This is a genomic window from Sinorhizobium sp. M4_45 (assembly GCF_002885915.1).
Taxonomy (GTDB): Bacteria; Pseudomonadota; Alphaproteobacteria; order Rhizobiales; family Rhizobiaceae; genus Sinorhizobium; species Sinorhizobium meliloti_A.
The window spans coordinates 115344-171772 of sequence record NZ_NWVE01000012.1; the positions used below are offsets into that span (position 1 = coordinate 115344).

General features: G+C 61.8%; 57 protein-coding genes (2 of these 57 cut by a window edge). 14 read left to right on the forward strand and 43 right to left on the reverse strand.

All coding sequences use genetic code 11. The features are described from left to right. The 19 genes from lpxB to CN933_RS27010 form a co-directional block, all read right to left on the reverse strand. Positions 1-699, reverse strand: partial view of a lipid-A-disaccharide synthase gene (lpxB, locus tag CN933_RS26915; protein WP_018097751.1) — the 5' portion only. The gene continues 471 nt to the left of window position 1, outside the view; only the first 699 of its 1170 coding nucleotides appear in the window; its start codon is at positions 697-699; its stop codon lies beyond the left edge, outside the window. Beyond that, positions 696-1583: an LpxI family protein gene (locus CN933_RS26920; protein WP_018097752.1), complete on the reverse strand. Its 888-nt coding sequence runs from the start codon at positions 1581-1583 to the stop codon at positions 696-698. The genes lpxB and CN933_RS26920 overlap by 4 nt, the downstream gene beginning before the upstream one ends. Continuing rightward, complete coding sequence (lpxA, locus tag CN933_RS26925; protein WP_164866970.1) at positions 1583-2401, reverse strand: acyl-ACP--UDP-N-acetylglucosamine O-acyltransferase; 819 nt, start codon at positions 2399-2401, stop codon at positions 1583-1585. The genes CN933_RS26920 and lpxA overlap by 1 nt, the downstream gene beginning before the upstream one ends. Continuing rightward, the gene (gene fabZ / locus CN933_RS26930) at positions 2398-2862 is read right to left on the reverse strand and encodes a 3-hydroxyacyl-ACP dehydratase FabZ (RefSeq protein WP_102762923.1); all 465 of its coding nucleotides are present in this window, start codon (positions 2860-2862) and stop codon (positions 2398-2400) included. Before fabZ ends, lpxA begins: the two co-directional genes overlap by 4 nt. Next, entirely contained in the window at positions 2855-3919 is a 1065-nt protein-coding gene (gene lpxD / locus CN933_RS26935) for a UDP-3-O-(3-hydroxymyristoyl)glucosamine N-acyltransferase (protein WP_018097754.1), read from the reverse strand. Before lpxD ends, fabZ begins: the two co-directional genes overlap by 8 nt. Before the next feature lie 44 nt (positions 3920-3963). Continuing rightward, positions 3964-6297, reverse strand: coding sequence for an outer membrane protein assembly factor BamA (bamA, locus tag CN933_RS26940; RefSeq protein ID WP_018097755.1), 2334 nt, complete (start codon positions 6295-6297; stop codon positions 3964-3966). Positions 6298-6544: 247 nt separating this feature from the next. Then, positions 6545-7669 (reverse strand): RIP metalloprotease RseP, encoded by a 1125-nt coding sequence (gene rseP, locus CN933_RS26945; protein WP_018097756.1) that lies wholly within the window; start codon positions 7667-7669, stop codon positions 6545-6547. Positions 7670-7798: 129 nt separating this feature from the next. Next, complete coding sequence (locus CN933_RS26950) at positions 7799-8632, reverse strand: phosphatidate cytidylyltransferase (RefSeq protein ID WP_018097757.1); 834 nt, start codon at positions 8630-8632, stop codon at positions 7799-7801. Next, positions 8632-9375, reverse strand: a complete 744-nt coding sequence (locus CN933_RS26955) for an isoprenyl transferase (protein WP_102762924.1) — start codon at positions 9373-9375, stop codon at positions 8632-8634. The genes CN933_RS26950 and CN933_RS26955 overlap by 1 nt, the downstream gene beginning before the upstream one ends. Positions 9376-9411: 36 nt before the next feature. After that, positions 9412-9972 (reverse strand): ribosome recycling factor, encoded by a 561-nt coding sequence (gene frr, locus CN933_RS26960; RefSeq protein ID WP_003534987.1) that lies wholly within the window; start codon positions 9970-9972, stop codon positions 9412-9414. Between the two features lie 51 nt (positions 9973-10023). Further along, positions 10024-10746, reverse strand: coding sequence for a UMP kinase (pyrH, locus tag CN933_RS26965; protein WP_018097759.1), 723 nt, complete (start codon positions 10744-10746; stop codon positions 10024-10026). A gap of 183 nt (positions 10747-10929) precedes the next feature. Further along, the gene (tsf, locus tag CN933_RS26970; RefSeq protein ID WP_018097760.1) at positions 10930-11853 is read right to left on the reverse strand and encodes a translation elongation factor Ts; all 924 of its coding nucleotides are present in this window, start codon (positions 11851-11853) and stop codon (positions 10930-10932) included. A gap of 251 nt (positions 11854-12104) precedes the next feature. Further along, entirely contained in the window at positions 12105-12872 is a 768-nt protein-coding gene (rpsB, locus tag CN933_RS26975; protein WP_003534993.1) for a 30S ribosomal protein S2, read from the reverse strand. A gap of 182 nt (positions 12873-13054) precedes the next feature. Then, positions 13055-14611, reverse strand: coding sequence for a sulfatase family protein (locus tag CN933_RS26985; protein ID WP_018097761.1), 1557 nt, complete (start codon positions 14609-14611; stop codon positions 13055-13057). 53 nt (positions 14612-14664) lie between these two features. Further along, on the reverse strand, positions 14665-15603 hold the full coding sequence (locus CN933_RS26990) for an aliphatic sulfonate ABC transporter substrate-binding protein (RefSeq protein ID WP_164866969.1): 939 nt from the start codon (positions 15601-15603) through the stop codon (positions 14665-14667). Positions 15604-15647: 44 nt separating this feature from the next. Continuing rightward, positions 15648-16475, reverse strand: coding sequence for an ABC transporter ATP-binding protein (locus tag CN933_RS26995; RefSeq protein ID WP_018097763.1), 828 nt, complete (start codon positions 16473-16475; stop codon positions 15648-15650). After that, positions 16472-17215, reverse strand: coding sequence for an ABC transporter permease (locus CN933_RS27000; protein WP_026168894.1), 744 nt, complete (start codon positions 17213-17215; stop codon positions 16472-16474). Before CN933_RS27000 ends, CN933_RS26995 begins: the two co-directional genes overlap by 4 nt. Before the next feature lie 56 nt (positions 17216-17271). Continuing rightward, positions 17272-18387, reverse strand: coding sequence for an ROK family transcriptional regulator (locus CN933_RS27005; RefSeq protein ID WP_026168895.1), 1116 nt, complete (start codon positions 18385-18387; stop codon positions 17272-17274). Positions 18388-18491: 104 nt separating this feature from the next. Beyond that, positions 18492-19310 carry a cell envelope integrity EipB family protein gene (locus CN933_RS27010; RefSeq protein WP_018097766.1) on the reverse strand — a complete coding sequence of 273 codons (819 nt, stop codon included), beginning with the start codon at positions 19308-19310 and terminating at the stop codon, positions 18492-18494. A gap of 140 nt (positions 19311-19450) precedes the next feature. On the opposite strand from CN933_RS27010, the gene CN933_RS27015 reads away from it, so the two are divergent. The 4 genes from CN933_RS27015 to CN933_RS27030 are packed head-to-tail and all read left to right on the forward strand — an operon-like array spanning position 19451 to position 22301. Further along, positions 19451-19915, forward strand: coding sequence for a RidA family protein (locus CN933_RS27015; RefSeq protein ID WP_018097767.1), 465 nt, complete (start codon positions 19451-19453; stop codon positions 19913-19915). A 13-nt stretch (positions 19916-19928) separates the two neighbouring features. After that, positions 19929-20654, forward strand: coding sequence for a glycerophosphodiester phosphodiesterase (locus tag CN933_RS27020; protein ID WP_018097768.1), 726 nt, complete (start codon positions 19929-19931; stop codon positions 20652-20654). Between the two features lie 4 nt (positions 20655-20658). Next, positions 20659-21846 carry a GNAT family N-acetyltransferase gene (locus CN933_RS27025; protein ID WP_018097769.1) on the forward strand — a complete coding sequence of 396 codons (1188 nt, stop codon included), beginning with the start codon at positions 20659-20661 and terminating at the stop codon, positions 21844-21846. Between the two features lie 35 nt (positions 21847-21881). Beyond that, the gene (locus CN933_RS27030; RefSeq protein WP_018097770.1) at positions 21882-22301 is read left to right on the forward strand and encodes an HIT family protein; all 420 of its coding nucleotides are present in this window, start codon (positions 21882-21884) and stop codon (positions 22299-22301) included. Between the two features lie 62 nt (positions 22302-22363). Here the strand turns inward: CN933_RS27030 and CN933_RS27035 are convergent, their stop codons facing one another. From CN933_RS27035 to CN933_RS27070, 8 genes are all read right to left on the reverse strand, one after another. After that, complete coding sequence (locus CN933_RS27035; protein ID WP_080636661.1) at positions 22364-22699, reverse strand: AzlD domain-containing protein; 336 nt, start codon at positions 22697-22699, stop codon at positions 22364-22366. 5 nt (positions 22700-22704) lie between these two features. Next, complete coding sequence (locus tag CN933_RS27040) at positions 22705-23451, reverse strand: AzlC family ABC transporter permease (protein ID WP_018097772.1); 747 nt, start codon at positions 23449-23451, stop codon at positions 22705-22707. 72 nt (positions 23452-23523) lie between these two features. After that, positions 23524-26037 (reverse strand): ATP-dependent Clp protease ATP-binding subunit ClpA, encoded by a 2514-nt coding sequence (clpA, locus tag CN933_RS27045; protein WP_018097773.1) that lies wholly within the window; start codon positions 26035-26037, stop codon positions 23524-23526. A 9-nt stretch (positions 26038-26046) separates the two neighbouring features. Then, positions 26047-26400, reverse strand: a complete 354-nt coding sequence (gene clpS, locus CN933_RS27050) for an ATP-dependent Clp protease adapter ClpS (RefSeq protein WP_003535011.1) — start codon at positions 26398-26400, stop codon at positions 26047-26049. A 270-nt stretch (positions 26401-26670) separates the two neighbouring features. Next, on the reverse strand, positions 26671-27024 hold the full coding sequence (gene phaP2 / locus CN933_RS27055) for a phasin PhaP2 (RefSeq protein ID WP_018097774.1): 354 nt from the start codon (positions 27022-27024) through the stop codon (positions 26671-26673). A 240-nt stretch (positions 27025-27264) separates the two neighbouring features. Then, a complete protein-coding gene (locus CN933_RS27060) occupies positions 27265-27468 on the reverse strand; it encodes a DUF3126 family protein (RefSeq protein ID WP_003535016.1) in 204 nt (67 codons plus the stop codon). Between the two features lie 179 nt (positions 27469-27647). Next, positions 27648-28475: a serine O-acetyltransferase gene (gene cysE, locus CN933_RS27065; RefSeq protein WP_018097775.1), complete on the reverse strand. Its 828-nt coding sequence runs from the start codon at positions 28473-28475 to the stop codon at positions 27648-27650. Positions 28476-28668: 193 nt separating this feature from the next. Continuing rightward, the gene (locus CN933_RS27070) at positions 28669-29448 is read right to left on the reverse strand and encodes an alpha/beta fold hydrolase (RefSeq protein WP_018097776.1); all 780 of its coding nucleotides are present in this window, start codon (positions 29446-29448) and stop codon (positions 28669-28671) included. Between the two features lie 190 nt (positions 29449-29638). Between CN933_RS27070 and CN933_RS27075 the strand changes: the two genes are divergently transcribed. Then, positions 29639-29884: a zinc-finger domain-containing protein gene (locus CN933_RS27075; protein ID WP_003535025.1), complete on the forward strand. Its 246-nt coding sequence runs from the start codon at positions 29639-29641 to the stop codon at positions 29882-29884. A gap of 27 nt (positions 29885-29911) precedes the next feature. After that, the gene (locus CN933_RS27080) at positions 29912-31075 is read left to right on the forward strand and encodes an FAD-dependent monooxygenase (protein WP_018097777.1); all 1164 of its coding nucleotides are present in this window, start codon (positions 29912-29914) and stop codon (positions 31073-31075) included. Between the two features lie 45 nt (positions 31076-31120). Here CN933_RS27080 and CN933_RS27085 read toward each other — a convergent pair whose 3' ends face one another. After that, complete coding sequence (locus CN933_RS27085; RefSeq protein WP_018097778.1) at positions 31121-32308, reverse strand: cystathionine beta-lyase; 1188 nt, start codon at positions 32306-32308, stop codon at positions 31121-31123. Between the two features lie 337 nt (positions 32309-32645). Between CN933_RS27085 and CN933_RS27090 the strand changes: the two genes are divergently transcribed. The 6 genes from CN933_RS27090 to CN933_RS27115 all read left to right on the forward strand — a co-directional run bounded on the left by CN933_RS27090 (position 32646) and on the right by CN933_RS27115 (position 37685). After that, positions 32646-33671 (forward strand): amino acid ABC transporter substrate-binding protein, encoded by a 1026-nt coding sequence (locus CN933_RS27090; RefSeq protein ID WP_018097779.1) that lies wholly within the window; start codon positions 32646-32648, stop codon positions 33669-33671. A gap of 106 nt (positions 33672-33777) precedes the next feature. Then, a complete protein-coding gene (locus CN933_RS27095) occupies positions 33778-34971 on the forward strand; it encodes an amino acid ABC transporter permease (RefSeq protein WP_018097780.1) in 1194 nt (397 codons plus the stop codon). Positions 34972-34975: 4 nt separating this feature from the next. Continuing rightward, positions 34976-36130 (forward strand): amino acid ABC transporter permease, encoded by a 1155-nt coding sequence (locus CN933_RS27100; RefSeq protein ID WP_018097781.1) that lies wholly within the window; start codon positions 34976-34978, stop codon positions 36128-36130. A gap of 17 nt (positions 36131-36147) precedes the next feature. Beyond that, positions 36148-36924, forward strand: a complete 777-nt coding sequence (locus CN933_RS27105) for an amino acid ABC transporter ATP-binding protein (protein WP_018097782.1) — start codon at positions 36148-36150, stop codon at positions 36922-36924. 238 nt (positions 36925-37162) lie between these two features. Then, positions 37163-37408 carry a type II toxin-antitoxin system Phd/YefM family antitoxin gene (locus CN933_RS27110; protein ID WP_026168897.1) on the forward strand — a complete coding sequence of 82 codons (246 nt, stop codon included), beginning with the start codon at positions 37163-37165 and terminating at the stop codon, positions 37406-37408. Further along, entirely contained in the window at positions 37398-37685 is a 288-nt protein-coding gene (locus tag CN933_RS27115) for a type II toxin-antitoxin system RelE family toxin (RefSeq protein ID WP_018097784.1), read from the forward strand. Before CN933_RS27110 ends, CN933_RS27115 begins: the two co-directional genes overlap by 11 nt. A gap of 235 nt (positions 37686-37920) precedes the next feature. Here CN933_RS27115 and CN933_RS27120 read toward each other — a convergent pair whose 3' ends face one another. From CN933_RS27120 to cysG, 5 genes are all read right to left on the reverse strand, one after another. Then, positions 37921-38733, reverse strand: coding sequence for a ferredoxin--NADP reductase (locus tag CN933_RS27120; RefSeq protein WP_018097785.1), 813 nt, complete (start codon positions 38731-38733; stop codon positions 37921-37923). Between the two features lie 144 nt (positions 38734-38877). Beyond that, positions 38878-39378 carry a DUF934 domain-containing protein gene (locus CN933_RS27125; RefSeq protein ID WP_018097786.1) on the reverse strand — a complete coding sequence of 167 codons (501 nt, stop codon included), beginning with the start codon at positions 39376-39378 and terminating at the stop codon, positions 38878-38880. A gap of 17 nt (positions 39379-39395) precedes the next feature. Beyond that, positions 39396-41069: a nitrite/sulfite reductase gene (locus tag CN933_RS27130; RefSeq protein ID WP_018097787.1), complete on the reverse strand. Its 1674-nt coding sequence runs from the start codon at positions 41067-41069 to the stop codon at positions 39396-39398. A gap of 14 nt (positions 41070-41083) precedes the next feature. Next, complete coding sequence (locus CN933_RS27135) at positions 41084-41401, reverse strand: DUF2849 domain-containing protein (protein WP_018097788.1); 318 nt, start codon at positions 41399-41401, stop codon at positions 41084-41086. A gap of 10 nt (positions 41402-41411) precedes the next feature. Next, positions 41412-42869 carry a siroheme synthase CysG gene (cysG, locus tag CN933_RS27140; RefSeq protein ID WP_018097789.1) on the reverse strand — a complete coding sequence of 486 codons (1458 nt, stop codon included), beginning with the start codon at positions 42867-42869 and terminating at the stop codon, positions 41412-41414. A gap of 221 nt (positions 42870-43090) precedes the next feature. Here cysG and CN933_RS27145 point away from each other — a divergent pair, with 221 nt between their 5' ends. Continuing rightward, entirely contained in the window at positions 43091-43678 is a 588-nt protein-coding gene (locus tag CN933_RS27145; protein WP_018097790.1) for a deaminase, read from the forward strand. Between the two features lie 3 nt (positions 43679-43681). Then, complete coding sequence (gene mazG, locus CN933_RS27150; protein ID WP_018097791.1) at positions 43682-44515, forward strand: nucleoside triphosphate pyrophosphohydrolase; 834 nt, start codon at positions 43682-43684, stop codon at positions 44513-44515. 151 nt (positions 44516-44666) lie between these two features. On the opposite strand, the gene CN933_RS27155 is transcribed toward mazG, so the two are convergent. The 10 genes from CN933_RS27155 to dusB all read right to left on the reverse strand — a co-directional run. Next, a complete protein-coding gene (locus tag CN933_RS27155) occupies positions 44667-44957 on the reverse strand; it encodes a GIY-YIG nuclease family protein (RefSeq protein ID WP_026168898.1) in 291 nt (96 codons plus the stop codon). A gap of 255 nt (positions 44958-45212) precedes the next feature. Beyond that, positions 45213-46610, reverse strand: coding sequence for a GTPase HflX (hflX, locus tag CN933_RS27160; protein ID WP_018097794.1), 1398 nt, complete (start codon positions 46608-46610; stop codon positions 45213-45215). A 6-nt stretch (positions 46611-46616) separates the two neighbouring features. Beyond that, complete coding sequence (gene hfq / locus CN933_RS27165; RefSeq protein ID WP_003535434.1) at positions 46617-46859, reverse strand: RNA chaperone Hfq; 243 nt, start codon at positions 46857-46859, stop codon at positions 46617-46619. 100 nt (positions 46860-46959) lie between these two features. After that, positions 46960-47823 carry a D-amino-acid transaminase gene (locus tag CN933_RS27170; RefSeq protein WP_018097795.1) on the reverse strand — a complete coding sequence of 288 codons (864 nt, stop codon included), beginning with the start codon at positions 47821-47823 and terminating at the stop codon, positions 46960-46962. Between the two features lie 11 nt (positions 47824-47834). Continuing rightward, positions 47835-49211 (reverse strand): Trk system potassium transporter TrkA, encoded by a 1377-nt coding sequence (gene trkA, locus CN933_RS27175; RefSeq protein WP_018097796.1) that lies wholly within the window; start codon positions 49209-49211, stop codon positions 47835-47837. A gap of 174 nt (positions 49212-49385) precedes the next feature. Further along, positions 49386-50750 carry a two-component system response regulator NtrX gene (gene ntrX / locus CN933_RS27180; protein WP_018097797.1) on the reverse strand — a complete coding sequence of 455 codons (1365 nt, stop codon included), beginning with the start codon at positions 50748-50750 and terminating at the stop codon, positions 49386-49388. Further along, complete coding sequence (ntrY, locus tag CN933_RS27185) at positions 50740-53055, reverse strand: two-component system sensor histidine kinase NtrY (RefSeq protein WP_018097798.1); 2316 nt, start codon at positions 53053-53055, stop codon at positions 50740-50742. Before ntrY ends, ntrX begins: the two co-directional genes overlap by 11 nt. Before the next feature lie 179 nt (positions 53056-53234). Beyond that, the gene (ntrC, locus tag CN933_RS27190; RefSeq protein ID WP_018097799.1) at positions 53235-54689 is read right to left on the reverse strand and encodes a nitrogen regulation protein NR(I); all 1455 of its coding nucleotides are present in this window, start codon (positions 54687-54689) and stop codon (positions 53235-53237) included. Continuing rightward, complete coding sequence (locus tag CN933_RS27195) at positions 54686-55834, reverse strand: two-component system sensor histidine kinase NtrB (protein ID WP_018097800.1); 1149 nt, start codon at positions 55832-55834, stop codon at positions 54686-54688. Before CN933_RS27195 ends, ntrC begins: the two co-directional genes overlap by 4 nt. Next, a protein-coding gene (dusB, locus tag CN933_RS27200; RefSeq protein ID WP_018097801.1) for a tRNA dihydrouridine synthase DusB crosses the window boundary here: on the reverse strand, positions 55831-56429 show its 3' portion. Its footprint extends 430 nt past the window's final position; 599 of the gene's 1029 nt are visible here — the last part of the coding sequence; its start codon lies beyond the right edge, outside the window; the stop codon is at positions 55831-55833. The genes CN933_RS27195 and dusB overlap by 4 nt, the downstream gene beginning before the upstream one ends.

Here is a 56429-nt window from a genome sequence, read left to right on the forward strand (position 1 = left end):
GAAACGAATGCCTTCGTGCCGCTCCGCGAGCTCTTCGGCTGCTTCGCGGAAGATCGGAAGCAGGCGGCTGACCTCGCTCCCGCGCGATCCGGGCAGCAGGAGGCAGGCCTTCGGCTCGCGCCGATCCTGCATCTGCCGTCTCAGTCGTTGGCGCTCCCGGACCGCGAGAACATTGCCGTCGGATGCGAGCCGATGCCCGACATAGGTCGTCGGCGGACCGCCGAGCTTCCCCATCGCTTCCGGCTCGAAGGGTAACACCGCGAGCACGTGATCCACATAAGCCCGCATGCGCGGCGCCCGCTCCGGCTTCCACGCCCAGACGCTCGGGCAGACATAGTCGATCACCGGCAAGTCCGGCAATGCGGCGCGGACGCGTTGCGCCACGCGGTGGGTGAAGTCCGGGCTGTCGATGATCAACAGAGCATCGGGACGCGCAGCGGCGATCGCGCGGGCGGTTTGCCCGATCCGCAACAGAAGCTTCGGCAGGTTCGCCAGAACCTGCGAGAAACCCATGATCGACAGTTCGGAATAGTCGAAAAGCGACCGGAGCCCTTCGGCTTCCAGCCCCTCGCCGCCAACGCCCACGAGTTCGAGCGGACCGTCTAGACGATCACGCAACGCCCGCACCAGGTCGGCGCCGAGCAGGTCTCCGGAAACTTCTCCGGCGATAACCGCCAGCCTGTAGGCTCTGCCCGTCATCCCCGGTCCCTGCGGCAATCGCGCTCGATACCGAGAACGAACAGCCCGCTCCTGTCGGCTTCCTCCACGAGACGCGCGCGATCGAGAACCAGCGCGCGTCCTGCCTCCACGGCGATGCCCGCGAGGCCGGCAGCATGCGCTCCTGCGACCGTCGACGGACCGATCGAGGGCAGATCCGCCCGCTCGTCCTGTTGCGGCTTGCAGAGCTTGACGAGGACGCCGCGACGACGAATTGAAATCCGTCCGTCTTTCCTGAGATCGGCCACTCTCGCCAACATGGCGTCCGTCCCTTCCGCCCCCTCCAGCGCCACGACCCTGCCGCCGACTGCAACGGCGCCCTGGCCGACATCGAGCGCACCCAGCGCGTTGGCTGCGGCAATCCCGGCTTCGATGTCACGCCGATCTTCGTCCGTCGGGACATGGGCGCCGAGCGGACCGGTATCGGCAAGAAGCCCCGGAACGACCTCGTGCGCGCCGATCACATGGGCGCCGCTCGCCTCGATCAATTCGATCACCATGCGCAGCACGGCGTCGTCCCCGCCGGATATCAAGGTGCGGAAAACCCGCGGCACCTTGGCCAGCGTCTTCAGCGTAGGACGGATATCGCGCCACTCCGGCCGCCGCCGCACCGCACCGGAAAGGACGACCCGGTCGATTCCCTCGGTCTCGAAAGTGCGGCTGATCGCGGCAAAGTCTCCGATTGCGCAAACGGCATGGTCGAAGCCGGTCCAATCGGTATCCGCCTCACGCGAGAGCGCAATGATGAACGGGTCTTCGCCCTGGAAGCGCGCTGCCTCGGCCACGTGATGGGGAAGCGTTCCGGCGCCGGCGATGATGGCGAGCCTGCCTTTGGAATGCGGCAGGCGATGAATCGCCACCGCCATCAGCCCTTGGCGCCGCGATTCGGCGACGACAGCGCGCGGTCGCTCTCCGCGGCAATGAAATCCAGGATCTCGATAGCCGGCGCGCAATCGAGATATTCGTTGCGGATGGCGGCTGCATTCGCGCGAATCGAGCCGTCTCCCTCGAATATCTGCTTGTAGCACCGCCGGACGCGATGAATCGCCGCACGTTCGATCCCCGCACGGGTCATCCCGACCACGTTAAGGCCGCTCAAAATGCCGGGGTTGCCGTTGAGCATTCCATAGGGAATGACGTCATAGCTCACCGCCGACAGGCCACCGATGAAGGCCTGACGCCCGATGCGGGTAAACTGGTGAACCGCCGAGCCACCCCCGAGTATGGCTCGATCCTCGACGGTGACGTGCCCCGCAAGCATGACATTGTTGGAAAGGATGATATTGTTGCCGAGACGGCAGTCATGCGCCACGTGCGAATAGGCCAGGAACAGGTTGTTGTTGCCGATGATGGTCGCGCCGCCATGCTCCACCGTGCCCGTATTCATGGTCACGCCTTCGCGGATGGTACAGTTTTCGCCAATCACTAATTTCGTATTCAAGGCGCTGTGGTGCACGCTCTGCGAGTCGCCGCCGATGACGGCACCCGGAAAGATCTTCGAGCCTTTGCCGACGCTCGTATGACCGATGACCGCGACGTGACTCAGAATTTCGACGTCATCTGCAAGAACGACATTCGGCCCGATATGGCAGAACGGGCCGATCTTCACGTTTTCGCCGATTACCGCACCGTTCTCGATGGCCGAGGACGGGTGGATCTTCGCACTTGATGCTATCATTCTCAGGCGTCTTCCTTGCTGACAATCATCGCGCCGATATCAGCTTCCGCGACGAGTTGCCCGTCAACTTTTGCATCACAGTGAAACTTCCAGATATTGCCGCGCTGCTTCTGCTTCACCACATGGAACTCCACCCGGTCGCCTGGCACGACGGGCTTGCGGAAGCGGGCATTGTCGATCGTCATGAAATACACGAGATTGCTGCCCATTCCCGTCTTGCGCGCACAGATCGCGCCGGCCGTCTGTGCCATGCCTTCGATCAGAAGAACGCCCGGCATGATCGGCTTCTCGGGAAAGTGCCCGGTGAAATGCGGCTCATTGGCCGTCACGTTCTTGATCCCGATGGCCGAATTGTCGTCATCGATCTCGATGATGCGGTCCACGAGCAGGAAGGGATAACGATGGGGAAGAAGCCTCAGGATTTCCTGTATGTCCGCCGTGCCGAGGACCGTTGCAGCCTCATTCATCCTTGCCACCCTTCTTCTTCTGCCTCTCGCTCGACCGCAGGGCCATTTCGGCCACATCGCGCAGGAAATCCCGCATCGGTCGCGCCGGAATTCCGCCATAGCGCTCGCCGGCCGGCACATCGCTCGCCACGCCACTCATCGCAGCGATCTGCGCTCCGTCTCCAATGGTGATATGCCCGTTGACCCCGACGCCTCCGCCGATCATGACCCCGTCGCCGATCTGCGTGCTGCCGGCGATGCCGACCTGGCTGACGATGCCGCAGTAACGACCGATGCGGACGTTATGGCCGATCTGAACCAGATTGTCGATTTTCGTCCCCTCGCCGATCACGGTGTCATCCATCGTGCCGCGATCGATCGTCGTGTTCGCGCCGATCTCCACGTGATCCTGGATGATCACCCGCCCGACCTGGACGATCTTGATCATTCCGCCCTTCGGGCCCGGTGCATAGCCGAATCCGTCCTGACCGATGCGTGCGCCCGGATGAATGATGACGTTGTTGCCGACCAGCGCACAAAGGATGCTTGCACCGGCCGAAATGGTGCAATCGCGGCCGATCCGCACGCCCGGTCCGATCATTGCTCCCGCTGCGATGCGCGTTCCGCTTCCAATCTCGACGCCGGCTCCGATCACAGCCATCGGCTCGACCTCGACGCCCGCCTCCAGGCGCGCCGTCGGATCGATGAAGGCTCCCGCCGCTACGCCCCTCTCGCTCGTATTATAGGAAGGGCGCATGGCCCTTTCGTGAAGCAAGGTGCCGGCAAGGGCGAAGGCCGTGTGCGGTTTCGATGTCAGCAGCACGGGTATCGTATCGGGAACAAGCGACGAAATGGCCTTGTCGCAGATGATCGCGGCGGCACGGCAGCTCTGCAACTCTTCGCGATTCTTGCGCGACAGCATGTAACAGATGTCGCCCGGCTTGGCGCGATAGACCGGCGCGACCGAACGCACGGTGCGATCGGCGGCGGCAATATCCAGCAACTCCGCCCCAATCTGATTCGCGAGGTCGCCCAGACGAATCCCCTGATGGGGCGGAAAAAACCAATTCTGTTCCATGGACACTCCAGAACGATTCTCTGGCAGTTCTGGACTGCTCTCTATCAGAACGACGAGTTGATACCGAACTTGAAGTTCTGGACCTCGTCGAAGTCTTCCTTTGCAACCGGCACGGCATAATCGACACGCAGCGGACCGAAAGGCGAAGCCCAGATAAGGCTGACGCCGACCGACGCACGCAGCGAAGCGTCGTTGCCGCGCACCGATTCACCGGCTCCGGTCAGCTCCAACTCATTGTTGTAGAGCGTGCCCGCGTCGACGAACAATGCACCGCGGAAGCCACTGTCACGCGGAAGGCCCGGCAGCGGGAACGTCGCTTCCGCAGACGCCGTGAAATAGGTCGTGCCGCCAAGGGCATCGCCGTTGTTTGCCCGCGGACCGATACCGTTGCGCTCGAAGCCGCGGATATCGTTGCTGGTCAGCTGGAACTGGTCGAAGACTTCAAGCGAACCGGACGTCTTGAACAGCTGGCCGGCGCTGCCGGAGATCGAGCCGATGATGTCGGCCTCGTCGTGCAGCGTATAGTACCATTTGGCCTTACCCGTCAGCTTGTAGAAGTCCGACGTACCGCCAAGACCTGCAAACTCCTGGGTGACCGAGGCGAGAATGCCCTCGTGCGGCAGCTGCGCATCGTCGAGCGTGTTGTAGGTGATCGACTGGGAGACGGAGGAACGCGTCCAGGGGCCGTCCTCGATTGCGCGAACATAGGGAGAGGAAAGCTCGTCCTCGTCGCCGAAATATTCGAGCTCCGTGTAGTTGTAGCGCAGCGTCGTCGACAGGTTTTCCGTGATCGGCGCAGTCACGCGCAGGCTGAATCCCTGATCGTTGTAGCTGTAGTTGTCGTCATCGAAGTCGTTTTCGTTCTTGAAGAGGTCGAAGCCCGCCGCGAGACGATAGCCGAGGAAATAGGGCTCGGTGAACGAAACATTGTAGGTCTGGCTGTCTTCGCCCTTACCGGCGGCAAGACGAATATACTGGCCGCGGCCAAGGAAGTTCTTTTCTTCGATCGAAGCTTCGACGAGGAAGCCGCCGCCGTCGCCGGCGGAATAGCCGGCGCCGATGCCGAACGAGCCGGTCGACTGATCCTGCACGTCGACGACGATGACCACACGGTCAGCCGCACTGCCCGGCTGCGTCGAGATGTTGACCGACGAGAAATAGCCGAGCGCTTCCAGGCGGCGCTTGGCGCGCGCAACCATTTCCTGGTTGAAGGCATCGCCCTCGCCGACGTCGAACTCGCGACGAATTACGTAGTCACGCGTCCGGGTGTTGCCGCGAATCTCGATGCGCTCGACATAGGCCCGCTCGCCCTGGTCCACGAGATAGTCGACGGCGATCGTGTGATTGGCGAGATCGCGATTGCCGCGCGGCGTGACGCGCGCAAAGGGATAACCCTCCGACGCGACGCGCTTCGAAATCTCGCTCATCGTGTTCTGAATGTCCTTGGCCTTGTAGACCGTGCCTTCGCGGCTCTGAACGAGCCCCCTCAGTTCCTCGGCGTCGATGCCTTCGACGGTCGATTCGATGTTGACCGAACCGAAGTCGTATCGAGGACCTTCCTCGACCGTGATCGTTACCGTGTATTCGTTGGTCGCCTCATTGAGCGCCGCTTCGGACGAGACCACCTGAAAATCGGCATAGCCGCGGTTGTAGTAGAACTGCCGCAGCAATTCCTCGTCGGCCCGCAGCTTATCCGGATTGTAGACGTCCTTGCGCGTGAGGAACGAGAAGATGCCCGATTCCTTGGTCGCAATCACCGACTGCAGACGGCCGTCGCTATAGGCCTCGTTGCCTACGAAATTGATCTGCGTGATCTTCGTGCGTTCGCCTTCATTGATGACGAAGGCCAGGTTGACACGCCCTTCGGCAATCGGAACGACCTGGGTCGTCACGGTCACGTCGCTGCGGCCGATGGCGGCATAGGCGTCCTTGATGGCCTGAATGTCGGTTTCGACGGTCGCCTCGCTATAGGGACCGAGCGGCTGGGTACGAACGACACCCTGGAGCTTGTCATCCTTGATCTTGCGGTTGCCGTTGAAGACGACTTGGTTGACGAGCTGATTCTCGCTGACGGAAACGACAAGCGATCCGCCGGAAACCGTGATGCTGACATCGGAGAAATAGCCGGTGGCATAGAGCCGCTTCACGGATGCGTCGATATCGGCATTGCTGAAGCTCTTGCCGGGAACGATCGTGATGTTGGCGCGAACGGTTTCCGCGCTGACGCGCGTTGCCCCACGCACCTCAACCCGATTGATGACCGCGGCTTGCGCGACTGAGGTACCAGCAACAAGTCCTACCCCGGTACCCGTGGCGACCATGCTTGCTGACAGAGCAAACGCCGACACCGCGTTCAAAAACCTTGAACCAGCTTTCATGTCAAAATCTTACCTTTTCCCAACGTCCCGCGGCAGTTTCGTGCCGACTCCGGTCACGGTTGCCGTTTTAACCGCTTTTCCCATACAAGCAAGTCAGCTCGTTAATTTCTGTTTACTTCAATTCCAACCGTGGCTTAACAGCCACTACGGCCTCTTATTATCGTAAACAAACCGTTATCGAGCAGCCGGCGAAACTCACTCGCTCTCCGAATCCTTAACGATGTCCGCTCCCGCCCAAGGCTCCGCTTTATCCGAAGAGCCAATTGATATCGTTCCAGGCCGCAAAAACCGTCAGCATGAGCACCATGGCAAAGCCGATGCGGAATGCGAGGTCCTGTGCGGCGGGACCGACCGGCCTGCCGCGCAGCGCTTCGACCGCATAGAACATCAGATGGCCGCCATCAAGCACCGGCACGGGCATCAGGTTGAGCAATCCAATGGAAACCGAAAGGACGGCCGCGAAATTCAGCACCTCGGCAATACCGAGCTTCGCCATCTGACCGGACATCTGGGCGATGCGGATCGGCCCGCCGACCTGATCGGCGCTCATCCGCCCGACAAAGAGATTCGAAAGATAGTCGAGCGTGCCCGTTACGATCCGCCAGCTCTGCAGTGCCCCTTGCCCCACCGCTTCGAGCGGTCCGTAGGTCTCGACCCGGAAATTGCCCGCTTCCTGGTTCGTTCCGATCCCGATCTTGCCCTCCTCCATCTTGTTGCCGAGCGGGTCGACGGATTCGGTGCGTTGGGGCACCATCGGCAGGTCGATCGCAGCGCCATCGCGCTCGATCCGGACGGTGATCGGCAGCTCCGGACGGACGCTGACATAGCGGCGCACGTCGTCGAAGGTGGCGATCGGCTTTCCATCGATCGAAAGCAGCCGGTCTCCCGGCAGAACACCCGCCTTTTCCGCAGCGCTGTCCGGCGCCACGAAAGCGACGACCGGATCGGCGACGGCACGGCCGTAGATGGAGAAGAGGACGGCGAAGATCGCAATCGCCAGTAGAAAATTCGCGATGGGACCCGCCGCGACCGTCGCTGCACGCTTCCATAGCTTTGCACCCAGGAATGTGCGGCCCCGTTCTTCCGGCGCGATCGTCTCCAGCCGCCGGTAGTCGGGCGTGCTCGCCGCATCCTCGTCGCCGAAGAACTTCACGTAGCCGCCAAGCGGGATCGCGCAGAATTTCCAGCGGGTGCCGTGGCGATCGGTCCAGCCGAAGAGCTCGGGTCCGAAGCCGACGGAAAAGGCCAGGATGCGGATGCCCGACCAGCGCCCAACCAGGTAATGTCCCATCTCGTGAACGAAGACCAGCAACGTCAGGAGAAACAGGAAGGTGGGGATCGTGTACTGGAGATTGTCAAGCAGCAGGCTCATAGTCATTCCTAACGCGTCCGTTGCCACGTCCGCCAGTTCAAATTGCAAGGTCGGGGCCGTGACGCCATGGTCGGACCGCCGCAGGATAGTCCCGCTTCGAGCCCGATATAAGGACTACACCGGCAGTCTTCAAAGACCCAGCAGAATCGAGCCGAAAGAGACTTCCCGGCCGCCCGCCAGCAAGAACTGCCCAAGCACCAGGGCCAGTGCGGCAATGCAGGCGAATATCAGCCCGTCCACCCGGTCCATGACGCCGCCGTGACCCGGGATCAGCCTGCTCGAATCCTTGACGCCGAAACGGCGTTTGACGAAGGACTCGAACAGATCGCCTGTCTGGCTTGCGACGGACAGGACCAGCGCGATGACGGGAATGCGCAGATCATCGAGGGCAAAGTGAGCCATGAAAACGGCGACACCCGCAAGAACGCCGAAAATCGCCCCGCCGATCGCGCCCGACCAGGTCTTGCCCGGCGAGATTGCGGGCGCCAGCTTTGGCCCGCCGATCGCCCGCCCCGTGAAGTAGGCGAAAATATCCGTTGCCCATACGACGGCGAACACGAACAGCATCGCCATCAGACCGAGATAGTCCGCTCCGCGGATCGCCGCGAGCGAAATGCTCGTCAGACCCGCATAGACGATCCCGCCCGGCAGCCACCAGCTGGTTCCCTTTATCGCCACCCAAAGCGCTGCCGCGAGCACACAGAGGGCAAGCCCCGGGAGGCTGACATGCATATAACCGAGGAGGACGAAACCGGCGATCACCGCCTGTGCCAGCCAGCCGAGGGCATTGCCCTGAAAGTCCCGCTCGGGGAGCTTCGTGATGGTGGACCACTCGTAATAGACGAGGAGGCCGATCGCGACGGAGAGAAGCTGGAAGGCAAAGCCGCCGATCCAGGTTGCAGCAAGAACCACCGCAGCAAGAACCACCCCGGAGGCGATACGAAGTTTGAGTTCGGCCTGCATCAGGAGCCGACCGCCAAAGTCGGTTGGGTCAGTCCGCCGAATCGGCGCTCGCGGCAGGCATATTGTTCGATCGCCGCAAAGAATGTCTCGCGCGTGAAATCCGGCCAGAGGTCCGGAATGAACAGCAATTCGGAATAGGCGGCCTGCCAAAGGAGAAAGTTGGAGAGACGCTCCTCGCCGCTCGTCCGGATAATGAGATCGGGATCGGGAATGCCCGCCGTATCGATCGTCGAGGATATCCGTTCCGCGGTAATCTCTTCCGGCCGCAGACGACCGGCGGCCACGTCCCCCGCCAGGCGGCGCATGGCTCTCGCCAGCTCGTCTCTGGCGCCGTAATTGAACGCAATGACCACCGTTATGCCGGTGTTCGCGACCGTCGTCTCCTCCGCTTCGATGAGCAGAGGCAGGATATCGCCGCTCAGATTTGTTCGGTCCCCGATGACCCGGATGCGGACGTTCTCACGGTGGAGATCGGCGAGATCCCGTCGGATGAAAGCCTTGAGCAGGCCCATGAGGTCGCTGACCTCGCTTTCCGGCCTGTTCCAGTTCTCCGACGAGAATGCGAACAGTGTCAGGTACCGGATGCCGATCTCCGCAGCCGTCCTTACCGCCCCGCGGACCGCCTCAACGCCCTTGCGGTGGCCCATGGTACGGGGCAGTCCACGCGCATTCGCCCAACGACCGTTGCCGTCCATGATGATGGCGACGTGAGCCGGTACGTTTGCGGGATTGAATTCTTGCATGGGTTGTCCGGACAAAGAGACTCACCTATCCGCAGGTCAGACCTGCATGATTTCCTTTTCCTTCTCCGCGAGCAAGCGGTCGATTTCGGAAATTACGTCATCCGTCATTTTTTGGACGCGTTCGGACTGAGCACGGCTCTCGTCCTGGCCGATCTCGCCGTCCTTTTCGGCTTTTTTCAGGTCGTCCATACCGTCACGGCGAACGTGGCGGACGGCGACCTTGCTTTTTTCGGCATAGTCGTGGGCGACCTTGACCAGCGATTTGCGGCGCTCCTCGTTCAGTTCCGGCAACGGAATGCGCAGGTTCTGCCCGTCGACGATCGGGTTGAGCCCCAGATTGGACTCCCGGATTGCCCGCTCCACGGCACCGACCATGGACTTGTCCCACACCGAAACCGAGAGCATGCGCGACTCTGGAACCGTGATGTTTGCCACCTGGTTCAGCGGCATGCGAGAACCGTAGGCTTCGACGGTCACCGGATCGAGTACGTTCGCCGAAGCGCGGCCGGTCCGCAGCGACGCGATGTCGTGCTTGAAAGCAGCGATCGCCCCGTCCATCCGACGCTTGAGTTCCTTCAGATCCACACCTTCACTCATGGTTCAAGACTCCCGTTCTTATCAGCAGCCCTTGCGGGCCCCAGCAGCTTGTCAATTATCGGTCACGATGGTGGCACGGCCGCCACCCGTCAATATCTCCGTGAAGCCGCCCTTCTCGTGGATGGAGAAGACGACGATCGGAATGGCATTCTCCCGCGCAAGCGCCACGGCGGCAACATCCATGACTGCGAGGCCTTTTTCGAGAACCTCGCTATGGGTCAGGCGGTCGAAGCGGGTCGCCGAGGGGTCCTTCTTCGGATCCGCGGAATAGATGCCGTCAACCTGTGTTCCCTTGAAGATCGCCTCGGCGCCCATCTCCGCCGCACGAAGCGCCGCAGCCGAATCCGTCGTGAAGAACGGATTGCCCGTGCCGCCGGCGAATATCACGACACGCCCGAGCGAAAGATGATAAAGCGTCGCGCGCTGCGAGAAGCTCTCGCAGATTTCCGGCATGGCGATGGCCGACAGGACGACGGTGTCGATATCGAGTTTGCGCAGCGACGTCGCCAGCGCAAGCGCATTGATGACCGTCGCCAGCATTCCCATGTGGTCGCCGGTTACACGGTCGCCGCCCTTGGACGCCACAGCGACACCGCGGAAGATGTTGCCGCCGCCGACGACGACGCCGACTTCGACACCCATCGCTCTCGCTTCCGCGATATCGGAGGCAATCCGGTCGGCTACGGCAACATCGATGCCGAACCCCTGGCTTCCCATAAGCGCTTCACCGGAGGCTTTGAGAAGAACGCGCTTGTAGATTGGCTTGGCCGACATCGTCACTCCTGAAATAGATCAGCGCGCGTGTGCAGGCATCTGGCGCACAGCGGCGTAAAGGCAAATTCCGCTGCGTGGTATCAACCGCTCCGGCGGGTCCTACGCATCGACTGGAGCCGGATACACGAAGGGCACCGCGTTGTCACGCGATGCCCCCACGTTTTCCCATTCGAGGTGAAGAAATCAACCCTTCGCGGCGGCTGCCACTTCTGCCGCGAAATCGCTCTCTTCCTTTTCGACGCCTTCGCCGAGCAGGAGACGGGCAATGCCGGCAACTTCGATCGGCGCGCCGACGGACTTTTCCGCTTCCTTGATCGCGGCTTCCACCGTCAGATCAGGGTTCATGACGAAAGCCTGCGACAGAAGGGCGACTTCCTCGAAGAACTTGCGCATGCGGCCATCGACCATCTTCTCGATGATGTTGTCCGGCTTGCCGGAAGCGCGCGACTGCTCGATGAAGACGTTGCGCTCGCGCTCGGCGACCGCCGGGTCGATTTCGCTCGAACGGACCGCGAGCGGGTTGGTCGCGGCGACGTGCATGGCAACCTGCCGGCCGATCGCGTTCAGAGCTTCCTTGTCGCCGGTCGACTTCAACGCGACGAGAACGCCGAGCTTGCCGATGCCTTCGCCTGCGGCATTGTGCACATAGGTCGCGACGACGCCGTCCTCGACCTCGAGCAGTACCGAGCGGCGTAGCGTCATGTTCTCGCCGATCGTGGCGATGGCGTCCTTGATCGTATCTTCAACGGACTTGCCCGTCGCCGGATAGGTCGCCTGGGAGACGGCTGCAACGCTGCCGTCGGTGCCGAGGGCGACACTGGCGACACCGCGAACGAGCTCCTGAAAGGCGTCGTTGCGGGCAACGAAGTCGGTCTCGGAGTTGATTTCGACGACGACGGCCTTGGTGCCGGAGCTGGCAATGCCGATGAGGCCTTCGGCAGCGGTGCGGCCGGACTTCTTGTCAGCCTTGGCGATGCCCTTGGCGCGCAGCCAGTCGATGGCGGCTTCCATGTCGCCATTGGTCTCGGCAAGCGCCTTCTTGCAGTCCATCATGCCTGCGCCGGTCTTTTCGCGCAGCTCCTTCACCATTGCGGCGGTAACAGTCATCTTTGTGCCTCTTGTCTGTTTGCTGGCGCGCCGACCGGGATTGGCGCAGTGCCAGAAGGTTTGGCAGGAAATGGCCTTTCTGTGTGACATCGTGATGAAGCCACTTTGGCGATGTTCGCGGGCTCACCGCGCGCGATCGGCCGGGCCATTTCCGGCTGATAAAGAACAAGGCCGTTCAGATTCTACATCACAAACGGCCTCGTCCCGATATTTCATGCGTACGGCAGCGCGTCGTCTGCCGGTCGGGCCGATCAGGCTTCGGACGCTTCCTCGAGAGCCGGCTCGACCGGAACCTCTTCGGATGCGCCGAGATCGCGGCCAGAGGCGCCCTGCTGACGGGCGATACCGTCAATGGCGGCGCGGGCGATGAGATCGCAGTAAAGGGCGATAGCGCGCGATGCGTCGTCGTTGCCCGGGATCGCGTAGTCGATCTGGTCCGGATCGCAATTGGAGTCGATGACGGCAACGACCGGAATGCCAAGACGCTTGGCTTCGTCGATGGCGATCGATTCCTTGTTGGTGTCGATGATGAACATCAGATCCGGGGTACCGCCCATATCGCGGATACCGCCGAGTGCGCGGTTGAGCTTCTCGCGCTCGCGCTCGAGGTTCAGGCGCTCCTTCTTCGTGAAGCCGGAAGCTTCCGAAGCCAGGATTTCATCGAGCTTGCGCAGGCGCTGGATCGAGTTGGAGATCGTCTTCCAGTTCGTCATCATGCCGCCGAGCCAGCGGGCATTGACGTAGTACTGGGCGGAACGCTTCGCAGCGTCCGCGATGATCTCGGACGCCTGGCGCTTGGTGCCGACGAAAAGCACGCGGCCGCCGCTGGCGACGGTGTCGCTGACGACCTGCAGGGCGCGCGACAGCATCGGTACGGTCTGGGCGAGATCGATGATGTGAACGTTGTTACGGTCGCCGAAGATGTACGGCTTCATCTTCGGGTTCCAGCGGTGCGTCTGGTGACCGAAGTGGACGCCCGCCTCGAGAAGCTGGCGCATAGTGAAATCAGGCAATGCCATGCCTTTGTCTCCTTTTCCGGTTGAACCTCCGCAAGGCGTCGAGCGCACCGCAATGCGCCCACCGGCGGAACGATCCGGATTTCTCCCGGAAAATCCCATGCCTTACGTGTGGAATGGCCAGCCCCTTAGCGGTAACCGGCCCGGAAATCAAGCCTTGGGGACGCTTTTTGTATCGCGCCGGCTCAGGCCGCCTTCGTTCGGCACCGAGCCAGCACCTCGGCGGTGACATGTTCCGGAATGTCGCCGATTTCCGCCATGCGCGCATCGAGCTTAGCCAGCATTTCCTCGAACACAGCGGAGTAGGCCGGCTCGTTCGCCCGGTTGCGCAGCTCGAACGGGTCCTCCTCGCAATCGAACAGTTCCCATTCCGCAGCCTCGTCGCCGGAAAAGGCACCAGGCTGGCCGAGCGGATCGTTATACCAGTAGATGAGCTTGTAGCGGGCGTCGCGCACGCCGTAATGCGCGAAGGCATTGTGGAACTCGTCCTTGTGCATCCAGTACCGGTGATAGGCGAGACCCTTATCGTCCTCGTCCGCCGTCTGCTCGATAATCGGGCGCATGCTCCTGCCCTGCATGTAATTGGGGATCGGCAGGCCCGCATAATCGAGAAAGGTCGGCGCGAAATCGACATTGGTCGCGATGTGGCCGGCTTGCGTGCCGGGCCGGATGCCTTCCGGATAGCGGATCAGGAAAGGCATCTGGAGCGATTCTTCGTACATGAAGCGCTTGTCGAACCAGCCGTGCTCGCCAAGGAAGAACCCCTGGTCGGACGTATAGATAACGATGGTGTCGTCGCGCAGGCCTTCCGCGTCGAGATAGTCGAGCAGACGGCCGACATTGTCGTCCACGGCGGCAATGGTCTGCAGGTAGCGCATCATGTAGCGCTGGTACTTGAAGAGGGCGAGTTTCCGCGGATCGGTAAAGAGATAATTCTCACCGGTGGCTCCGTCGATCAATCGCAGTTCCTGACCTTCCTCGATGTCCGGAACCTTGCGCTGGGTCCAGCCCGGCAGAAGCAGTTCGCCGATCTCGTCGCCGCCTTCGGGCTGGACGAGGCCGAGGTCCCTGTATGTCATGTCGCAGCGAATGCGCATTTTCGCAGCTGCCGCCGCTGCTGCGCGGTTGGAATAATCGTCGGAGAAAGTTTCCGGGACCGGCAGTTTGCCGTCGGCATAGAGGTGCCTGTCGCGCGGGTGCGGCTCGAAGCTGCGATGCGGCGCCTTGTGGTGGCACATCAGGAAGAACGGCCGCTCCGGATCACGCTTGCCGAGGAAATCGAGGCATTTGTCTGTGATGATGTCGGTGGCGTAGCCTCTCTCCGTTCGCGGTCCGTTGCGGTCGATCATCACTGGATCGAAATATTCGCCCTGCCCCGGCAGTACCGACCATTCGTCAAATCCCGTCGGCTCGTGCGCCTGGCCCTCGCCCAGGTGCCACTTGCCGAAGATCGCTGTCTGATAGCCGCCCGCGCGCAGATGTTTGGCCACATTGGGGAGCCGGTTGTCGATATGGGTATCGAGCGTGGTGACCATGTTCACATGGTTGTAGGTGCCGGTCAAAATGGCGGCACGGCTGGGCGTGCAAATCGAATTGGTGACGTAGCACCGATCGAATCGCATGCCTTCGTCGGCGATGCGGTCGATATTGGGCGTGCTGTTCAGGCCCGCGCCGTAGGCGGAAATCGCCCGCGCCGCATGGTCGTCCGACATGATGAACAGAATATTGGGCTGCTTTGTCATTCTAATCTCGATGGAGAGTGCCGGCGCGACGGAGCGCGCCGGCGGGTTGGCGTTCAGTCGCCTGCGTAGAGGTCGGCGAGATAGTAGTCCTTCGGGTCGAGCGGGTTCTGCATCTTGCCGAAAGCGACGAACTGGTCGTTGAGACCCTTCAGCCAGTTGGCCACCGTCCCATCCCTGCTGGCAGCAACGAGCTCGGCAGTAGTCAGGAACTTGCCGTTGCGGCTTTCGACTTCAAGCGGTTCGGCCGGCACTCCGAGGAACTTGGCGGTGATCGCGACCGAGCGCGGCACGTCGGCAACGCGATAGTCGTTGGCCTCTTTCATCGTGGCGATGAATTTCCTGACCACGTCCACGTCGCCGGCTATCACCTCATTGCGGGCGACGAAGGCCGAAGGGAAAGAGTTCTCGGGATAGAAATCGTCGCTCTTGGCGACTTCGACCAGATCCGGGACGGTCTTCTTGATGATGCCCACCAGCGGATACCAGATGCCGGCGCCGTCGATCTGCTTCGATGCAAAAGCCGAAACGACCGTCGAAGGGTCCATCTTCACCACTTCTATGTCGGAAATCGTCATGCCGGCCTTGGCAAGGCCGAGACGCAACAGCATGTCGCCCGACGTGCCTTCCGGAACGCCGACCTTCTTGCCCTTGAGGTCCGCGACGGAGTTGATGCCCTTCTGCGCGATGACGCGGTCGGACAGTCCGAGCACATTGATCGCGACGAGTTTGGCCTTGCCAGTTGCCGGAAGCCAAAGGGCGCCCGGACCGACATACCCGAAATCGAGACTGCCCGCGCCCAACGCCTGGATCTGGATCGGGCCGTTGGTGAAGATCTTCAGGTCGGGTTCCAGGCCGTGTTTTGCCCACAGGTTCTGGTCGGTGGCGATCGCCGTCAGGCTCGTGCCGAAATAGTCGGCGATGTAACCGATCCGCACGGGCTTCGCCTCTGCGTAAGCGGCTCGCGTGGTGGCGCCCACTATGGGGGCCGCCAGCGCACCGGCAGCGGCAACGCGGATGAAACTGCGTCGGGTAAAAGTCACGGCATTCCTCCTCCTTGTGATGAACTCGAACTGACCTGGGGTTTCTGATGGTAAACGGCGTGCCAAACCCGATTGCGGACCTGCGCGAATTCAGGCGATAGCCGGATCTCTTCGTTGCGCGGATAGGGCAGGTCCACGGGGATGATCTCGTGCAGGCGGCCCGGCCGCGCGGCCATCACGATGACGCGATTGGCGAGATAGACCGCCTCATCGACATCATGGGTGATGAAGATCACCGTCCGTCGCTCGCGGCTCCAGGTGTCGAGCAGCTGGTCCTGCATGTTGACGCGGGTCAATGCGTCGAGCGCGCCGAAAGGCTCGTCCATGAGGAGGATCGTCGGATTGACCGCATAGGCACGGGCGATTGCGCAGCGCTGCTTCATGCCGCCGGACAAGGTCTTGGGCAAGGCATCGGCGAAATCCTTCAGCCCGACGAGATCGAGAAAGTGATCGGCGATGCGCCTGCGCTCGGCTGCCGGCATGTTTTTGATGCGCAGGCCGAATTCGACGTTCTGGCGAACCGTCAGCCACGGAAACAGCGCATATTGCTGGAAGATCACGCCGCGTTCGGGGCCTGGCCCGTCGACCGGCTTACCGTCGACCAGAACACGTCCGTCCGACACCTCCGTCAGGCCGGCCGCGATATTCATGGCCGTTGACTTGCCGCAGCCGGACGGCCCGACCACCGTGACGAATTCACCCTCGCCGATGTCCAGGCTCAGCCTGTCGAGCGCGAGGACCGAGCTCTCGCCTTCGCCGAAACGGCGGGTGACGTTTTGAAATGAAATCTTCGGGTCGGAGGCCGGGTTCGGAACAGCTGTCATTGCGCGCGCTCCTGCCAGCGGGTCAGACGGCGTTCCGCCGCCTGGACGATGCGATCCATGAGCAGGCCGAGAATGCCTATCGTGACGAGGCTGACGAAAATGGTGGGAAGGTCGTAATAGAGTTGCGCCTGCTGCATTCGGAAGCCGAGGCCCGATTGCGCTGCGATGAGCTCGGCTGCGACGACCGTTGCCCAGGCCGAGCCGAGCCCGATCCGGACACCGACCAGAATGAAGGGAATGGAGGCAGGGACGATCACGCGGTAGAACAGCACGCCGTCGTTGGCCCCAAGCACGCGTGCAGCGCTGATCAACGTACGGTCGACGCCGATGACACCCTGATAGGCGGCGACGACGCAGGAAAGGAACGAGGCGAGGAAAATGACGAAGACCTTCGGCGCTTCGTCGATGCCCATGGTCACGATCGCGAGCGGTATGACCGCCAGCGGCGGAATCATGCGGAAAAACTGGATGTAGGGCTCGATCAGTGCGCGGGCGACGCGGTACCAACCCATCAGGAAGCCGACGGGAATGGCTGCCGCCACGCCGAGCAGGAAGCCGGCCAGCACGCGGCGAAGACTGGAGACGACGTCCAGCGGCAACTGGCCGTTCGCGATCAGCTCCACTGCGCGCCGGAAAACCTCGGCCGGTCCCGGCAGGATCACCAGCCCCGCCGCCGTGATGCCCCACCATACCGTGACGGCGAACACCAGGGCGATCAGGTTCAGGACGATGGGCGCCAGCTCCGCCGGCGAAAACCCGTTCCCTGTCGTTTCCTCGTCTTTGGACGTCAGAGTGCTCAATACCGGGCTCCCGAATAGAAAAAGTGGTCGAGCGCGACCGCCGCCCCGCCGATCGCGCCCAGTTGCGAGCCAAAGCCGGTTCGTTCGAACCGAAGGATGTCGCGCATATGAGGCATGACCCGTGGCGGCAGATGTTTTCGCAGATGCGCGAACAGGCTCTCCGGCGCGTCAGCGAGGTGACCGCCGAAGACGATCAGATCGGGCGTAAGCAGACTGATTGCGATGGCGAGCGAGTCGGTCAGCCGAGCGAGTGTCGGACCCCAGACGTCCGTGTTCTCCACCTGCATCAGGAGATCGGCCGGAGCAGAGCCTTCCAGCCCCAATGCACGCATCAGGACGCGTTCGTTCACATAGCTTTCGAGACAGCCATGGTTGCCGCAACTGCACCGTGGCCCGTTCTGTGAGATCTGGATGTGACCGAGCTCGACTGCGCCATGGCCGCCCGGCCGAAACGGTACGCCGTCGACCACCAGCCCTGCCCCGAGACCGGAACGCAGATAGACGTAAAGCAATGCCGGGACCCCGCGGCCGAGACCGAAGCGCGCCTCCGCGACCGCCATTGCCGTAACGCTATGCTCCAGCACCACCGTCAGGCCCGTGCGTCGCTCCAGCATGCCCGCCAGAGGCAGGTTGCGCCAGCCGGTATTGATCGAAGCCAGGATGGTGCGCTGGCCGGCATCGACGGGTCCCGGCACTCCCACTCCGACGCCGAGCAGATGGTCTGTGCGCGCGAGAAGCTTCAGCTTCTCTATTTCGTCCGCGATCCGCGCCGTCACGGCCTCCGGCGAGGTGTCCGGCAGCGCGAATTCGAACGAAGCGGCCGCTTTCGCCGAACCCAGGAGATCCGTGACCGTCAGTTGGACGAGCCCGGCACCGATATGCACGCCGGCAACGTGATGAGCGTTCGGCAGGAGCCGGATCGCCAGTCCCGGCCGCCCCACCCCGCTGCTTGCCGCCGGCTCCACCTCGGCGACGGAGCCGTCGGCGAGGAGCTGCGCCGTCACATGGGTAAGGGTCGTCGCGGACAGCCCGGTGCGGCGCGCAAGGATGGCGCGTGATTGGGGCCCTTCGTCGCGAAGGATGCGCAGGACCTGGCCGTGATGCACACCCACTCTTCGCCCCCCTTGGCCGTTTATTTTCTCAACTTTAGAAAATAAATGGATCCTGTCAATAGGAGCAGGTTGCGGTCACTTTCGAAAATCGCTTCTGCGGTTGTCTATTTGCACTCTTCGCTATTGAAGACCTCGAGCTTTGCGAGCTTTCCGCTCAGGACGAAGTCACCGTAGTCCATGGTGAGATCCCGCGTCACGCCGTTCTCGTAGAGCTTGAACGCCATGCGGTAGACGGGCAGCGCGTCGCCGTTCGCTTCGTCGTTGAAATAGGTGATCGTCACCGGCCAATAGTTCTCGCCCGCAAGCTCTCCGGCCTTGCCGACATCCGCATCGTCAGGAGCGGGCTTGCGCGGCTTGCCCACGAAGGTCGAGGTAATCAGCGTCTTGTCGCCCGAATCGGAACCATCGAAAATACGCGCCTCGAAAAAGGTCTCTCCTTTTTTCGCACGTTCGATCACTTCGAGCATGTGTTCTGTCGGAAACCGGCTGGCCGCAAGCGCCACCTGGCGCTTGTCGGGGGCGGTCAGCTCGACCTTGACGCCGGACTTATCGTCATGCGCGCTTCCGCGCACCTCCTTGTCCAGCTTCTCATCGGTAAAGGAGCGGGTGAGGAAACGGAAATTGCCGTTCTTCATGTCCTCATAGGTGGTGGTCTGCTGATCGGTTAGGCGAACCTCGTCACCCGTATCGACCTGGGTGACGAAGCGGAAGCTGACGGTATAGCCTTCGCAGGAGGAGCCGTTGAACTCATAGACCATGCGGCCATACATGCCGGAGATGCCGGACCGCTCGGAGGCGTCCTTCAATTCCAGATCGTAGACGGCGCGATGGGGAACGAGAGCAGTCGCCTGTGCCGCGCCCGCCGTCATGACCACGACACAGACGCTTCCCAGAGTGACGAGACCGAAGCCTTTACGAAACATCCGTTTCCTCCTGTTGGACTCGCCGCCAATGCGATAAACAAGCATTCGGCAGAAACAAGGCAGATCGGTTCTGGTCCACGCCTGTCACGATCCGCTTTGCATGCCGGATTTTAGCACAAAAGACAACAACGGAGCCTTCCATGTCCGCAGAGATCGAAACCCGCCTCACCGAACTCGGCATCGTCCTTCCGCAGGCAGTTGCGCCTGTCGCGAACTACGTGCCTTACGTCGTCTCGGGGTCGATGCTCTACATTTCCGGGCAGTTGCCGATGGAAAACGGCAGGGTCGCCGTAACCGGCCATGTCGGCAAGGATGTCGATGTCGCCGGCGCGCAAAGAGCCGCCGAACTCTGCGCGATCAACATCCTGGCCCAGGCCAAAGCGGCTCTCGGCGATCTCGGCCGTATCCGCCGCCTCGTCAAGATCAACGGCTTCGTCGCTTCCACGCCGGACTTCGTCGAACAGCACCTGGTGATCAACGGCGCCTCGAACCTCCTTGCCAATGCGCTCGGCGAAGCGGGCAAACACGCTCGTGCCGCTGTCGGCATGGCTTCCCTTCCCTTCAACGCGGCTGTCGAGATCGACGCCGTGATCGAAATCGCATGATCAGGGACGTCCAATGAAGGATCTTTCCTGGCTCAAGGCCCAGCCGATCGCCCATCGCGGCTTCCACGACATGAATCGGGAGGTTTGGGAAAACACGCTCTCCGCCTTCTCTCGCGCGGTCGAAGCCGGCTTCGCGATCGAGTGCGACCTTCAATTCGCGGCTGACAGCGTTCCCGTCGTTTTCCACGACCACGACCTGCAACGGCTCTGCGGGATTGCGGGCGACGTGCGCGCGAAGACGTCCGCCGAGCTGGGGCTTCTGTCAGTCGGCGGCACGGGCGACAAGGTGCCGACGCTGAAGCAGATGCTGCGCCTCGTTGCCGGCCGTGTCCCACTGATCATCGAGCTCAAGGGGCGACTGGGCGACGACGAAGGCTTTTGCGCGGCCGTGCTCGAGACGCTGGAAGGCTATGAGGGCCAGGTGGCGCTGATGAGCTTCGACCATTGGCTGCTCAGGGACCTGAAGGAACTCGATGCGCCCTACCCCCTCGGCCTGACTGCCGAGGGTGTCAATCCGGAAACCTTCTTCGTGCACGAGGAGGCGATGCATCTCGGGCTGGATTTCATCTCCTATCATTACGGCCATCTTCCCAACGCGTTCACGGAAAAGGAGCGCGCGCTCGGCCGAACGCTCATCACCTGGACGGTACGCGACAGACAGGCCCAGGAGCATACATTCGCCAATGCCGACCAGATGACCTTCGAGGGTTTCGATCCCCGGGAGAGCATGATTTCGTAGGCGCATGACAGACGCGATCACCCTCCGCATAGAACCTTCGTTCACGTCGATATCGCCGACGAGCTGGGGCAGGCTTGCCGGCGCTTCCAAAGGGCATGCCGGCACGGCCTACAATCCCTTCGTCTCGCATGCCTATCTGTCGGCACTGGAGGAATCGGGCTCGGCGACGGCGGAGACTGGCTGGCTCGGGCAGCATCTCCTGATGGAGGACGCGGACGGTTTCCTGCGGGGGGCTCTCGCCTGCTACGTCAAGAGCCACAGCCAGGGGGAATATGTTTTCGACCATGGCTGGGCGGATGCCTTCGAGCGGGCCGGCGGCCGCTACTATCCGAAGCTGCAATGTTCCGTGCCCTTCACGCCGGCGACGGGGCCAAGGCTGCTGGTGGCCGGGGGATGCGATCCACGAACCGTGCGCGACGCGCTCGCTGCCGGCCTCAAGGAACTCACGCGCCGCCACCGCCTCTCCTCGGCCCACGTGACCTTCGTCCCGACCGACGAAATGCCCATCCTGGAGCAGGCGGGCTTCCTGCATCGGATGGATCAGCAGTTCCACTTCATGAATGAAGGCTATGGATCGCATGACGACTTTCTCGCCACGCTCACCTCGCGAAAGCGCAAGGCACTCAAGAAAGAACGCCGATCGGCGGTGGAAAACGGGATAACCATCGACTGGCTGACCGGCAGCGACCTGACGGAAGCTATCTGGGACCAGTTCTTTGCCTTCTACATGGATACCGGCGGACGCAAATGGGGGCGTCCCTATCTGACCCGCGCCTTCTACTCGCTGATCGGAGAGCGCATGGCCGACGATATCTTGCTGGTCATGGCCAAGCGCGGCGGGCGCTATATCGCCGGAGCGATCAATTTCATCGGGGGCGATGCGCTGTATGGCCGGCACTGGGGCTGCATCGAGGACCACCCCTTCCTGCATTTCGAAGTCTGTTACCATCAGGCGATCGACTACGCGATCGCGAAGGGATTGAAGCGCGTCGAAGCCGGCGCGCAAGGCGAGCACAAGCTTGCACGGGGCTACATGCCGGTGACGACTCATTCCGCACATTTCATCAGCCATCCGGGGCTTGCGCGCGCCGTAGCCGATTATCTGGAACGGGAGCGCCGGGATGTGGAAGAAACCGGCGAGTTTCTTGCGGAACACGGTCCTTTCCGCAAAGGTGAACGCCAGGACGGCTGAGACGCCGCGAACGCCTGCCAGGAAGAGGAAACGACATGAGCGCATACGACACCAACAATATCTTCGCCAAGATATTGCGCGGCGAGATCCCCTCGCATCGCGTCTATGAGGATGAGGCCACCGTCGCGTTCATGGACGTGATGCCTCAGGCCGAAGGGCATGTCCTGGTGTTGCCTAAGGCGCCGTCCCGCAACATTCTCGATGCGGATCCAGCCACCCTCGCCAGCCTGATCGCGACCGTCCAGAAGATCGCCCTGGCGGCGAAGGCCGCCTTCGCGGCGGACGGCGTCACCATCATGCAGTTCAACGAGGCGCCGGCCGGTCAATCCGTTTTCCATCTGCACTTCCACGTGATCCCCAGACGGGAGGGCATTCCGCTGAAGCCGCATTCCGGCAAGATGGAAGACGGAGAGGTGCTGGCCGCAAACGCGGAGAAGATCCGCCGAGCGCTTTAGGCTGCCATGTAACGTTTGATTCAACCGCTTACGGAATTTTTCTATTATTCCGCTTTAACTCATCAAAACCCCAGCCACCAGAGGCCCGCGGCCAGGGCAGCGATCGCCGTTCCGATCCCGGCGACGGGTTTCTGGCGGGCGAGGAAGAACGCGATCGCGCCGAGAACGACGGAGCCGAGCCGAAGCCACAGAGGCGACTGGGCCAAAACGCCGGTCGGGTAAAGTACGAGTTTGGCAATGACGGCCGCCACCAGCGCCGTCGCCACCGCCCTCACCCAGTTCAGTGCCTCCGAATCGTCGCGCAGCCGATTTCCGGCGAGCACTCCGAGCCATCGCCAGATGTCGGTCGCAAGCCAGCCGGCGATCGCAATGAATGCGTAGGCCCACCATCCGTCCATCCAGCTCACGCGCTCGCTTCCTTTCGCCTGCGCCAGAAGCGCTCACCAAGCCAGGCGAGCGTTCCTCCGCCGAGGCCGGCGAGCAGAATGTCGAACTCCGGGGCGATCCAGTAGCAGACCGGCCCTGCGGCGAGACCGATCGCGAGCGCGGCATAGACAACCGGATGACGGGCCGAATTCCAGATCGAGGCGAGGAAATAGACCGGCGTCAGAAAGAAGAGACATCCGGCGACGATCGGCGGGAAATCGGCGACAAGGCGATAAACGATCCCGACCAGCGCCATGTTCGTCGCGACCAGCGTGATGCCGAAGCCGGCGAAGAAGGTCGCGCGGTGCCGGCGCGGAACCGCATGCACGCGCTCCATCGCGAAGACCCAGGCGGTGATGGCGATGAAATGCGAAAGCAAGAGAAGCAGCCATGTCGGCGTCTTCGGCGTACGGAGTTCGGGAACGAGTGCGGCGACCATCGGCATCAACCGAACCGACGAAAGCGTGACTGCCAGGAACGCCGTCGCAAGACTGGCGCCGCTGAGGATGGAACTTACGAGAATGACCTTTGCCGGCAGGGCCCAGACGATGCCGGTCATGAACACGACTTGCGCCGGTGGGATCCCGGCCTGAACCGTCAGCGAGCAGAAGCCCACGAAGGAAAGCATGAGGATTATGGCCGGAAGGCTGAATATCCCACGCGCACCCGCCAGAAACCAGCCCAGAGGCGATCGCTCCTCTTCGATACGGTTAGTGGAATCCACCCGCTATGCTCCACGCTCACAAGAAAGTGCCGGGTAACTCACCCGGCACTGTCACGTCCAGTCGCGATCGCGTTATTTCTTGCGCGGCACCTTCGGAACCGTCCGCCCCCTGAGCGGAGCCGCGCCGGAACCGCCGCTCTTGTTCGAGGACTTGGCGGCCGTCTTCTTCGACTTGGCTTTCGCGCCCTCTTCGGATGCGGCTACGCTTTCCTTTTCGGCAGCCTTCTTGGGTTTCGCGCCCTTGCCGGCGGGACGCGAGACTTCGGCCTTGGGCTTGATCGGAGCCGTTTCCGGCACGGCTTCGAGCATGAGCCCCTTCGTGCCGTCTTCCTTTGCACCGATCGTCACCTTGACGACACCGCCCTTCTTCAGCTTGCCGAAGAGGATCTCGTCCGCGAGCGGCTTCTTGATATTTTCCTGGATGACGCGTGCCAGCGGCCGTGCACCCATCTTCTCGTCATAGCCCCTCTCCGCGAGCCAGGCGATCGCATCAGGCGCAAGGTCGAAGGTGACATTGCGCTCCGCAAGCTGCGTTTCGAGCTGCATGACGAACTTCTGCACGACCTTATGGATGACCGGGGTCGGCAGCGAGTTGAACGGAATGACGGAGTCCAGACGGTTGCGGAACTCCGGCGTGAAGAGGCGATTCAGCGCCTCCACGTCCTCACCCGTCCGCTTGGAGGAACCGAAGCCGATCGCCGCCCGAGCCATGTCGGACGCGCCGGCATTGGTCGTCATGATCAGGATGACGTTCCGGAAATCGATCTTCTTGCCGTTATGGTCGGTCAGCGAACCGTGGTCCATGACCTGCAGGAGGATGTTGAAGAGATCCGGATGCGCCTTTTCGATTTCGTCGAGCAGCAGCACGCAATGCGGATGCTGGTCGACGCCGTCGGTCAGGAGTCCGCCCTGATCGAAGCCGACATAGCCGGGAGGCGCGCCGATCAGTCGCGAGACCGTGTGGCGTTCCATATATTCCGACATGTCGAAGCGCAGCAGCTCGACGCCGAGCGAGGTGGCGAGTTGCTTCGCCACTTCCGTCTTGCCGACGCCGGTCGGGCCGGAGAAGACGTAGCAGCCGATCGGCTTGTTGGGCTCGCGAAGGCCTGCGCGCGCCAGCTTGATCGACGAGGCGAGCGCCTCGATCGCCAGATCCTGACCATAAACGACGGAGCGCAGTTCCTGCTCGAGATTGGCGAGCACCGCCTCGTCGTCCTTGGACACGGTCTTGGGCGGGATGCGTGCCATCGTTGCGACGGTCGCTTCGATCTCCCTTTCGGTGATCAGCTTGCGGCGTTTGCTGACGGGCAAAAGCATCTGCGCGGCACCGGACTCGTCGATAACGTCGATCGCCTTGTCCGGCAGCTTCCGGTCATTGATGTAGCGTGCCGAAAGCTCCACCGCCGCCTTGATGGCATCGTTGGTGTATTTCAGCTGATGGTAGTCCTCGAAATACGGCTTGAGGCCCTTCATGATCTCGATCGTGTCCGCGATCGTCGGCTCGTTGACATCGATCTTCTGGAAGCGGCGAACGAGAGCCCGGTCCTTCTCGAAGAACTGGCGATACTCCTTATAGGTGGTCGAGCCGATGCAGCGGATCGCGCCGGAAGAAAGCGCGGGCTTCAAGAGGTTCGACGCGTCCATGGCGCCGCCCGACGTGGCGCCGGCACCGATGACCGTGTGGATCTCGTCGATGAACAGCACCGCACCGGGGTAATCTTCGAGTTCCTTGACCACCTGCTTCAGGCGCTCCTCGAAGTCGCCGCGATAGCGCGTGCCGGCCAGCAGGGTTCCCATGTCGAGCGCGAAGATCGTGGCGTCCTGCAACGCCTCGGGCACCTTCTTCTCGACGATGCGCTTGGCAAGGCCCTCGGCGATTGCCGTCTTGCCCACGCCAGGATCGCCCACGTAAAGCGGGTTGTTCTTGGACCTGCGGCAAAGCACCTGAATGGTCCGGTTGACTTCGGCGTGACGCCCGATCAACGGATCGATCTTGCCGGACTTGGCCTTTTCGTTGAGGTTTACGCAATAGGCCGTGAGCGCATCCTGCTGCTTCTTCGGGCCCGCCTCCTCGCTCTCGCGCGAAGCCTTCTGTTCGGAGTCCTGGTCTTCCGCCCCGCGCACCGGCCGCGCCTCGGAGCTTCCCGGCCGCTTGCCAATACCGTGCGAAATGAAATTGACCGCGTCATACCGGGTCATCTCCTGCTCCTGCAGGAAATAGGCAGCATGGCTCTCGCGCTCGGCGAAGATCGCCACGAGCACGTTGGCGCCCGTCACCTCTTCGCGGCCCGAAGACTGCACATGGATGACGGCTCGCTGGATCACGCGCTGGAAGCCTGCCGTCGGCTTGGAGTCTTCGTCGTAACCGGTGACGAGGTTCGACAATTCGTTGTCGACGTAATCGGTCACGGTCTTGCGAAGCGTGTCGAGATTGACATTGCACGCGCCCATCACAGCCGCCGCATCGGCATCATCGATCAATGCCAGCAGCAGGTGCTCGAGCGTCGCATATTCGTGATGGCGCTCGTTGGCAAAAGTCAGTGCCTGATGCAGCGCCTTTTCGAGGCTGGGCGAAAATGTTGGCACGTTAGTTCCTCATTTCTTTTCCATGACGCATTGCAACGGATGTTGATGCTGCCTGGCGAAATCCATCACCTGCGTCACCTTGGTTTCGGCGACCTCGTAGGTGAAGACGCCGCATTCTCCAACGCCGTGGTTGTGGACATGTAGCATTATGACAGTCGCCTCTTCGCGGTTCTTCTGAAAGAAGCGCTCGAGGATGTGAATGACGAATTCCATCGGTGTGTAATCGTCATTCAAAAGCAGAACGCGGTACAAACTCGGCTTCTTGGTCTTCGGCTTGGTGCGGGTGATGACGGACGTGCCACGACTGGGGCCGCCTCCGTCTCCTTCGCTTCCCTGCTGCATCCGGACCGGCATGGCGATCATTCTTGTTCATTCCTTTACAGCCGCGGATCCATTTGCATTCGACCACGACATGCTTGCCTTTATCTAATGGTTCGTTCTTGGATTTTAAGACCGAACCCACGCACTGCAAACATATTCGCACGGCGAAACACAAGATTGATCAAATTTCTTCGCCGGCACCTGCAGCCTTCAGGCCCGTCGGCGGTATTGAAGAAGTGCAGAACATGAACGGACGAAGGCCGGCCGCGGCATCCGCGACCGGCCTGTCTGCAATAGCGATGAAACTGATGGTCAGGCGGCAGCGGCCGTTTTGACCGCAGTGCCTGCCTTGGCAACCGGCGCCTCATAGGGCTTGTAGGCGTCCTTGGCGAGGTCGGCATACATCTCACCGATCTTCGTCGCCTCGGCGAAAAAGCCTTCGTAGCTTGCCTTCAGATAATTCGTCTGAAGCTCGAACGCTGCTTCGAGGCTTTTGACACTGGTAAGCTTTTCGACATGGGCAACGCCATCCTCGAAGGATTTTTTCGAATAGTCGGCCGCTTCGGTCGCAATAGCCTGGAAACCTTTGGTCATGGCTGAGTAGCTCTTCACGGCTACGTCGAGCGCTTCCTTGCTCTTCCTGTTCGCATCGTCGAAGTTAAACATCGGGCGTCTCCTTGTAACGGCTCGGCTAGGAACGCGGCCAGTCTAGGTGCACTGCACAAAAAGTCAAGTTCAGTGTGCATTGCAATAAAATACAGTTTTTGCAACGACTTGATGAAGACGGACGCCTCCAGTCAATTTCTCCGAAAAGTATGATTTAACAACAGGAAACCCGGCCTGATTGCTCAGCACCGGGTCTTGCAACGCGCGATTACCACGGATCCAGGTGGATTCGTGTTGCTCTCAGAGGTCGATGTCGAGGATCGCCATCGAGAAATTATAGGAGAGTTCGCCGTCCTCTTCGTCACGGAAGACGACACCGAGAAATTCGTCGCCGAGATAGACTTCAGCGGATTCGTCCTTCTTCGGGCGAGCCTTGACGACCATGGACTGGTTGAACGTGCGCTTAAGATAGGCCTCAAGCTTGCGGATTTCTTCGGGCTTCAAAACTATTCTCCGTAGCCGATTGATTTGCCGCGCTTGTTGCACGGGCCATTGCCAGGTGTAAACCCATCAGAGCGCCAAGCGTTCGCCGGGAGGCGAAGAAATGCTCGCAACACCTTGAATTGGTGCACTGATTTTTCGCAGCGTCGATGCCCGCCACAGCCGGGCTTCGGGCGCCTTGATCAGATATCGAACGACGCCAGGATCTGATCCATCTGACGCGACGGCTCGGAACAGCCGGCCTCGCCGACGACCTTCGCCGGCACCCCGGCGACCGTCGATTTGGGAGGGACCGCCTTCAGCACGACGGATCCGGCGGCCACGCGCGAGCAGTGGCCGATGTGGATATTGCCGAGAATCTTTGCGCCGGCGCCGATCAGCACCCCGTTGCCGATCTTCGGATGACGGTCGCTGCCTTCCTTGCCGGTGCCGCCAAGCGTCACGCCATGCAAGATAGATACGTTGTCGCCGATGACCGCGGTTTCGCCGACGACGAGCCCCGTTGCATGATCGAGAAAGATTCCGCGTCCGATGCGGGCGGCCGGATTGATGTCGGTCTGGAAAACGCTGGAGGAGCGGCTCTGGAGATAGAGCGCAAAGTCTCTCCGGCCGCGGTTCCACAGCCAGTGAGCCAGACGGTGCGTCTGTATGGCATGGAAGCCCTTGAAATAAAGCACCGGCTCCATGAAGCGCGTGCAGGCGGGATCGCGATCGTAGACCGCCTGGATATCCACGCGCAGGACGGCGCCCCATTCGGGCCAGTCCTCGAGCATTTCGGCAAAGGTCTGGTGCAGGAGGCTCGCCTGGAGGTCGGGATGGTCCAGCCTCTCGCAAATCCGATAGATAACGCAATCTTCCAGGGAATGCTGATTGACCACCGTCGAATAGAGAAAGGCCGCCAGCATCGGGTCGCGCTCGGCCGCCAGCCGCGCCTCCTCACGCAGGCTATCCCAGATCGGATCGATCGCTTCGAGCGATTCCGTATGACGAAGTTCTGTCTTGGCGACCATGGTCGCTCTCCTTCCTGGGCGTTCCTTCAGCGGGGTCGTCTTTGGCCTGCCGGTCTTAGGATGGGTCGTGTTCGGGCATATATAGGCCAATTTCCCGCCGACATAAATGGCCTGGCCGGATTTCACCTCTCGTTAGTGGCACGGCCGAGAGCAATTCGAGAAAAAATGCGCAGGGTTTCCGTCTGGATCGGCCTCACCCAACCCCGGCAAGGAACTCCAGGACCGCCTTCTTGAACACACGATCGCCGACCGCCAGCATGTGGTCGCGCCCGGGAATGTCGAGTGCCACGGCATGCTGCATCAGCACGGCAAGCTCCTCAGCCGATCCGGCGATGTCATCCTTCGTCCCGACACCGATCAGCACCGGCACGTCTATGCGGCCTACCTCGTCGGCGGTAAGCAGGTCGCGCGATGTCGATATGCATGCGGCAAGCGCCTGACGATCGCTTTTCGTCTGGTCTGCGAAGGCGCGGAACGTCCGGCCCCGTTCGTGCGTAACGTCCTCCAAAGAAGGTGCAAGCAGCGCGTCGGCGATCGGATCCCACTCCCCCACCCCCGTGATCATGCCTATCCCGAGACCGCCGAATACCAGCGAACGGACGCGATCCGGGTGCTGCAAAGCCAGGAATGCCGAGATCCGCGCGCCCATCGAATAACCCATCACATGCGCCTCGCCGATGCCGAGATGCACCAGAAGTCCCGCCGCATCCCCCGCCATCTGCGGCGGGTGATAGAGCGAGGGATCATAGGGCTTGCTGCTTTGCCCGTGCCCGCGATTGTCGAGCGCGATGACGCGGTATCCGGCGTCGCCGAGCGTCTTCAGCCACCCGGGAAACACCCAGTTGACATTGGCGCTCGATGCAAAGCCGTGAATGAGCAGGATCGGGTCGCCCGAGGGGTCACCTTCGTCGAAATAGGCGATTTCCAGTCCGTCATGCGTGAAGCGGGAAAATGGCGGAGGGTTCAAGTCCATCTGGGTTTCCTGGTATTGTCCTGTCGGCGCGGACGTTAGTTGGTAAAGCAACGGCCGGAAACCCCAACCGCTTCAAAAACCATAAAGCGCGGCATGTTTGCCGCTACACATTTTCGCCAAAGCTCACTATGGTGCCGGCAAATTCGACACCTCAATCGACACCTAAGACTTGCATATATCGGAGTACGACATGGCCGGCCACAGCATCCCCCATTTTCAGAACGACGGCGGGCACCGGGTCATCGAGATCGGCGTCAAGGAATTCATGTGCACGGGTGCTTCCGTCCCGTTCGACCACCCTCACATCTTCGTCGACATGGGCGACGAGAACGAGAAGGTCTGTTCCTATTGCTCGACCCTCTACCGCTACAATCCTTCCCTGAAGGCGACGGAAACGATTCCTCCGGGCTGCCTTTTCACGACTAAAGCCGCCTGATCCTGCGCAGGCGACGGCGCGACATCCATGCAAAAGGCTGATCCGGTTGCGATCGTCGGTGCCGGCATCGCCGGGATGACCGCCGCGCTCTGCCTTGCACGGCAGGGATTCCGGACGGATATCTTCGAGCAGGCCGATGCATTGGAGGAGGCCGGTGCCGGGCTTCAGCTTTCGCCGAATGCATCGCGCATCCTCATCGAACTCGGCTTGCTGCCCGCTCTCGAACGCGTCTGGAATGAACCGGAAGCGATCTCGCTTGCCGACGGCCGCTCGCTGCGGCCGCTTGCCAGCGTGCCTGCCGGCGCACGCGCCCGCGAGCGCTGGGGCGCTCCCTACGGCGTCCTGCATCGCGCCAGCCTGCAAACGATCCTTCTGGATGCCGTCCGGGCGGAACCGCTTTGCCGTCTTCACCTGGGAACCCGCATCGCGGACGATCCGCGGGCAGTCATCACCGAAGCGAACAAGCGATCACCGGCAGTGATCATCGGGGCGGACGGCATCTGGTCGCGGATACGCTCCTCTGTTCCCGGCGCCGGCCCCGTCCGTTTTTCCGGCAATGTCGCCTGGCGCTTCACGCTGTCACGCACCCGGGCGCCCACCTGCCTGTCGCCTGATCGCGTCACCGCCTTCCTCGCGCCGAAGGCCCATCTCGTCGCCTATCCGCTCAGAAAGATCGACGGCTTCAACCTCGTCGCGATCGTTGCCGGAAAGGCGTCGGGCGAAACCTGGACGGGGCACGAATCCGGCGATCGCCGGCGCGAGTTCGAGGCGGCCTTCAGGGATTGGCATCCCGACCTGCGCGCGCTTCTCGGTCACGCCGGCTCGCCGACCTACTGGCCGCTCTGCACGGTTGAAGACGGGGCCTGGCACAATGGGCGCGACACCATTCTGATCGGCGATTCTGCCCATGCCATGACGCCATTTGCAGCCCAGGGCGCGGCGATGGCCATCGAGGACGCCCGTGAACTCGCCCGCTGTATGGCCGACACTCCCGACCTTCCCTCCGTCTTCGCGCGCTATGAAGACGCACGCAGAACCCGAATCGGCCGCGTTCGCAAGCGCGCCGCGTTCAACAGCTTCGCCTACCACGCAGCAGGTCCGGTGCGGATCGCGCGCGATTTCGTTCTCTCTTTCAGAAAACCCGAAGCGCTCGCAGCCGATTTCGACTGGCTTTACGGCTACGGCGCTTAGTTGGAACGCGATGAGGGAGGCCTATTCGCCTCCCTGTCGCTCCGTTCAGACGGCGTTTGCGGCGGCGAGGCCCGCCTCGATATCCCGGCGGATGTCCGGTACATCCTCGAGGCCGATCTGCAGCCGGATGACCGGCCCCTCGGACGGGGCCTTCGCGACCTTGCGGTCGGAGAGGTTCACGTGAACGGCGAGGCTTTCGAAGCCGCCCCAGGAGTAACCGAGCCCGAACAGCGAGAGCGCATCCAGGAAGGCATGCGCCTTTGCCTTGCCGTCTTCCGGTTCAGCCCTGAGCACGAAGGAGAATATCCCGCTCGCGCCGCCGAAGTCGCGCTTCCACAATTCGTGTCCGGGAAAGCTCGGCAGTGCCGGATGCAGCACGCGCGCCACCTCGTCACGGCTCTCGAGCCATTCAGCGATCGCCAGCGCGCTTGCCTGATGGCGCTCCAGCCGAACGCCCATCGTGCGCAGACCGCGCAGGATTTGATAGCTGTCGTCCGGCGAAACGCAGACGCCGAGCGTAACCATCGCCTCGCTGAGTGCCGGCCAATGGGCCGCATTGGCGGAAACGGTTCCGAGAAGAACGTCCGAGTGACCGGAGGGGTATTTGGTCGCCGCATGGATCGAAACGTCGACGCCGTGGTCGAGGGGCCGAAAGTAGACCGGGGTCGCCCAGGTGTTATCCATGGTCACGATACAGCCGTGCCGGTGCGCCGCGGCCGCGATTGCCGGAATATCCTGCATCTCGAACGTATTCGAGCCCGGAGCTTCCGTATGCACCAGCCGCGTGTTCGGCCTGATCAGGTTTTCGATCCCGGCGCCGATCGTCGGGTCATAATATTCGACAGTGACGCCGAGCCTCGAGAGCATCGTGTCGCAGAAGTGGCGGGTGGGGAAGTAGACCGAATCGACGATGAGCACATGGTCGCCCGAAGAGAGATAGGCCAGGAACGGCACCGTGACCGCAGCGAGCCCGGAGGGAACGAGGATCGTGCCCGCTGCGCCCTCCAGCTCGTTCACGGCCTCGCAAAGGGCGTCGGTCGTCGGCGTGCCGCGCGTACCATAGGTATATTTCTGCGCCCGCGTCTCCATCGTCCTCGCATTCGGGAACAGCACGGTGGAAGCGTGAACCACCGGCGGATTGACGAAACCATGGAAGTCGGAGGGATTGTTGCCGGTATGCGCGAGGCGGGTATTGATGCCCTGCTCCGCTCGCCCGCTCGTCTTGTCTGCCATTGAAACATCCGCTGTTGATTTTCCCTGCCGACTCATCGAACGGGCTACGGGCCGGGTCAAGGAAAAATTCGAGCCGGCCGACTGTGAATCACCAAGGAGGCGCAACTGGCGGTTTTTTATCCATGTCGGGCGATTCCGTCGCGGGACCTGCCTAAACTTCTGGCGAGCTTCACGTTTTTCACATGGAAGATCACAAAATCGGCCACGTCTCTTGACCCTTCCAGATTTTGAGCATGAGATAGTTTTTACTCAGGCCAGGAGGGTGGCTGAGGCTGCACGCGCCAAGAGAGCGCTACCGTGCAGACGCGAAAAACGACAACCGAAAAGGTTCGAAAAAATGGCAAGAAGAATTCTGACAGCTCTCGTTGGCGCTGCTGTCGTGGGGATTGGCACACATGCGGCATCCGCCGCGACGCTCGACGACGTGAAGGCCAAAGGCTTCGTCCAGTGCGGCGTGAATACCGGCCTCGCCGGTTTCGCAGCCCCTGACGCCTCGGGCAATTGGAGCGGTTTCGACGTCGACTACTGCAAGGCGATTGCGGCTGCGATCTTCGCCGATGGCAGCAAGGTCAAGTATACGCCGCTCTCCGCCAAGGAACGCTTTCCGGCGCTGCAATCCGGCGAAGTCGACGTGCTTGCGCGCAACACGACCTGGTCGATCAACCGCGACACCGCGCTTGGCTTCAACTTCCGTCCCGTCAACTACTACGACGGCCAAGGCTTCATGGTTCGCAAGGAACTCGACGTGAAGTCCGCCCTCGAGCTTTCCGGCGCCGCCGTCTGCGTTCAGACCGGCACGACGACCGAGCTCAACCTTGCCGACTACTTCAAGGCGAACAATCTGCAGTACAATCCGGTCGTCTTCGAGAAACTCGAGGAAGTGAACGCTGCCTACGACGCCGGCCGTTGCGATGTCTATACGACCGACCAGTCCGGCCTCTATTCGCTGCGCCTCACCCTCTCGAAGCCCGATGACCACATCGTTCTGCCGGAGATCATCTCCAAAGAGCCGCTCGCACCGGCGGTCCGCCAGGGTGACGATCAGTGGTTCGACATCGTCAGCTGGGTTCATTACGCCCTGGTCCAGGCCGAAGAGTTCGGCATTACCCAGGCCAATATCGAAGAAATGAAGAAGTCGACGAACCCCGACGTTCAACGCTTCCTTGGCGTCGAGGCCGACAGCAAGATCGGCACGGACCTCGGCCTCACCAACGAATGGGCGGTCAATATCGTCAAGGCAGTCGGAAACTACGGCGAAGTGTTCGACCGCAACATCGGCGCAGGCAGCCCGCTGAAGATCGAGCGCGGCCTCAACGCCCTCTGGAACAAGGGCGGTCTCCAGTACGCGCCGCCGGTCCGCTGATCGGACGCGGATGTCGGGGGGATGGCCGCGGCCGTTCCCCCGATCAACGATAAAAACCCGATAACGGGAACATCCGTAAGGATGGATTAGGGGAAAGAGGCATTGCATGGCCATTGGCGTCACCAACGCGCCTGAACGAAGCACGTCCTCGGGATCGATCATCAACGATCCTCAGGTGCGCGGGATATTCTATCAGGCAATCACCATCATCATCCTCGCAGCGCTCATCTACTGGATCGTCGATAACACCGTCGACAACCTGAGACGCGCGAACATCGCATCCGGCTACGACTTCGTTAGAAGCCGCGCCGGCTTCGATGTCGGACAATCGCTGATTTCATTTACCAGCGATTCCACCTATGGCCGCGCCTTGCTGGTCGGCTTCGTCAACACGTTGCTCGTCGCAATTACCGGAATCATCACGGCGACGATCATCGGTTTTATCGTCGGCATCGGACGCCTTTCGCATAACTGGATCATCGCCAAGCTCTCGCTGGCCTATGTCGAGGTGTTCCGCAACATCCCGCCGCTGCTCGTCATATTCTTCTGGTACAGTGGGGTGCTTTCGATATTGCCGCAGGCACGAGATGCGCTTGCCCTGCCCTTCGATATCTTTCTGAGCAATCGCGGTGTCGCCTTTCCGAGGCCGATTGCCGAAGAGGGTGCAGGATACACGCTCCTCGCCTTTGTTATCGCCGTCGCCGCAAGTGTGTTCTTTGCCCGTTACGCGCGCCAACGGCAGTTGGCGACCGGCGAGCGCCTTCCCGTCCTGTGGACCGTGCTCGGACTGATCATCGGCCTGCCGCTGGTCACTTTTCTCGTGACCGGTGCGCCGATCACCTTCGACATTCCCGTGGCGGGCAAGTTCAACCTCACGGGCGGTTCGGTCGTCGGACCGGAGTTCATGTCGCTGTTCCTCGCGCTTTCCTTCTACACGGCAGCCTTCATCGCCGAAATCGTCCGGGCCGGTATCCGCGGCGTTTCCAAGGGGCAGACGGAGGCGGCGCATGCGCTCGGCATACGCCCGGCGCTGACGACGCGCCTCGTGGTCGTGCCGCAGGCGATGCGCATCATCATTCCGCCGCTGACCAGTCAATATCTCAACCTCACCAAGAACTCATCGCTGGCGGTTGCCATCGGTTATGCCGACCTCGTCGCCGTCGGCGGCACCATCCTCAACCAGACCGGACAGTCGATCGAGATCGTAAGCATCTGGCTCATCGTCTATCTCAGCCTGAGCCTCGCGACGTCGCTGTTCATGAACTGGTACAACGCCCGAATGGCGCTGGTGGAGAGGTGAGATCATGAGCACGAATCAGGCCTCTTTCGTTCGCGCTTCGATGATCGAAGCTTCGCCTGCCCCGTCGCTGGAAAGCGGTGTCGTCTCCTGGCTGCGAAAAAATCTGTTCGCCACGCCCAAGGACACGGCCCTGACGATCATCAGCCTGCTCATCCTGGCATGGCTGGTGCCGCCGGCAATCCAGTGGCTCTTCATCGATGCCGCCTGGACCGGGGGCGGCCGCGGCGTCTGTGCCACGCTCTCGCAAGGCGGCACGCAGCCGGAAGGCTGGAGCGGCGCCTGCTGGGCCTTCGTCAACGCGAAATTCGCCCAGTTCCTTTTTGGCCGCTACCCGCTCGATGAGCGCTGGCGTCCGGCGCTCGTCGGCATCCTTTTCGTCTTGCTGCTGGTGCCGATGCTGATACCGAGAATCCCATACAAGGGATTGAACGCGCTTCTGCTGCTGGTCGCCCTGCCTATCCTTGCGGCGATCCTCCTGCCCGGCGGCTGGTTCGGCCTCACCTATGTCGAAACGCCGCTCTGGGGCGGCCTGATGGTCACCCTGGTCCTCTCCTTCGTCGGCATCGCAGTTTCGCTGCCGCTCGGCATCCTGCTGGCGCTTGGACGCCGGTCGAACATGCCGGTGATCAAGATGCTGTGCACCGTCTTCATCGAAGTCATCCGCGGCGTTCCATTGATCACGGTGCTGTTCATGGCCAGCGTCATGCTGCCGCTGTTCCTGCCGCAGGGCGTCACTTTCGACAAGTTCCTGCGCGCCCTGATCGGTGTGTCGCTCTTTGCCTCCGCCTATATGGCGGAAGTCGTACGCGGCGGTCTGCAGGCAATTCCGAAGGGCCAGTATGAGGGCGCCGATTCGCTGGGGCTCAGCTATTGGCAGAAAATGGGCTTCATCGTCCTGCCGCAGGCCCTGAAGCTGGTCATTCCCGGTATCGTCAACACATTCATAGGCCTATTCAAGGACACATCGCTCGTGTCGATCATCGGCATGTTCGACCTGCTCGGCATCGTTCGCCTGAACTTCAGCGATACGAACTGGGCCAGCGCCGTCACGCCGCTGACCGGTCTTATCTTCGCGGGCTTCGTCTTTTGGCTTTTCTGCTTCGGCATGTCACGCTATTCAGGCTTCATGGAACGCCTGCTCGACAGAAGCCAGCGGTAAAAAAAGGGGAAAAGAAAATGGCAAATACCGCCACTGCACCGAACTTGGCCGTCTCGACGACGGATGTCGCGATCGAAATCACCAACATGAACAAATGGTACGGTGATTTCCACGTGCTGCGCGACATCAATCTCAGGGTCATGCGCGGCGAGCGCATCGTCGTCGCTGGCCCGTCGGGCTCCGGCAAGTCGACGATGATTCGCTGCATCAATCGGCTCGAGGAACACCAGAAGGGCAAGATCGTCGTCGACGGCATCGAACTCACCAACGACCTGAAAAAGATCGACGAAGTGCGCCGGGAAGTCGGCATGGTCTTCCAGCACTTCAACCTCTTCCCGCATCTCACGATCCTGGAAAACTGCACGCTGGCGCCGATCTGGGTCCGCAAGATGCCGAAAAAGGAAGCCGAGCAGGTGGCGATGCACTTCCTGGAGCGCGTGAAGATTCCGGAGCAGGCGCTCAAATATCCAGGCCAGCTTTCGGGCGGTCAGCAGCAGCGCGTCGCCATCGCCCGCTCGCTTTGCATGCGGCCGAAAATCCTTCTCTTCGACGAGCCTACCTCTGCGCTCGACCCGGAAATGGTCAAGGAAGTGCTCGACACCATGGTGGGACTCGCCGAGGAAGGCATGACCATGATCTGCGTCACCCACGAAATGGGCTTCGCCCGCCAGGTCGCCAACCGCGTGATCTTCATGGATCAGGGCCAGATCGTCGAACAGAACTCGCCGGCCGAGTTCTTCGACAATCCGCAGCACGAGCGGACCAAGCTGTTCCTCAGCCAGATCCTGCACTGATCCTCCAACCGCTCGAAATGACTGCGGCCCGCTTTTACGGCGGGCCGTTTCGTTTGAACTGCAGGCCGAGACCTCGCAGAAGCCTGCCGTTCTAGGCCGAAATATCAGCCCTGGTTCGTTTTGTCTCGCCGGCAAAGAGGGCGAGCCCGGGATCTGATCTACGGACTCCAGGTTGCTAAAACGCACCAATTATGGTACTGAAAAAGGTTCCACCAACGGTCTTGAGTAAGAGGGCATTATGCAGCGTGTAGAAGCCTCTGTAGCCGTGAGCGTTTCCGACTTGAAGAAGAGTCCCACGGCGGTAATGGGCGAGGCCCAAGGCGAAGCCGTGGCCGTGCTGAACCACAATCGCGTCATGGCCTATCTGGTGCCTGCCGAGGTCTACGAATCCATGCTTGAGCGGCTGGACGATCTCTATCTTGCCGAGCTCGTGAAAGAGCGAGCGGAGGAAAAGGGCGAGCCGGTCGATATCGATGCCCTATAGCCTCGAATTCCTGCCGTCTGCTCGAAAGGAATGGGACAAGTTAGGCGCGACGATCCGGCAGCAGTTTGTAAAGAAGCTGCGTGAGCGATTGGAGCGTCCCCGCATTCCGAGCGCCGCGCTAAGCGGAATGCCCGACCACTACAAAATCAAACTGAGACAGCTTGGCTACCGTCTCGTCTACAGGGTCGATGATGGCACTGTCATTGTGTTGGTCGTGGCAGTCGGGAAGCGAGAACGGGGGGACGTCTACAACACAATGCGAGCACGCGGGCGTTAGATCGCCGGACCTCGCATCATAGGCCAACTAAGCGCTCCCATCTTTTGAAACTACGTACTTCCGGACGCAGCCGGAACGCCCGCCACGAATCCCTTCGCCCCGCTTGCGGGGAGAAGGTGCCGGCAGGCGGATGAGGGGCGAAATTTCTTTAGAGCACCTCCAGATTAGAGCATTTCAGTGTTTCTATGAAACTTTGAAATGCTCTAGGGCGACGCTATGCCCTCGGCGGCAGGGATCAGCCGACGAACGCACGTTCGATGACGAACTCTGCCGGCTTGTTGTTGGCGCCTTCCGTCAGGCCGGCGGCTTCGAGGATTTCCTTGGTGTCCTTCAGCATGGCAGTGGAGCCGCAAATCATGCCGCGGTCGATCGCGGGATCGAGCGGCGGGAGGCCAAGGTCGGCGAAGAACTTGCCGTTGGTCATCAGGTCGGTGATCCGGCCCTTGAAAGGATATTCCTCACGCGTCACCGTCGCGTAGTGCCGGAGCTTGTCGCCGACGATCTCGTTCAGGAATTCGTGGTTGCGGATTTCCTCGACAAGGTCGAAGCCATATTTCAGCTCCGCCACGTCGCGGCACGTGTGGGTGAGGATGACCTCCTCAAACTTCTCGAAGGTCTCCGGGTCGCGGATGAGGCTCGCAAAAGGCGCGATACCCGTGCCCGTCGAAAACATATAGAGCCTGCGGCCAGGCACGAGCGCATCCAGCACCAGCGTGCCCGTCGGCTTTTTGCGCATCAGCACCTGGTCCCCGGGCTTGATCCCCTGCAGATGCGACGTCAGCGGTCCGTCAGGCACCTTGATCGAGAAGAATTCCAGTTCCTCGTCCCAGGCCGGGCTCGCGATCGAATAGGCACGATAAACGGGCTTGTCGCCAACCATCAGGCCGATCATCGCAAATTCGCCCGAGCGGAAGCGGAACTCCTGCGGGCGCGTCATGCGGAAGCGGAAGAGCCGGTCGGTGTAGTGTTCGACGCTCGTCACCGTTTCAGCGAAGACGCCTGCCGGAGCCTGTACCGCGAAATCTTCTTTTTTTGCCGGAGCATTCATCGTGACCACAGTCCTATAAATGGTGACGCTGTTTATCAACTACAAGCGGATATTCCAACCCATGCCGAATTGAAAGGAAATCCCTTCCAAATATAGTCGCTTTCGAGGATTTCGGCTTGCTTCACACTGTCGCGGCCGCGCCGCTCACGAGACGCGGCGCCAGCTGTAGGAATTGGCGTTGACGGACGGCTTTGCCGTCGGCTGGTAGTGGTTGGAAATGCCCGGCAGCCGGCCCTCCGAAAGCCGCTTGATCGCCGTGGCGTTGGTTACGGCGAAGCTGTCGACGCCGCAACGCAGCATAAGCGGGATCGGGTCGATCAGCACGTCGCCGACGGCGCGAATTTCGCCCTGGTAGCCGAGCCGCGAACGCAGCAGCGAAGCATGGCTGAAGGACCGGCCGTCGCTGAAAGCCGGAAATGCCACCGCCACCAGCGCTATCCTTTCGAGATAGGGCTGAAGACGCATCACGTCGTCTGCGGGGTTGATCAGAACGCCAAGCTCCGAGGCATCGCTCTCCGCAACCGCAGCCAGGAAGGCGTCGATGTTCAGGATCGCCTTTTCGTTCGACCCGGCTTTGGTCTCGTCGGTTTCGATCACCCAGGGATCGTCGTTCACGAAGCCCGTTTCTTTCCAGATTTTCGTCATCTTATGCTGTCCTTTGATCACGCCGCCGCCTGAGCACCGCCGCCATAGAGCGCGTCCTTGAAGGGCTGCGGCCCCACCCGGCGATAGGCTTCGAGGAAGGTCTCGGACTTGTCTCGGCGCAAGCCGAGATAGGTGTCGACGATCGTCTCCACCGCGTCGGTCACTCTTTCCGGCTCGAAGCCGCGGCCGATGATCTCTCCGATCGATGTATGTTCATCACCGGAGCCGCCGAGCGTGATCTGATAGAGCTCCGCGCCCTTCTTCTCGACGCCCAGAAGACCGATATGGCCGACGTGATGATGGCCGCAGGCATTGATGCAGCCGGAGATCTTGATCTTGAGCTCGCCGATTTCGGCCTGCCGCTCGGGCGAGCCGAAACGGTTCGAAATCTCCTGCGCGACCGGAATCGAGCGTGCATTGGCAAGCGCACAGTAGTCGAGCCCGGGACAGGCAATGATGTCGGTGATCAGCCCCGCATTGGCGGTGGCGAGGCCGGCGGCGACCAGGGCGCGATAGACCGGCTCGAGGTCCGCCAGCGCCACATGCGGCAGGATCAGGTTCTGCTCATGGCTGACGCGTATCTCGTCGAAGGCATATTCCTCGGCGATATCGGCGACCGCATCCATCTGTTCGTGGCTCGCGTCGCCCGGAATGCCGCCGATCGGCTTCAGCGAGATCGTTACCATGCCGTAATCGGGATGCTTGTGCGGCTGAACGTTCTGGTGCACCCAGCGGGCAAATTCCGGATCGGCCTTCTTCCAGTGGGCGAGACTGCCCCAGCCCTCGGGCCGATTCGGCAGCATCGCCGGCGCAAAATAAGCAGCAATCGCCTGGATATCCGCATCCGGCAGCTTCAGTTCCGTGTCCTTCAGATTGGCGAATTCGACCTCCACCTGACGGGCCAGTTCCTCGGCACCGGTCTCATGAACCAGGATCTTGATGCGCGCCTTGTACTTGTTGTCGCGGCGACCATGAAGGTTGTAAACGCGCATGATCGCGGTCGTGTAGGAAAGCAGATCCTCTTCCGGCAGGAAGTCACGGATCTTTTTGGCGATCAGCGGCGTGCGGCCCTGCCCGCCGCCGACATAGACGGCAAAGCCAAGCTTGCCATTCTCGTCCTTCTTCAGGTGCAGGCCGATGTCATGCACCTGAATGGCTGCGCGGTCGCGCTCGGCGCCGGTCACCGCGATCTTGAACTTGCGCGGCAGGAACGAGAACTCCGGATGGACGCTCGACCATTGCCTGAGGATTTCGGCATAGGGGCGCGGATCGGCGACTTCGTCCGCAGCGGCACCGGCGAAATGGTCCGCCGTCACATTGCGAATGCAGTTGCCGGAGGTCTGCAGCGCGTGCATCTCCACGCTCGCCAGCTCCTGGAGGATATCAGGCGTATCGGAAAGGCGCGGCCAGTTGTACTGGATGTTCTGGCGGGTGGTGAAATGTCCGTAGCCGCGGTCATATTTGCGGGCGATATGGGCGAGCATCCGCATCTGCCGGCTCGAGAGCGTACCATAGGGAATGGCGACGCGGAGCATATAGGCATGGAGCTGCAGATAGACGCCGTTCATCAGGCGCAGCGGCTTGAACGCATCCTCCGCGAGTTCACCGGACAACCGCCGCTGGACCTGGTCCCGGAACTGCTCGACGCGTGCGGAAACGAAGGCGTGGTCGAATTCGTCGTAACGATACATGGCTTCTCAGGTCCTCAGGCAGCAACATTCTTTGGGCCTGCAAGCCCACTATATCCGGGAGCGTAGGGGATCGACGGCCCTTCGGCGCGGATCCGCTCACGCATGCGCAACGGCCGCAGCGTACCGTCGACTTCCTCGACGTCGACAACGTTGACGTCTACCACTTTATTCTCGTCGAACGAGCGCTTTCCGGTCGCCTCCAGGGCCGCGACGGCCTCCGCATGGCGAGCGACGAAGGCATCCTGCAACGACTCCACCCAGTTGCCGGAAGCGTCGAGCCAGACGGAAATGCCATCCGCCAGACGGTTTGCCGTCAGAACCTTTTCCACCATCGCGTCGTCCTCAGTTCCAAATCTGTTCGGTGCGTTTCGCTGAAACTTTGCCGGCACCGCTATACTTGATGCGGCCGGCCGTAAGCGGCTCGGAGCGTTCGAAATTCGCGCCCGCGACCGCTTCGCCGATGATCACCATGACCGGCCCGTCCAATTCCGTGCGGGCCTCGAGGTCCGGCAGATCGCGGAGCGTTCCGTGCAGGAGACGGCGCTCGGCACGGCTCGCATTCTCGATGACAGCGACGGTCGTGTCCTGCGGCAGACCGGCCTGCATGAGCCGCGAGGCGACGGAAGCCGCAACGGTACGGCCCATATAGACCGCAATCGTCGCGCCGGAAACGGCCAGTCGCGCCCAATCGGGAAGAACGCTGCCTGTCAAATCGTGGCCCGTCGTGAAAACCAGCGACGACGCCACGCCGCGCAGCGTCAGCGGCAGTTCGAAGTCGGCGGCCGCTGCAAAGGCCGATGTGATCCCCGGCACCACCTCGTAGCTGATGCCGGCGTCACGCAGCGCCGCCATTTCCTCGCCTGCCCGGCCGTAGACCAGAGGGTCGCCGGATTTCAGCCGGACGACGCGCTTGCCTTCGCCGGCAAGCTTCACCAGCAACTGATTGATCTCGTCCTGCGACTTGGAATGGCAGCCCTTGCGCTTGCCGACCGAAAGCCGCTCGGCGTCGCGGCGGCCCATGTCAACGATCGCTTGCGGCACCAGCGCGTCATAGACGATGGCGTCCGCTTCCATCATCACACGCTGCGCCCGGAGCGTCAGCAGGTCTTCGGCGCCCGGCCCGGCGCCGACCAGCCACACATGGCCGGCCACGCCGCCCGCGGCATCCAGAAGCTTCGAGGCCTCCCGGCGTGCGGATGCAAGATCGCCGACCGCGACGTGATCCGCCACGGGCCCCGAGAAGAAGCGGCGCCAGAAAACACGCCGAGCGACGCCGCGCGGCACGAGGCGGTCGACGGCGTCGCGATAGTTGGCTGCCAGAGAGGCAACGATACCCAGCGACGGCGACAGCAATTGATCGATCTGCGCGCGGATCATCTGAGCCAGAACCGGCCCTGCCCCTTCTGTGCCGATCGCAACTGCGACGGGCGCCCGGTTGACGAGTGCCGGCGTCAGGAAATCGCAATAGTCCGGCTGGTCCACGGCATTTGCGGGGATTTTCCGCTCACGCGCCGCAGTCACGACAACGCGGTCGAGCGCCGCATCGCCGGTTGCGGCAAAGACGAGGACGGCGCCTTCCACCTGATGAGCCCCAAAGGGTTCGCGCACGGTCTCGATATTGTTGGCATCCAGAAAAGCCTCGAATGCCGGTTCCGGCCGATCCGCATAGGCGACGATGCGCGCCTCGGTGTTCAGCAGCAACCGCACCTTGGCGAAGGCCTCGTCCCCATTGCCGAACACCGCCACGCTTTTCTGCGCGACGCGAAAGAATGCCGGAAAGACGGACAATTTCTGCGACATGACGAGGGGACGGCTCCTTTTGCAGGCTGCGGCGAATATCCCCTATAGGCCGCAACAATTGAAGGAACAGAAATTTCAATGCTTTTCCGGTCACGTATTGTTTTGCTCGACAGCCGATCTTTTTGAGCAAATATCTCCGGAGCCCTGAACCACCGGTGGTTCGGCCATTGCGCCGGGTGGTCGACCTCCGTTAAATGCCGGCTCAAGCAGGAGACCGAGACATGAGACAAACCCAACTGGCAGAGCGCCTGTTGACCGTCATCGAAGAGGACATACTGCCGCTCACCGAGAAGGGCGTAGCCGACGGCAACAAGGTGTTCGGCGCCGCTATCCTGCGCAAGTCCGATCTGTCGCTGGTACTGGCCGAAACCAATAACGAGACCGAGAATCCGCTGTGGCATGGCGAGGTGCACACGCTCAAGCGCTTCTACGAGATGGCCGAGACGCCGGACACGCGCGAGCTGATCTTCCTGTCGACGCATGAGCCCTGCTCCATGTGTCTCTCGGCGATCACCTGGGCAGGTTTCGATAACTTCTACTACTTCTTCAGCCACGAGGATTCGCGCGACAGCTTCGCTATCCCGCATGACCTGAAAATCCTGAAGGAGGTCTTCCGCCTCGAACCGGGCGGCTACGCCCGGCAGAATGCATTCTGGAAATCGGCGTCCATCGCGACACTGATGCAGGAGACCGATCCGGAAACGCGGCAGCGGCTCACCGGCCATGACGCCCGCATCCGGGCACGCTACGATCGTCTGTCCGATACCTATCAGGCGAGCAAAGACACCAACGCCATACCGCTGAACTGAGCCATGGAAGCCTCCCGCGACATTCAACGCCTGCTCGACATCATGGCCGCGCTCCGCGATCCGGAGACAGGCTGCCCTTGGGACGTCGTGCAGACGTTCGATACGATCCGGCCGTACACGATCGAAGAGGCCTACGAGGTCGCAGACGCGATCGAGCGTCATGATATGGACGACCTGTGCGACGAACTCGGGGACCTTTTGCTGCAGGTGGTGTTTCACGCACGCATGGCCGAGGAAGCCGGCGCGTTTTCCTTCGGCGACGTCGTCGAAGCCATCACGCGGAAGATGATCCGCCGCCATCCGCATGTTTTCGCCCGCTCCGACGCCGACACCGCCGAGGCGGTGAAGCTGCAATGGGACGAGATCAAGCAGGCCGAGAAAGCCGACCGGCGACAACGGCGCCTGCAGCGCGGCGCGTCGCAAGAGGAGCATGCCGGCCATCTCGGCTCGATCCAGCGCAGTTTTCCCGCGTTGGTCGAAGCGCTGAAGCTGCAGGAACGGGCGGCAAAAGTCGGCTTCGACTGGTCCGAGCCTGAGCCGATCCTCGACAAGGTCGAGGAGGAGATCGGCGAGCTGCGGCAGGCACTGAAAGACGGTGACCGGGGGAAGGTCGCGGACGAGCTCGGCGACCTGATCTTCGCGCTCGTCAATATCGGCCGCCATGTCGGCACCGATCCGGAAATGGCGCTGCGCGGCACCAATACCAAGTTCCGGCGCCGTTTCGGACACATCGAAAAGGAACTGGAAGCCGGAGGCGAAACGCTCGACGCGGCATCGCTGGAGCGCATGGAAGAACTCTGGCAGGCGGCGAAGGCTATCGAAAGGCAGCTGACCTAGGCTTGTGCCCGCTGCGTCATTGCCGTTCCTTGTATCTGCCTGTCACGGGAATCCAGCTGGAAAGACTCTTCCGCGCCGCAGACGCGGCGCTGCTGGATCCCTGTGACGAGCACAGGGATGAGGGTGGAGAGGGTGCGGCCCTCGGCGCGTTTCATAAACCGTGAAGATAGTGAGAGATATCTTCCCATTCCGGGTTCAATTCTTCTATCAACTGAAGCTTCCACTTCCTCGGCCATTTCTTCATCGTCTTCTCCCGCATGATGGCGGAAGTCAGCAGGTCGAACTCCTCAAACCACACCAAGGTCTTCACGCCGTATCTGGACGTGAACCCAGGTGTCAGATCGTTCTGGTGCTCCAGGAGGCGGCGCGGCAGGTCCCGGGTTACGCCCGTGTACAGCGTCCTGTTTCGCTTCGATGCGAGAATGTAGACGTAACCTTTCATTTGCGTGAAAGGTTGACCATTCTCTCGCATATTCGCAAGCAGAAGTTGTAGCGCCCAGACCTCCCCGGCCCTCATTCCTGTGCTTGTCACAGGAATCCAGCCAGGCCAAGTCATTGGACTGGAAAGACTCTTTCGCGCCGCAGACGCGGCGCTGCTCTCATCCCTGTGACGAGCAGAGGGATGAGGGTGGAAGGCCCTCGGAAAACTTCTCATGGCCGTGCGGGAAATCAGGGAATGGCGCAATACGCCAGGATGCTACCAATCCTCTTGGACGGCCTTCGGGCCGTTGCCCAGCCGTCTCTCGAGCTCCGTGGCCTCTCCCTCCGTCAGACGGAGATCCAGGCTCACGCGCCCATCTTCGAGATCTTCGCGGCCGTCGACGATCGCATGCTGGTAAACCCAAGGCAGCAACTGTAGCTGATCGAGACCCAGAACGACGGTGCACTCGGTCATGACGCCCGAAAGACGCCGGCCTATTTCAGCGAGAAGATCGTCCACACCTTCGCCGGTCATGGCCGAAACCGCGACCGTGTTGTCGGCGCTCGCGGCCTTCTTCACCAGCGCTTCGCGCACTTCCGGCTCGACCTTGTCGATCTTGTTCCAAACCTCGACAATGCGCTCGGCCCCCTCCTTCTCGTCAATGCCGAGATCGGCCAGGATACGCAGCACGTCGCTTGCCTGCGCCTGATTATCCGGATCGGACAGATCGCGCACATGCAGGACCAGGTCGGCCTCGAGTACCTCTTCCAGCGTCGCCCGGAAGGCGGCGACCAGATGCGTCGGCAGATCGGAAATGAAGCCGACGGTGTCGGAGAGGATGACCATACGCCCATGCGGCAGTTTCAGCCGCCTCAGAGTCGGATCCAGTGTGGCGAAGAGCATGTCCTCGGCGAGCACACCGGCCCCGGTCATCCGATTGAAAAGCGTCGATTTGCCCGCGTTCGTATAGCCTACCAGCGCGACGATCGGATGCGGCACCTTCTTGCGCTTCGACCGATGAAGCTGGCGCGTGCGCCGCACCTGCTCCAACTCGCGCTCCAGTTTGACGATCCTGTCCTGCAGCAGCCGGCGGTCGGCCTCGATCTGCGTTTCGCCGGGCCCGCCCATGAAACCCGCGCCGCCACGCTGCCGTTCGAGGTGCGTCCAGCTGCGGACCAGGCGACCCTTCTGATAATTGAGATGTGCGAGATCGACCTGCAGCGTGCCCTCCCTGGTGGAGGCGCGCCGGCCGAAGATCTCCAGAATGAGGCCGGTGCGGTCGATGACCTTGGCGTTCCATTCCTTCTCGAGATTGCGCTGCTGGACGGGCGTCAGCGGGTGATCGACGATCACCAGCCCCGCATCCTTCTCGCTCAGAACGTGGCCGATCTCCTCGATCTTGCCGGTGCCGAGCAGCGTGCCCGGTTTCGGCTGGGCGACGGGAACGATCATGCCGTGAACGACGTCGAGGTCGATGGCGAGCGCCAGGCCCGTCGCCTCCTCCAGCCGGCTTTCGTCCGAACGCGTGGCGGGCTGCGCAACGATGTCGGCAGACGCCTTCCCGGTTTTTTTCAGGATCGGAACGACGACGACGGCACGCGAGTCATCACGGAGCGTCTCGAGCTCCGGAATGATCGACGACGATTTTGAATCACGCTTGGTAATGTTCCTCACACCCCGTCAGGAGGCAGCTTCCTCATTCTCGAACATCTGCAACGGCTGGCCCGGCATGATCGTCGAGATGGCGTGCTTGTAGACGAGCTGAGAATGACCGTCGCGGCGCAACAGCACACAGAAATTGTCAAACGATGTTACGACACCCGTCAGCTTGACGCCGTTGATGAGGAAAATGGTCAAAGAAATCTTTTGCTTGCGGACCGTGTTGAGAAAGAGATCCTGCAAGTTTTGAGAACGTTCCGCCATCGCGCCGCTTCTTTCTTATTTGCCGGCGTTCTTGCGCCGGTGCATTTTGTTAATTCTTAAGGTGTCACGTACGATCCCGGCACCTCCGCAGGGTTTGGTATCAAATCACCGTCTTTTCCGCAATGTCGAAAAAGGCCTCGCGAATATTCTGTGCTATGCTTCCCGGATGACCGTTGCCGATCGTCTTTCCGTCCACGGAAACGACGGGAAAGCAGATGCTGGTAGCAGCGGTGATGAAGACCTCCCGCGCCGCGAGCATTTCTTCCACGGAGAAGGCCTTTTCCTCGATCTTGAGGCCCAGCGGCTTGGCTACGTCCATCAGGGTGGTGCGGGTCACGCCGCGCAGAATGCCGTTCTCCGCCGGGCGGGTGCGTAACGTCCCTTCACGGTCCACGATCCATACATTCGTCGCCGCCCCCTCTTTGACCGTGCCGTCCACGTCGACGAAGATCGCCTCCTGCGCGCCCGCTTCCTTCGCCCGCTGACGGGCAAGCACATTCGGGAGAAGGCCGACGCTCTTGATGTCGACGCGGTCCCACCGGTTCTCCGGCACCGTTATGGCAGATATGCCCTCGGCATTCTTCCGGGCGATCGCGCCGGGGTCCGTGCGCTTGGCGGTGACGACGATCGACGGCGGCGTGTCCGCATCAGGGAAAACATGATCCCGCCGCCCGACGCCGCGGGTCACCTGCAGATAGAAGAGCCCGTTGCGGACCCTGTTTCGGCGCAGCACCTCCCGGATGACATGGATCAGCGCCGCACGGCTCATCGGCCAGCCTATCCTGAGCTCGCCCAGGGATCGCCCAAGGCGATCGAGGTGCCGGGTCAGGTCGATGATGAAGCCGTGGCGCACCTCGCAGACCTCGTAGACGCCGTCGGCAAACTGGTAACCGCGGTCCTCGACGTGAATGGCGGCTTCGGCGTGCTGGACGTAAGTGCCGTTGACATAGGCGATTCTCGGCATGGCTGAGGCCCTCAGAAATATTGAATGCTGACGCGGAAGAGCTGTTCGACATCGCGGACGGTCTCGGCGGCCGCGAGGAGGACCACGCGGTCCTTCGCCTTGATCCGCGTGTTGCCGTCCGGGCGCACATAGGCCTTGTCGCGATAGAGCGCGCCAATGCGGATGCCCTCCGGCAATTCGAGCTCGCGCAGCGCCTTGCCGACCAGCGGAGAGGTTTCGAGCGCCTCGGCCTCGATCACCTCTGCCATGCCGTTCTGCACTGCATAGACCGACCGGATGCGGCCTTTTCGCACGTGCTGCAGCACACGCGAGATGGTGACGGCGCGCGGATTGATATAGGCATCGACACCGGCGGCGCCGGCGAAGTCCTGATAGGCGGGTTCGTTGATCAGCACGAGGGTCGACTTCGCTCCCAGCCTCCTGGCAAGCATGCTTCCGAGGATGTTGATCTGATCGTTATTCGTCAGCGCGACGACGAGATCCGCCTCCTGGACATCCGCCTGCGCCAGGATCCGCTGGTCCATGGCCGAGCCGTGGAGGACCACCGTGCTGTTGAGCTTGTCGGCGACGAGCACGGCGCGGTCACGGTCGTTTTCGACGAGTTTCACCCGCATGCGCGGCTGCTGTTCCTCGATCGTTCGGGCGACGAAATAGCCGATATTGCCGGCGCCGAGGATGATGATCCGCCGCGCCTCCTGTTCCTCATGGCCGAAGAGCGCCAGCGTGCGGCGGGCATGGTCGCGGTCGCAGACCACATAGGCGAGATCGCCGGTCTTCAACTGGTCGGAGGAATGCGGAACTATCAGCTTGCCATCCCGGAAGATACCGGTGACGGTCGCGTGAAGATCGGGAAAGAGCTCGCTCAATTGCTGCAGCGGCGTGTCGACGACGGGGCAGTCTTCCATACATTCGATCGCAACCATCGCGATCCGATCATCCGCGAAGCGCACCACGTCGGTGGCACCGGGAAAGGAAATACGCCGAAGCACGAGCCGCCCTACCTCGATTTCCGGAGAGATCGTCACGTCGATCGGGACGTTCTCGCGCGAAAAGAGGTCGGAATATTCGGGCGCCAGATAGCTCTGCGCGCGAATGCGGGCGACCTTGGTCGGTACGTTGAATATCGCATGCGCTACTTCGCAGGCGACGATGTTGACCTCATCGTACAGCGTTACCGCGATGAGCATGTCGGCCTGATCGGCGCCCGCCCTCGCCAGTACATCCGGATGCGCCCCGTGGCCGACGTAACCCCGCACGTCCAGCGTCTCGGTTATGTAGGCAATCAGCGCGGCCGACGTATCGATCACCGAAACGTCGTTATTCTCGCGCGACAGCCGCTCGGCGATGCCGTAGCCGACCTGCCCTGCCCCGCATATGATCACCTTCATTGCTGTTCCTTACCTCTGGGACGGATCTGCAGTGGCTCTAGAGCATTTCCAGGAAAAGTGTGTAACGGTTTTCCGTCCGGAAGTGCGTTGGACCAAAGGGTTGGAGCATTTCAGTGTTTTCATGAAACATTGAAATGCTCCAGATGGGGCGAAATACGCCCCGTCCGTTTTCAATTACACGCCCAACGACTTCAGCTTGCGATGAAGGGCGGAGCGCTCCATTCCCACGAATTCCGCGGTGCGCGAGATATTGCCGCCGAAGCGGTTGATCTGGGCGATCAGATAGTCGCGTTCGAACATCTCGCGAGCCTCCCGCAGCGGTAAGGTCATGATGTGCTGATCGCTCTGCGCCGAAATCTTCGGCAGGGTGTCCCCCACCTCGTTCGGCAGCATGTCGGCGGTGATCGGCGTATCGGGACCGTCGCTGCGCGCGAGAATCATCAGGCGCTCGATGTTGTTGCGCAGCTGGCGGATATTGCCGGGCCAATCATGCGCCTGCAGCACGGCCAGCGCATCCTCGCCTATCTTGCGGGGGCGGATGCCGGCCTGTTCGCTTACCTGTCGCATGAACATGTCGACCAGGAAAGGGATGTCCTCGCGCCGCTCCGCAAGAGCGGGAACGCGCACCGGAATGACGGCGAGCCGGTGATACAGGTCCTCGCGGAAAAGGCCCTCGGTGATCATGTTCTCGAGATTGTAGGCGGTCGAGGAGATGATGCGGACATCGACCTTGACGCGCTTGGAGCCGCCGACCCGCTCGAACTGCTGATCGACGAGGACGCGCAGGATCTTGTTCTGCGTTTCGCGCGGCATTTCGCCGACCTCGTCCAGGTAGAGGATGCCCCCATGGGCCTCCTCGAGCGCACCGGTGCGCCGCGGCTGCCCCGCGGTTCCTTCGGTACCGAAAAGCGCGATCTCCATTCTGTCGGGCGTGATCGCAGCCGCATTGAGAGCCACGAAAGGACCGTTGGCACGCGCGGACTTACGATGGATCATCCGCGCGACCAGTTCCTTGCCGGAGCCGGACGGTCCCTGGATCATGATGCGGCTGTTGGTCGGCGCCACTTTCTCGATCATCTGGCGCAGCTGCGACACTGCAACCGAGGTTCCGATCAGCTCCACCGGATCGCCCGACTTCCTTTTCAGCTCGGAGACTTCGCGCTTGAGCTTGGAATTCTCGAGCGCCCGCTCGGCGATCAGGATCAGCCGGTCGGCCTTGAACGGCTTCTCGATGAAATCATAGGCTCCGCGCTTGATCGCGGAGACGGCGGTTTCGATGTTGCCGTGACCCGAGATCATCACCACCGGCAAGTCGGGGTGGCGGTTCTTGATCTCGTCGAGCAGTGCCAAACCGTCGAGCTTGCTTCCCTGCATCCAGATGTCCAGGAAGATCAGGCGCGGCACACGGTCGTTGATGGCCGCGAGCGCGCTCTCGCTGTCGAAAGCGGTCCGCGTTTCATGGCCCTCGTCCGACAGGATTCCCGAGACGATCTCGCGAATATCCTCCTCGTCATCCACAACCAGAATATCAGCCGCCATTGGTATTACCCTTATCCTTTAAATTATCTTCGCCCCCGGTCTCGCCGGCAGGCGGCAGAACCACCCGGATCATCGCCCCGGCGCCGCCGTCGAAGTCCGGCGGTGCGTCGTGCAGTTCCAGTTGCCCGCCGTGGTCCTCGATGATCTTCTTGACGATAGCGAGGCCGAGACCGGTGCCCTTATCCCGCATCGTCATGTACGGCTCCAGAATCCGGTGCCGGTTCTCGGTCGGAAGCCCCTTGCCGTTGTCGATGACGTCGACCACGAACCGGCCGGTGGTATCATCGCGACGGGATCGGATGAGGACCTTCGGCGCGCCTCGCGACGTTCCCGCGGGCACGGCTTCGATCGCCTCCACCGCGTTCTTGACGAGATTGCCGAACGCCTGACCCAGCATGCGGCCGTCGAACTGCCCCTCGAGCGGTTCGTCGCCGAAATCGCGGACGAAGTTGATGTGGGTGTTGCCCATCTCGCGCAGGAATACGGCGTCCTTCAGGATAGCCCGCAGGTCGGACTTCTCCTTCGTCGGCTTCGGCATGCGCGCAAAGGCGGAGAATTCGTCGACCATCCGGCCGATGTCCTCGACCTGGCGCACGATCGTTTCGGTGCACTGGTCGAAGACCGCACGATCCTCCTGATCGATCTGCCTGCCGTAGCGGCGTTTCAGCCTCTCGGCCGAGAGCTGGATCGGCGTCAGCGGGTTCTTGATCTCGTGCGCAATGCGGCGAGCGACGTCCGCCCAGGCGGTGGAGCGCTGCGCGATTACCAGATCCGTGATGTCGTCGACGGTGATGACATAGGAGCCATGCGATTCGTCGCCCTCCTCCCGCGTCACCTGAACATTCATCGTGCGCTCGGTGCCGCCGCGCATGATGTTGATCTGCTTGCGGTAATCGTTGCGGTAGCGGCTCTCGGCCTCAACCAGAACCGCTTCGATTTCCGGGGCCACGTCGCTCAGATTCGCGCCGATGAGCTCCGGCGCCGCCTTTTTCAACATGCCTTCCGAAGACGGATTGAAGATGGTGATCCGTCGATCCCTACCGACGCCGATGACGGCTGCCGTCACGCCGGAGAGCACCGCCTCGATAAAGCGGCGGCGTTGGTCGACCTCGTCCTTCGCCACCAGGATCTGATCCTGCTGGGTCCGAATTTCGCTCACCATTTTGTTGAACGTGCGCGACAGGTTGCCGACGTCGCCGTCGACGGCGCGCACGGGAACGACGACGTCGAGATTGCCTGAGGCGACGCTGTCGGCCGCACCGATCAGCTGCCGGATCGGCCGGACGATGCGGTCGGCGACCGCAATGGCCGTCCAGATCGCCGCCAGCAGCACGATCAGGGCAAAACCGATGTAAAGGACGCCGAAGGCGATCTGCAGGGAGGTACGCCCGGCCTCGAGCGTCTTGTATTCCGCAGTGTTCTCTTCCATCAGCCGCATCGATCGCATGACTTCCGGATCGACGTTTCTGACGGTGTAGAGATAGGTGCCGGGAATGTTTTCGAGCGGAATGACCGCCCCCACCAGATTGGTCACGCCCGGAGGGATAAGCGTCGGCTGGCCGGCAATGGTGCTTTTCAGTGCGTCCTGCGGGATCGCCGGCAGCGGACGATCGGTCGAAATATTGGCTTGGAGTATGGCGCTGCCGTCGGCGCGCACGAGGAATGCGCCGAGCATGCCGCGCCCCCTCGCCTGCCGTGTCATCAGCTCGACGAAGCCGGTACGGTCGAGGCTATAGAGTTGGCGATTGCGCTCCAGGTCGTTGGCCATCGACACCGTCTGACCCTGAAGGTAGCTGGCATTCTCGAGGACATAGGCCTGCGCGACGTTCAGGGAGGAACGGACGATCGCCTGCGTACGCAGCGAGAACCAGCGGTCGAGGCCGACATCGAGGGTAATGCTGGCGAAGATCGCGACGAGGATCGCCGGCGTGATCGCGACGATCGAGAAGAGCGCGACGATGCGCACGTGCAGACGCGCTGCGGCTCTTCCCTTGCTGCGCGCCCTGAGCAGCCTGAAGATCTCGCGTGCGATGAGATAGATCAGGCCCACGACGAAGAGGCCGTTGATGCCGGCGCAGGCGATCACGATGTTTCTCTCGGGACGGATCGGCGTCAGGCCGAGAAGAACGAGCAGCGACAAGGTGGCGCAGATCAGGGCGCCGGTGGCGAGCATAAGCCCCGGCAAGGCAAAAGAGGCTCGCCGATCCTGGGCAGCAGTGACTCCGTCCTCCGTGCCCAATGGCAAGGCCATTCCATCCACCATGAAAAGTGCTACCCCCAACCGGCGTACCGACGACACCGGCATACGCCTGCGTCCCGGACCGAGACATTGAACCTTACAGCGCCGCGTCTCCTTTCGGACACGCAAAGCTCCCCGCCCGCACCGGTCTGATCGACGGGCTGCGACCGAGCGCCGGCGAATCGGCGCTTATGCGAGGTTCAAGCAACGCATTGTGGCGAAAATGCAACGGTGTTGCATCTCAGTCAAGCGCTACGCGAGCTGCGGTACACCGAGACCCCGAGTTCGCGGATCTTCTTGCGCAGCGTATTGCGGTTGAGACCCAGGAGGTCCGCCGCCTTGATCTGGTTGCCGCGGGTCGCCGTCAGAGCCGCGAGAATCAGAGGATATTCCATTTCCGCAAGGACGCGGTCGTAAAGGCCGGAGGGCGGTAAGGCATCACCAAAGCTCGCGAAATACTGCCGCATGTTCTCCTCGACCGCCTGCGATATCGACAGCGAGCCCGAGCGCGCCGAAGCCTTCTCGATCGGGCTGTCCGGTATCTCCGAGCGCAGTTCGTTCTCGATGATTTCGCGGGTAATGACATCCTGTGGATAAAGTGCCGTCAGACGGCGAACGAGGTTCTCGAGTTCGCGCACATTGCCCGGCCAGGGATGCGCCTTCATCAGCTCCAGAGCCTCCTGATCGAAGCGCTTGACGTCGAGCCCTTCCTTTTCGGCCTGCTGGACGAAATGACGGACAAGGTCCGGGATGTCTTCGGCTCGGTCTCTCAGGGGCGGCAGACGCAGCGGCACGACATTCAGGCGATAGTAGAGGTCCTCGCGGAAAAGGCCCTGATTGATCGATTGCTTCAGGTCCTTGTTGGTGGCGGCGACGATGCGGACATCCGAGCGGATCGGCGTGCGTCCGCCGACGGTCGTATATTCGCCCTGCTGCAGCACGCGCAGGAGACGCGTCTGCGCATCCATCGGCATGTCGCCGATTTCGTCCAGGAAGAGCGTCCCCCCCTCGGCCTGCTCGAAACGACCGGTGGAGCGCGTCTGGGCGCCGGTGAAAGCCCCCTTCTCATGACCGAACAGTTCCGACTCAATGAGGTCGCGCGGGATCGCCGCCATGTTGATGGCGACAAAGGGGCCGTTTCTCCGCTTGCCATAATCGTGCAATGCACGGGCAACGAGTTCCTTGCCGGTGCCGGACTCGCCGGTGATCATCAGCGTGAGGTCGGTCTGCATCAGCCGGGCAAGCACACGGTAGATTTCCTGCATCGCGGCGGAACGGCCGACGAGCGGCATCCCGTCCTGCGAATCGTCCTCGAGCTTCGAGGGCCGCCGCTTGGGTTCGGCGAGCGCCCGGCCGATGATGCCGATCAGCTCCGTCAGATCGAAGGGCTTCGGCAGATAGTCGTAAGCGCCCTTCTCCGAAGCCTTGATGGCCGTCATGAAGGTATTTTGCGCGCTCATCACGAGAACCGGCAGATCCGGCCGCGCCTTCTTGATCCGCGGCAGGAGATCGAAGGCGTTTTCATCCGGCATGACGACATCGGTCACGACCAGGTCGCCGTCGCCGGCCGCTATCCAGCGCCAGAGGGTTGCAGCATTGGAGGTGATGCGCACATCGTATCCGGCACGGCTGAGCGCCTGGTTCAGCACGGTGCGAATGGCAGCGTCGTCATCCGCGACGAGGATCGTTGCGCCCGTCATCCATCGGTTCCTTTTGTCATCGGAGTTTCGTCATCGGCCGCCAACCCCTTGGATGCCGGCATGAGAACGCGGAAGGTCGTGCGGCTATGCTGGCTGTCGCATTCGACGATGCCGCCGTGGCCGCCGATGATCTTGGCCACAAGCGCCAGGCCGAGACCGGACCCGTTCGTCTTGGTGGTGATGAACGGGTCGAAAAGATGCGGCAGCAGATCGGGGGGGACGCCTGGACCGTTGTCATGCACGCAGAATTCCAACGGCAGCGAAATCTTTTCGCGCGTTCCGGCGACCGACAGGCGAATGCCCGGCCGATAGGCCGTCGTCAGCAGAATCTCGCCGTCCGACCTGTCGCCGATCGCCTCGGCCGCATTCTTGATCAGATTAAGGAAGACCTGAACCAACTGGTCGCGGTTTGCGAAAACCGGGGGAAGCGACGGATCGTAATGTTCCGAGATCTTGATTCTCCGGGCAAAGCCGGCCTTGGCGATCGCCTTGACGTGGTCGAGCACCGCATGGATGTTGAGCGGCAAGCGGTCGACCGGGCGCTCGTCAGAGAAGACCTCCATCCGGTCTACGAGCGAGACGATGCGGTCGGTTTCGTCGCAGATCAGTCTCGTCAGGGCGCGATCCTCGTCATTGACGGAGGTTTCCAGGAGCTGCGCGGCGCCGCGAATGCCCGAAAGCGGATTCTTGATCTCGTGGGCGAGCATGGAAGCAAGGCCGGTGACGGACCGCGCTGCGGCACGGTGGGTGAGCTGGCGGTCGATCTTGTCCGCCATGGACCGCTCCTGGAAGACGATCACCACCGATCCGGGTTGCGACAGTACCGGGGCCACATAAAGGTCGACGAGCTTGTCGGCTCCAAGGCGCGGAGAGCTGAGGTCCACCCGGTACTCGTTGACCGCCGCCCGCCGCTCACGAACCTGCTCGATCAGCGTCAGGAGCGGGCTGCCGAACGGAATGAAGGCGCTGATATCGTGCCGCGCAAGATGGTTGGCGCTGGCCCCGAAGAAGGATTCGGCCTCCCAGTTCGCAAAGGCGACGAAGCCATTCTCGTCCACCAGGATGACCGGATTCTGGATCGCGTTCAGCACGGCCATGGAAAGATCGTTGGCGCCTTCCACCGGTGCCGTTGCCTTCTCCGTCATGCCGCAATCTCCTCCCTCGCCGCCGCATCGCCGGAGCGAGCAATGGCGGCTACCACGCTGTCGCGTACGAAAGCCGTATCGGTCGATGTCAGGATCGCGGCCTTCTCCGAAGCGGGAAGCTCGGGCGCGAAACGATCGAGATACCAGCCCGCGTGTTTGCGGGCGGTCCGCAGCCCGACCTCCACGCCGTAGAATTCGAGCATCATCTCGTAATGCTCCGCAAATATGCAGGCGACGCCCGACGCATCCGGGTGAGCGGCAGCGCCGGCGAGAACGCCGGCATGCCACGGCCGCCCCTGGCACGATCGACCGACCATGACGGCGTCCGCACCCGACCGGCGCAGGATCTCGTGCGCGTCGGCAACCGAACCCACATCGCCATTGGCAATCAGCGGGACGGAGACCACCTCGCGGACGGCCCGAATCGCGTCCCAATCGGCCTTGCCGTTGTAGAATTGCATCCGTGTGCGTCCATGAATGGTGATCGCCTTCACGCCTGCCTCCTCGGCCCTGCGGGCAATCAGCGGCGCATTGATCGAATTCTCGTCCCAGCCGAGGCGCATCTTGAGCGTTACCGGGACCGTGGCTGCGTTGA

Excerpts from the sequence above, each read along its gene's own strand:
- CN933_RS26920 (WP_018097752.1), bottom strand. The coding sequence starts at position 1,583 with ATGGCGGTGGCGATTCATCGCCTGCCGCATTCCAAAGGCAGGCTCGCC.
- fabZ (WP_102762923.1), bottom strand. The coding sequence starts at position 2,862 with ATGAATGAGGCTGCAACGGTCCTCGGCACGGCGGACATACAGGAAATC.
- lpxD (WP_018097754.1), bottom strand. The coding sequence starts at position 3,919 with ATGGAACAGAATTGGTTTTTTCCGCCCCATCAGGGGATTCGTCTGGGC.
- bamA (WP_018097755.1), bottom strand. The coding sequence starts at position 6,297 with ATGAAAGCTGGTTCAAGGTTTTTGAACGCGGTGTCGGCGTTTGCTCTG.
- rseP (WP_018097756.1), bottom strand. The coding sequence starts at position 7,669 with ATGAGCCTGCTGCTTGACAATCTCCAGTACACGATCCCCACCTTCCTG.
- CN933_RS26950 (WP_018097757.1), bottom strand. The coding sequence starts at position 8,632 with ATGCAGGCCGAACTCAAACTTCGTATCGCCTCCGGGGTGGTTCTTGCT.
- CN933_RS26955 (WP_102762924.1), bottom strand. The coding sequence starts at position 9,375 with ATGCAAGAATTCAATCCCGCAAACGTACCGGCTCACGTCGCCATCATC.
- frr (WP_003534987.1), bottom strand. The coding sequence starts at position 9,972 with ATGAGTGAAGGTGTGGATCTGAAGGAACTCAAGCGTCGGATGGACGGG.
- pyrH (WP_018097759.1), bottom strand. The coding sequence starts at position 10,746 with ATGTCGGCCAAGCCAATCTACAAGCGCGTTCTTCTCAAAGCCTCCGGT.
- tsf (WP_018097760.1), bottom strand. The coding sequence starts at position 11,853 with ATGACTGTTACCGCCGCAATGGTGAAGGAGCTGCGCGAAAAGACCGGC.
- rpsB (WP_003534993.1), bottom strand. The coding sequence starts at position 12,872 with ATGGCATTGCCTGATTTCACTATGCGCCAGCTTCTCGAGGCGGGCGTC.
- CN933_RS26985 (WP_018097761.1), bottom strand. The coding sequence starts at position 14,611 with ATGACAAAGCAGCCCAATATTCTGTTCATCATGTCGGACGACCATGCG.
- CN933_RS26995 (WP_018097763.1), bottom strand. The coding sequence starts at position 16,475 with ATGACAGCTGTTCCGAACCCGGCCTCCGACCCGAAGATTTCATTTCAA.
- CN933_RS27010 (WP_018097766.1), bottom strand. The coding sequence starts at position 19,310 with ATGTTTCGTAAAGGCTTCGGTCTCGTCACTCTGGGAAGCGTCTGTGTC.
- CN933_RS27015 (WP_018097767.1), top strand. The coding sequence starts at position 19,451 with ATGTCCGCAGAGATCGAAACCCGCCTCACCGAACTCGGCATCGTCCTT.
- CN933_RS27020 (WP_018097768.1), top strand. The coding sequence starts at position 19,929 with ATGAAGGATCTTTCCTGGCTCAAGGCCCAGCCGATCGCCCATCGCGGC.
- CN933_RS27025 (WP_018097769.1), top strand. The coding sequence starts at position 20,659 with ATGACAGACGCGATCACCCTCCGCATAGAACCTTCGTTCACGTCGATA.
- CN933_RS27030 (WP_018097770.1), top strand. The coding sequence starts at position 21,882 with ATGAGCGCATACGACACCAACAATATCTTCGCCAAGATATTGCGCGGC.
- CN933_RS27035 (WP_080636661.1), bottom strand. The coding sequence starts at position 22,699 with ATGGACGGATGGTGGGCCTACGCATTCATTGCGATCGCCGGCTGGCTT.
- clpS (WP_003535011.1), bottom strand. The coding sequence starts at position 26,400 with ATGATCGCCATGCCGGTCCGGATGCAGCAGGGAAGCGAAGGAGACGGA.
- phaP2 (WP_018097774.1), bottom strand. The coding sequence starts at position 27,024 with ATGTTTAACTTCGACGATGCGAACAGGAAGAGCAAGGAAGCGCTCGAC.
- cysE (WP_018097775.1), bottom strand. The coding sequence starts at position 28,475 with ATGGTCGCCAAGACAGAACTTCGTCATACGGAATCGCTCGAAGCGATC.
- CN933_RS27070 (WP_018097776.1), bottom strand. The coding sequence starts at position 29,448 with ATGGACTTGAACCCTCCGCCATTTTCCCGCTTCACGCATGACGGACTG.
- CN933_RS27075 (WP_003535025.1), top strand. The coding sequence starts at position 29,639 with ATGGCCGGCCACAGCATCCCCCATTTTCAGAACGACGGCGGGCACCGG.
- CN933_RS27080 (WP_018097777.1), top strand. The coding sequence starts at position 29,912 with ATGCAAAAGGCTGATCCGGTTGCGATCGTCGGTGCCGGCATCGCCGGG.
- CN933_RS27085 (WP_018097778.1), bottom strand. The coding sequence starts at position 32,308 with ATGGCAGACAAGACGAGCGGGCGAGCGGAGCAGGGCATCAATACCCGC.
- CN933_RS27090 (WP_018097779.1), top strand. The coding sequence starts at position 32,646 with ATGGCAAGAAGAATTCTGACAGCTCTCGTTGGCGCTGCTGTCGTGGGG.
- CN933_RS27095 (WP_018097780.1), top strand. The coding sequence starts at position 33,778 with ATGGCCATTGGCGTCACCAACGCGCCTGAACGAAGCACGTCCTCGGGA.
- CN933_RS27100 (WP_018097781.1), top strand. The coding sequence starts at position 34,976 with ATGAGCACGAATCAGGCCTCTTTCGTTCGCGCTTCGATGATCGAAGCT.
- CN933_RS27105 (WP_018097782.1), top strand. The coding sequence starts at position 36,148 with ATGGCAAATACCGCCACTGCACCGAACTTGGCCGTCTCGACGACGGAT.
- CN933_RS27110 (WP_026168897.1), top strand. The coding sequence starts at position 37,163 with ATGCAGCGTGTAGAAGCCTCTGTAGCCGTGAGCGTTTCCGACTTGAAG.
- CN933_RS27115 (WP_018097784.1), top strand. The coding sequence starts at position 37,398 with ATGCCCTATAGCCTCGAATTCCTGCCGTCTGCTCGAAAGGAATGGGAC.
- CN933_RS27120 (WP_018097785.1), bottom strand. The coding sequence starts at position 38,733 with ATGAATGCTCCGGCAAAAAAAGAAGATTTCGCGGTACAGGCTCCGGCA.
- CN933_RS27125 (WP_018097786.1), bottom strand. The coding sequence starts at position 39,378 with ATGACGAAAATCTGGAAAGAAACGGGCTTCGTGAACGACGATCCCTGG.
- CN933_RS27130 (WP_018097787.1), bottom strand. The coding sequence starts at position 41,069 with ATGTATCGTTACGACGAATTCGACCACGCCTTCGTTTCCGCACGCGTC.
- CN933_RS27135 (WP_018097788.1), bottom strand. The coding sequence starts at position 41,401 with ATGGTGGAAAAGGTTCTGACGGCAAACCGTCTGGCGGATGGCATTTCC.
- cysG (WP_018097789.1), bottom strand. The coding sequence starts at position 42,869 with ATGTCGCAGAAATTGTCCGTCTTTCCGGCATTCTTTCGCGTCGCGCAG.
- CN933_RS27145 (WP_018097790.1), top strand. The coding sequence starts at position 43,091 with ATGAGACAAACCCAACTGGCAGAGCGCCTGTTGACCGTCATCGAAGAG.
- mazG (WP_018097791.1), top strand. The coding sequence starts at position 43,682 with ATGGAAGCCTCCCGCGACATTCAACGCCTGCTCGACATCATGGCCGCG.
- CN933_RS27155 (WP_026168898.1), bottom strand. The coding sequence starts at position 44,957 with ATGAAAGGTTACGTCTACATTCTCGCATCGAAGCGAAACAGGACGCTG.
- hfq (WP_003535434.1), bottom strand. The coding sequence starts at position 46,859 with ATGGCGGAACGTTCTCAAAACTTGCAGGATCTCTTTCTCAACACGGTC.
- CN933_RS27170 (WP_018097795.1), bottom strand. The coding sequence starts at position 47,823 with ATGCCGAGAATCGCCTATGTCAACGGCACTTACGTCCAGCACGCCGAA.
- trkA (WP_018097796.1), bottom strand. The coding sequence starts at position 49,211 with ATGAAGGTGATCATATGCGGGGCAGGGCAGGTCGGCTACGGCATCGCC.
- ntrX (WP_018097797.1), bottom strand. The coding sequence starts at position 50,750 with ATGGCGGCTGATATTCTGGTTGTGGATGACGAGGAGGATATTCGCGAG.
- ntrY (WP_018097798.1), bottom strand. The coding sequence starts at position 53,055 with ATGCCGGTGTCGTCGGTACGCCGGTTGGGGGTAGCACTTTTCATGGTG.
- ntrC (WP_018097799.1), bottom strand. The coding sequence starts at position 54,689 with ATGACGGGCGCAACGATCCTCGTCGCGGATGACGACGCTGCCATTCGC.
- CN933_RS27195 (WP_018097800.1), bottom strand. The coding sequence starts at position 55,834 with ATGACGGAGAAGGCAACGGCACCGGTGGAAGGCGCCAACGATCTTTCC.